This window comes from Actinomadura verrucosospora (assembly GCF_039540335.1).
Lineage (GTDB): Bacteria > Actinomycetota > Actinomycetes > Streptosporangiales > Streptosporangiaceae > Spirillospora > Spirillospora verrucosospora.
Window position 1 is genome coordinate 1 of record NZ_BAABEV010000046.1, and the last position, 56,532, is coordinate 56,532.

The 56,532-nt window shown below is 73.7% G+C and carries 53 protein-coding genes and 1 pseudogene (1 of these 54 only partly in view); 41 read left to right on the top strand and 13 right to left on the bottom strand.

Annotated features, from left to right (window positions below; translation table 11 throughout):
- Positions 1-269 (top strand): annotated as a pseudogene (locus tag ABD944_RS34360) (hypothetical protein); the annotation flags it as partial.
- A 21-nt stretch (positions 270-290) separates the two neighbouring features.
- Here ABD944_RS34360 and ABD944_RS34365 read toward each other — a convergent pair.
- Positions 291-1,466, bottom strand: a complete 1,176-nt coding sequence (locus tag ABD944_RS34365) for a cytochrome P450 (RefSeq protein WP_345184099.1) — start codon at positions 1,464-1,466, stop codon at positions 291-293.
- A 200-nt stretch (positions 1,467-1,666) separates the two neighbouring features.
- Between ABD944_RS34365 and ABD944_RS34370 the strand changes: the two genes are divergently transcribed.
- The 7 genes from ABD944_RS34370 to ABD944_RS34400 are packed head-to-tail and all read left to right on the top strand — an operon-like array spanning position 1,667 to position 8,751.
- The gene (locus ABD944_RS34370; protein WP_345183970.1) at positions 1,667-2,668 is read left to right on the top strand and encodes a 3-oxoacyl-ACP synthase III family protein; all 1,002 of its coding nucleotides are present in this window, start codon (positions 1,667-1,669) and stop codon (positions 2,666-2,668) included.
- Positions 2,669-2,670: 2 nt separating this feature from the next.
- Entirely contained in the window at positions 2,671-3,471 is an 801-nt protein-coding gene (locus ABD944_RS34375; protein ID WP_345183972.1) for a glycosyltransferase family 2 protein, read from the top strand.
- On the top strand, positions 3,468-4,637 hold the full coding sequence (locus ABD944_RS34380; protein ID WP_345183975.1) for a cytochrome P450: 1,170 nt from the start codon (positions 3,468-3,470) through the stop codon (positions 4,635-4,637). The genes ABD944_RS34375 and ABD944_RS34380 overlap by 4 nt, the downstream gene beginning before the upstream one ends.
- On the top strand, positions 4,634-6,139 hold the full coding sequence (locus ABD944_RS34385; RefSeq protein WP_345183977.1) for a class I adenylate-forming enzyme family protein: 1,506 nt from the start codon (positions 4,634-4,636) through the stop codon (positions 6,137-6,139). The genes ABD944_RS34380 and ABD944_RS34385 overlap by 4 nt, the downstream gene beginning before the upstream one ends.
- Positions 6,136-7,062, top strand: a complete 927-nt coding sequence (locus tag ABD944_RS34390; RefSeq protein ID WP_345183979.1) for an NAD-dependent epimerase/dehydratase family protein — start codon at positions 6,136-6,138, stop codon at positions 7,060-7,062. The genes ABD944_RS34385 and ABD944_RS34390 overlap by 4 nt, the downstream gene beginning before the upstream one ends.
- Before the next feature lie 49 nt (positions 7,063-7,111).
- Complete coding sequence (locus tag ABD944_RS34395; protein ID WP_345183981.1) at positions 7,112-7,849, top strand: Clp protease N-terminal domain-containing protein; 738 nt, start codon at positions 7,112-7,114, stop codon at positions 7,847-7,849.
- A 38-nt stretch (positions 7,850-7,887) separates the two neighbouring features.
- Positions 7,888-8,751, top strand: a complete 864-nt coding sequence (locus ABD944_RS34400) for an alpha/beta fold hydrolase (RefSeq protein ID WP_345183983.1) — start codon at positions 7,888-7,890, stop codon at positions 8,749-8,751.
- A 22-nt stretch (positions 8,752-8,773) separates the two neighbouring features.
- On the opposite strand, the gene ABD944_RS34405 is transcribed toward ABD944_RS34400, so the two are convergent.
- On the bottom strand, positions 8,774-10,216 hold the full coding sequence (locus tag ABD944_RS34405) for a PucR family transcriptional regulator (RefSeq protein WP_345183985.1): 1,443 nt from the start codon (positions 10,214-10,216) through the stop codon (positions 8,774-8,776).
- A 95-nt stretch (positions 10,217-10,311) separates the two neighbouring features.
- On the opposite strand from ABD944_RS34405, the gene uraD reads away from it, so the two are divergent.
- The 10 genes from uraD to ABD944_RS34455 all read left to right on the top strand — a co-directional run bounded on the left by uraD (position 10,312) and on the right by ABD944_RS34455 (position 20,258).
- The gene (gene uraD / locus ABD944_RS34410; RefSeq protein ID WP_345183987.1) at positions 10,312-10,785 is read left to right on the top strand and encodes a 2-oxo-4-hydroxy-4-carboxy-5-ureidoimidazoline decarboxylase; all 474 of its coding nucleotides are present in this window, start codon (positions 10,312-10,314) and stop codon (positions 10,783-10,785) included.
- Positions 10,782-11,096: a hydroxyisourate hydrolase gene (gene uraH, locus ABD944_RS34415; RefSeq protein WP_345183989.1), complete on the top strand. Its 315-nt coding sequence runs from the start codon at positions 10,782-10,784 to the stop codon at positions 11,094-11,096. The genes uraD and uraH overlap by 4 nt, the downstream gene beginning before the upstream one ends.
- Entirely contained in the window at positions 11,096-11,956 is an 861-nt protein-coding gene (pucL, locus tag ABD944_RS34420; protein ID WP_345183991.1) for a factor-independent urate hydroxylase, read from the top strand. The genes uraH and pucL overlap by 1 nt, the downstream gene beginning before the upstream one ends.
- Positions 11,957-11,981: 25 nt before the next feature.
- Entirely contained in the window at positions 11,982-12,860 is an 879-nt protein-coding gene (locus ABD944_RS34425) for an FAD binding domain-containing protein (RefSeq protein ID WP_345183994.1), read from the top strand.
- Positions 12,860-13,345: a (2Fe-2S)-binding protein gene (locus ABD944_RS34430; RefSeq protein WP_345184102.1), complete on the top strand. Its 486-nt coding sequence runs from the start codon at positions 12,860-12,862 to the stop codon at positions 13,343-13,345. The genes ABD944_RS34425 and ABD944_RS34430 overlap by 1 nt, the downstream gene beginning before the upstream one ends.
- Complete coding sequence (locus tag ABD944_RS34435) at positions 13,342-14,703, top strand: 8-oxoguanine deaminase (RefSeq protein WP_345183996.1); 1,362 nt, start codon at positions 13,342-13,344, stop codon at positions 14,701-14,703. The genes ABD944_RS34430 and ABD944_RS34435 overlap by 4 nt, the downstream gene beginning before the upstream one ends.
- On the top strand, positions 14,704-17,013 hold the full coding sequence (gene pucD / locus ABD944_RS34440) for a xanthine dehydrogenase subunit D (RefSeq protein ID WP_345183998.1): 2,310 nt from the start codon (positions 14,704-14,706) through the stop codon (positions 17,011-17,013).
- Entirely contained in the window at positions 17,010-18,308 is a 1,299-nt protein-coding gene (gene allB, locus ABD944_RS34445; protein ID WP_345184000.1) for an allantoinase AllB, read from the top strand. Before pucD ends, allB begins: the two co-directional genes overlap by 4 nt.
- Positions 18,305-19,303, top strand: coding sequence for an allantoicase (gene alc, locus ABD944_RS34450; RefSeq protein ID WP_345184002.1), 999 nt, complete (start codon positions 18,305-18,307; stop codon positions 19,301-19,303). The genes allB and alc overlap by 4 nt, the downstream gene beginning before the upstream one ends.
- A gap of 79 nt (positions 19,304-19,382) precedes the next feature.
- Positions 19,383-20,258 carry a hypothetical protein gene (locus tag ABD944_RS34455; RefSeq protein WP_345184005.1) on the top strand — a complete coding sequence of 292 codons (876 nt, stop codon included), beginning with the start codon at positions 19,383-19,385 and terminating at the stop codon, positions 20,256-20,258.
- 55 nt (positions 20,259-20,313) lie between these two features.
- Here the strand turns inward: ABD944_RS34455 and ABD944_RS34460 are convergent, their stop codons facing one another.
- Together ABD944_RS34460 and ABD944_RS34465 are read right to left on the bottom strand one after the other, a co-directional pair.
- Positions 20,314-20,547, bottom strand: a complete 234-nt coding sequence (locus ABD944_RS34460) for a DUF397 domain-containing protein (protein WP_089314270.1) — start codon at positions 20,545-20,547, stop codon at positions 20,314-20,316.
- A gap of 103 nt (positions 20,548-20,650) precedes the next feature.
- Positions 20,651-21,271: a TetR family transcriptional regulator gene (locus tag ABD944_RS34465; protein WP_345184008.1), complete on the bottom strand. Its 621-nt coding sequence runs from the start codon at positions 21,269-21,271 to the stop codon at positions 20,651-20,653.
- Between the two features lie 238 nt (positions 21,272-21,509).
- Here ABD944_RS34465 and ABD944_RS34470 point away from each other — a divergent pair, with 238 nt between their 5' ends.
- The 3 genes from ABD944_RS34470 to ABD944_RS34480 are packed head-to-tail and all read left to right on the top strand — an operon-like array spanning position 21,510 to position 25,409.
- The gene (locus ABD944_RS34470) at positions 21,510-23,129 is read left to right on the top strand and encodes an AMP-binding protein (RefSeq protein ID WP_345184010.1); all 1,620 of its coding nucleotides are present in this window, start codon (positions 21,510-21,512) and stop codon (positions 23,127-23,129) included.
- A complete protein-coding gene (locus tag ABD944_RS34475) occupies positions 23,130-24,236 on the top strand; it encodes an acyl-CoA dehydrogenase family protein (RefSeq protein ID WP_345184012.1) in 1,107 nt (368 codons plus the stop codon).
- Positions 24,237-25,409 (top strand): acyl-CoA dehydrogenase family protein, encoded by a 1,173-nt coding sequence (locus ABD944_RS34480; RefSeq protein ID WP_345184014.1) that lies wholly within the window; start codon positions 24,237-24,239, stop codon positions 25,407-25,409.
- Between the two features lie 73 nt (positions 25,410-25,482).
- Here the strand turns inward: ABD944_RS34480 and gad are convergent, their stop codons facing one another.
- On the bottom strand, positions 25,483-26,910 hold the full coding sequence (gene gad, locus ABD944_RS34485) for a glutamate decarboxylase (RefSeq protein WP_345184016.1): 1,428 nt from the start codon (positions 26,908-26,910) through the stop codon (positions 25,483-25,485).
- A gap of 124 nt (positions 26,911-27,034) precedes the next feature.
- The gene (locus ABD944_RS34490; protein ID WP_345184019.1) at positions 27,035-27,703 is read right to left on the bottom strand and encodes a TetR family transcriptional regulator; all 669 of its coding nucleotides are present in this window, start codon (positions 27,701-27,703) and stop codon (positions 27,035-27,037) included.
- Positions 27,704-27,842: 139 nt separating this feature from the next.
- Here ABD944_RS34490 and ABD944_RS34495 point away from each other — a divergent pair, with 139 nt between their 5' ends.
- Both ABD944_RS34495 and ABD944_RS34500 read left to right on the top strand, forming a co-directional pair.
- Positions 27,843-29,462, top strand: coding sequence for an MFS transporter (locus ABD944_RS34495; RefSeq protein ID WP_345184021.1), 1,620 nt, complete (start codon positions 27,843-27,845; stop codon positions 29,460-29,462).
- Between the two features lie 24 nt (positions 29,463-29,486).
- A complete protein-coding gene (locus tag ABD944_RS34500; protein WP_345184023.1) occupies positions 29,487-30,164 on the top strand; it encodes a rhomboid-like protein in 678 nt (225 codons plus the stop codon).
- A 6-nt stretch (positions 30,165-30,170) separates the two neighbouring features.
- Here the strand turns inward: ABD944_RS34500 and ABD944_RS34505 are convergent, their stop codons facing one another.
- Positions 30,171-31,427, bottom strand: coding sequence for an RNA polymerase sigma factor (locus ABD944_RS34505; RefSeq protein WP_345184025.1), 1,257 nt, complete (start codon positions 31,425-31,427; stop codon positions 30,171-30,173).
- Between the two features lie 253 nt (positions 31,428-31,680).
- On the opposite strand from ABD944_RS34505, the gene egtA reads away from it, so the two are divergent.
- From egtA to egtD, 4 genes are read left to right on the top strand one after another with little or no spacing between them, the layout of a single operon-like run.
- Complete coding sequence (gene egtA / locus ABD944_RS34510; RefSeq protein ID WP_345184027.1) at positions 31,681-32,898, top strand: ergothioneine biosynthesis glutamate--cysteine ligase EgtA; 1,218 nt, start codon at positions 31,681-31,683, stop codon at positions 32,896-32,898.
- Positions 32,895-34,259: an ergothioneine biosynthesis protein EgtB gene (gene egtB, locus ABD944_RS34515; RefSeq protein WP_345184029.1), complete on the top strand. Its 1,365-nt coding sequence runs from the start codon at positions 32,895-32,897 to the stop codon at positions 34,257-34,259. The genes egtA and egtB overlap by 4 nt, the downstream gene beginning before the upstream one ends.
- Positions 34,260-34,994 carry an ergothioneine biosynthesis protein EgtC gene (gene egtC / locus ABD944_RS34520; protein ID WP_345184032.1) on the top strand — a complete coding sequence of 245 codons (735 nt, stop codon included), beginning with the start codon at positions 34,260-34,262 and terminating at the stop codon, positions 34,992-34,994.
- A gap of 52 nt (positions 34,995-35,046) precedes the next feature.
- A complete protein-coding gene (gene egtD, locus ABD944_RS34525; RefSeq protein ID WP_345184034.1) occupies positions 35,047-36,003 on the top strand; it encodes an L-histidine N(alpha)-methyltransferase in 957 nt (318 codons plus the stop codon).
- A gap of 15 nt (positions 36,004-36,018) precedes the next feature.
- Here egtD and ABD944_RS34530 read toward each other — a convergent pair whose 3' ends face one another.
- Positions 36,019-36,798, bottom strand: a complete 780-nt coding sequence (locus ABD944_RS34530) for an SGNH/GDSL hydrolase family protein (protein WP_345184036.1) — start codon at positions 36,796-36,798, stop codon at positions 36,019-36,021.
- A 187-nt stretch (positions 36,799-36,985) separates the two neighbouring features.
- Here ABD944_RS34530 and ABD944_RS34535 point away from each other — a divergent pair, with 187 nt between their 5' ends.
- A complete protein-coding gene (locus tag ABD944_RS34535) occupies positions 36,986-38,137 on the top strand; it encodes an acyltransferase family protein (protein WP_345184038.1) in 1,152 nt (383 codons plus the stop codon).
- Positions 38,052-39,269, top strand: a complete 1,218-nt coding sequence (locus ABD944_RS34540; protein ID WP_345184040.1) for a hypothetical protein — start codon at positions 38,052-38,054, stop codon at positions 39,267-39,269. The genes ABD944_RS34535 and ABD944_RS34540 overlap by 86 nt, the downstream gene beginning before the upstream one ends.
- A gap of 99 nt (positions 39,270-39,368) precedes the next feature.
- Here ABD944_RS34540 and ABD944_RS34545 read toward each other — a convergent pair whose 3' ends face one another.
- Positions 39,369-39,893: a cysteine dioxygenase gene (locus ABD944_RS34545; RefSeq protein ID WP_345184042.1), complete on the bottom strand. Its 525-nt coding sequence runs from the start codon at positions 39,891-39,893 to the stop codon at positions 39,369-39,371.
- 182 nt (positions 39,894-40,075) lie between these two features.
- Between ABD944_RS34545 and ABD944_RS34550 the strand changes: the two genes are divergently transcribed.
- On the top strand, positions 40,076-41,086 hold the full coding sequence (locus tag ABD944_RS34550) for a LacI family DNA-binding transcriptional regulator (protein WP_345184045.1): 1,011 nt from the start codon (positions 40,076-40,078) through the stop codon (positions 41,084-41,086).
- Positions 41,087-41,089: 3 nt separating this feature from the next.
- Here ABD944_RS34550 and ABD944_RS34555 read toward each other — a convergent pair whose 3' ends face one another.
- Positions 41,090-42,553, bottom strand: a complete 1,464-nt coding sequence (locus ABD944_RS34555; RefSeq protein ID WP_345184047.1) for an aromatic amino acid ammonia-lyase — start codon at positions 42,551-42,553, stop codon at positions 41,090-41,092.
- 163 nt (positions 42,554-42,716) lie between these two features.
- Here ABD944_RS34555 and ABD944_RS34560 point away from each other — a divergent pair, with 163 nt between their 5' ends.
- From ABD944_RS34560 to ABD944_RS34575, 4 genes are read left to right on the top strand one after another with little or no spacing between them, the layout of a single operon-like run.
- Positions 42,717-43,877: an ABC transporter ATP-binding protein gene (locus ABD944_RS34560; RefSeq protein WP_345184049.1), complete on the top strand. Its 1,161-nt coding sequence runs from the start codon at positions 42,717-42,719 to the stop codon at positions 43,875-43,877.
- A complete protein-coding gene (locus ABD944_RS34565) occupies positions 43,877-44,524 on the top strand; it encodes an ABC transporter permease (protein WP_345184051.1) in 648 nt (215 codons plus the stop codon). The genes ABD944_RS34560 and ABD944_RS34565 overlap by 1 nt, the downstream gene beginning before the upstream one ends.
- The gene (locus ABD944_RS34570; RefSeq protein ID WP_345184053.1) at positions 44,521-45,207 is read left to right on the top strand and encodes an ABC transporter permease; all 687 of its coding nucleotides are present in this window, start codon (positions 44,521-44,523) and stop codon (positions 45,205-45,207) included. The genes ABD944_RS34565 and ABD944_RS34570 overlap by 4 nt, the downstream gene beginning before the upstream one ends.
- An 18-nt stretch (positions 45,208-45,225) precedes the next feature.
- Complete coding sequence (locus tag ABD944_RS34575; RefSeq protein WP_345184055.1) at positions 45,226-46,149, top strand: ABC transporter substrate-binding protein; 924 nt, start codon at positions 45,226-45,228, stop codon at positions 46,147-46,149.
- Positions 46,150-46,285: 136 nt separating this feature from the next.
- On the opposite strand, the gene ABD944_RS34580 is transcribed toward ABD944_RS34575, so the two are convergent.
- Positions 46,286-47,470, bottom strand: a complete 1,185-nt coding sequence (locus ABD944_RS34580; RefSeq protein ID WP_345184057.1) for a cytochrome P450 family protein — start codon at positions 47,468-47,470, stop codon at positions 46,286-46,288.
- Positions 47,470-48,279, bottom strand: coding sequence for an SAM-dependent methyltransferase (locus tag ABD944_RS34585; protein WP_345184060.1), 810 nt, complete (start codon positions 48,277-48,279; stop codon positions 47,470-47,472). The genes ABD944_RS34580 and ABD944_RS34585 overlap by 1 nt, the downstream gene beginning before the upstream one ends.
- 176 nt (positions 48,280-48,455) lie before the next feature.
- Here ABD944_RS34585 and ABD944_RS34590 point away from each other — a divergent pair, with 176 nt between their 5' ends.
- The 3 genes from ABD944_RS34590 to ABD944_RS34600 all read left to right on the top strand — a co-directional run bounded on the left by ABD944_RS34590 (position 48,456) and on the right by ABD944_RS34600 (position 50,982).
- Positions 48,456-49,019, top strand: coding sequence for a GNAT family N-acetyltransferase (locus ABD944_RS34590; protein ID WP_345184062.1), 564 nt, complete (start codon positions 48,456-48,458; stop codon positions 49,017-49,019).
- 223 nt (positions 49,020-49,242) lie between these two features.
- Complete coding sequence (locus ABD944_RS34595; RefSeq protein WP_345184064.1) at positions 49,243-49,875, top strand: hypothetical protein; 633 nt, start codon at positions 49,243-49,245, stop codon at positions 49,873-49,875.
- Between the two features lie 45 nt (positions 49,876-49,920).
- Positions 49,921-50,982, top strand: a complete 1,062-nt coding sequence (locus tag ABD944_RS34600) for an SDR family oxidoreductase (RefSeq protein WP_345184066.1) — start codon at positions 49,921-49,923, stop codon at positions 50,980-50,982.
- 3 nt (positions 50,983-50,985) lie between these two features.
- On the opposite strand, the gene ABD944_RS34605 is transcribed toward ABD944_RS34600, so the two are convergent.
- On the bottom strand, positions 50,986-51,747 hold the full coding sequence (locus ABD944_RS34605) for an IclR family transcriptional regulator (RefSeq protein ID WP_345184068.1): 762 nt from the start codon (positions 51,745-51,747) through the stop codon (positions 50,986-50,988).
- 92 nt (positions 51,748-51,839) lie between these two features.
- Between ABD944_RS34605 and hutH the strand changes: the two genes are divergently transcribed.
- The 4 genes in view from hutH to ABD944_RS34625 are tightly spaced (at most 11 nt apart) and all read left to right on the top strand, a layout consistent with a single transcriptional unit that may run on beyond the window.
- A complete protein-coding gene (hutH, locus tag ABD944_RS34610; RefSeq protein ID WP_345184104.1) occupies positions 51,840-53,384 on the top strand; it encodes a histidine ammonia-lyase in 1,545 nt (514 codons plus the stop codon).
- A gap of 11 nt (positions 53,385-53,395) precedes the next feature.
- A complete protein-coding gene (gene hutU, locus ABD944_RS34615) occupies positions 53,396-55,051 on the top strand; it encodes a urocanate hydratase (protein WP_345184070.1) in 1,656 nt (551 codons plus the stop codon).
- Positions 55,048-56,247, top strand: a complete 1,200-nt coding sequence (locus ABD944_RS34620) for an allantoate amidohydrolase (protein WP_345184072.1) — start codon at positions 55,048-55,050, stop codon at positions 56,245-56,247. The genes hutU and ABD944_RS34620 overlap by 4 nt, the downstream gene beginning before the upstream one ends.
- Before the next feature lie 10 nt (positions 56,248-56,257).
- A protein-coding gene (locus tag ABD944_RS34625) for a formimidoylglutamate deiminase (protein WP_345184074.1) crosses the window boundary here: on the top strand, positions 56,258-56,532 show its start. The gene runs 1,096 nt beyond the window's last position; 275 of the gene's 1,371 nt are visible here — the first part of the coding sequence; it begins with the start codon at positions 56,258-56,260; its stop codon lies beyond the right edge, outside the window.

Genomic DNA, 56,532 nt, shown 5'->3' on the forward strand with positions numbered 1-56,532 from the left:
GGGCCGCCGGCGGGCGCCTCGCGCAGCGCCGCCGCGGCCGCGAGCCGAGCCCCCGGGCGGCCGTGCTCCAGGTGCTCGGCGGCGTGCTGGTGCTGCTCGCGATCTCCTTCGCGCTCTGGTGGTGGAACTCCGCCCCCCGCGACGAGCGGCCGGCGCGGCCGGTCGGTCCGACGATCACGCATTCCCCGGCGCCCGCCCCGACCCCGACGGCCCCGACCCCGAACGCCCCGGGGAAGCAGGCCCCGCCGACCGACATCCCCGAGGTCTAGCGTTCCGGAGCGGCGCCGGCCCTAGGCGGACCGCACGCGCAGCTCGGCGTACGACGGGACGAGGACGCGGCGGGCCGGGCGGCGGGAGGCGACCCGGTACGGGCGGCCGGAGGCCAGCAGCGTCTCCAGCATCCGGGCCACCTGGACGCGCGCGACGGCGGCGCCGAGGCACAGGTGCCGCCCGCCGCCGAACCACAGCTGCCGCGTCTCGGGCACGTACGCGCGGCGGACGTCGAACGGCCCGGCGGCGCCCGTCGCCCGGTAGGTCAGCAGCAGGACCCGGTCGCCCGCGCGGAGCCGCCGCCCGCCGAGCGCGGCGTCCCGGGAGACGTGCCGCCCGATCACTGGCGCGGGGGCCGCGACGCGCAGGCCCTCGCGCACCGCGTTGTCCATGAGGGACGGGTCGTCGAGCAGCGCCCGCTGCCCTCCGGTGTCGTGCAGCAGGGCGGCGGTGCGGACGGTCCCGGACGCCCCGGTCTCCGTCCCGGCGATCACGAGCAGGGTCGCCAGGCCGCGGGCGAGCGGCAGGCCGAGGCCCATCTCGCGGCAGCGGCCGAGGAGGGTGTCCGGCCCCGCCGTCCGGTAGGCGTGCGGGACGCCCGTGGTGATCTCGTCCACGACGGCGCGGGCCCGCGCGACGACCGCCGGGTCCAGGCCGGTGGACGCGGTCGTGCCGAGCGCCAGCCGGGCGAGCCGCTCCCCGGAGGCGAAGAGCGCGCGGTAGGCGGCGTCGGCCCGGTCCGCGGGCAGGCCCAGCAGGTCGGCGACCATGCGTCCGGCCAGGACGCGGGCCGCGTCGGCGACGTCGACGGCGGCCCCGGCGGCGAGGCGGGCGGCGAGCGCGGCGTGGGTCCTTCCCTGGGAACGCTCCACGAGGGTCCGCGCGGCGTCCTCGGTGAACAGGTCCCGGGCGCGGGTGCGGACCTCGGTGTGCGTCGCCCCGCCGAAGAACCGCCCCATCTCGTCCCCGAAGAGCTGCGTCCAGAGGTGGCCGACGCCGCCCTCGCCGTTCATGCCGAAGCGGGCGTGGTCGTTGAGGACCTGCCGCGCGAGGACGGGGTCGGTCACCACCCACCCGAGCCTCGGCACGCGGGTGATGGGGCCGGTGTGGCGCGCCGCCTCCAGGAGGGCGTACAGGCCGGGGTTCGCCGTCCACAGCAGCCGTGCCTCGTACCGCGCCGCCCGGTCGGTCCTCATGCTGGTCACCCGCCGATTCTGGCGGGCGGGGGAACCCGGAGGGAAACGCGGTATCCCTCAAACCGGGCTAAGTGGCAGTACTCACGACGTACCGGGTACAACGCCCGGTCCGGGATGCGTAGGGTTCCTCTGACCGGGAGCGCCCGCGGTCGGCGAGGCTGGCCGGACACCGAGCACGAGGAACCGGGGGACCCGATCCCATGAGAGCCCGCATCACCGCCGCCGCCGCGCACCTGCCGGACCGGACGGTCAGCAGCGCCGAGGTCGAGGCCCGCGTCGCGGCCGAGAGCGCCGGGTACCGGCCGCACCCCACGATCGTGGAGCGGATGACCGGCATCCGCGCCCGGCACGTCATGCGCGACGACGAGCAGGCGTCCGACCTCGCCGTCGCCGCGGCCCGCCGCGCCCTCGCCGACCGCGCGGTCGAGCCGGAGCGCCTGGACCTGCTGGTCTTCGGGTCGGCGTCGCAGGACCTCGTGGAGCCCGCGACCGCGCACATCGTCGCCGCCAAGCTCGGCGCGACCTGCCCCGTCTTCGACGTCAAGAACGCCTGCAACAGCTTCCTCAACGGCCTCCAGATGGCCGACGCGCTGATCCGCACCGGGCAGCACGAGCGCGTCCTGGTCTGCACGGGCGAGAGCCCATCCCGCGCGATCCGCTGGAACGTGCGCGACCGCGCGCAGTTCGTGGACGCGTTCGCCGGCTACACCCTCTCCGACGGCGGCGCCGCGATGCTCGTCGAGGCCGCCCCGGACGGCGGGATCTTCTACCGCGACTTCGCCGCCGTCTCCGCCGCGTGGGAGGTCGGGACGCTCCCGGGCGGCGGCTCGATGCACCCGCGCGACCCCGAGTTCGGCTACTTCAGCGGGGACGGGCGGCGGCTGAAGGACGCCTTCCTGGCGACCGGTCCGGAGATCTTCACCACCGCGCTCACCAAGACCGGGCTGACCTGGGACGACTTCGCGGTCGTCGGCGTCCACCAGGTCACGCTGCCGTACCTGGAGACGCTGCGCGCGATCCTCGGCATCCCGCCCGACCGGCTCGTCGTCACGCTGCCCGACCACGGCAACGTCGCGTCCGCGAGCCTCCCCCTGCAGATCGCCACCGCGCTCGCCGAGGGGCGCTGCGGGCCCGGCGACAGGATCGCGCTGATCGGGCTCGCCGGCGGCGTCAGCCTCGGCGTCGTGTTCGCGGAGCTGTGACGATGAACCAGCCCGGACCCGCGGAGCCGATGAATCTGTGGATCGTCATCCCCGCCTACAACGAGGAGAGCTCGATCGGCGCGACGCTGCGCCGCCTCGCCGCGCAGACCGACACCGGTTTCACGCTCGTCGTGGTCGACAACGGCAGCACGGACGCGACCGCCACCGCCGTCAAGGAGTTCGCCGCCGGCACGGAGGCGTTCGACGTCCGGATCGTCCACGAGCCGGAGAAGGGGACGGGCGCCGCGGCCGACACCGGCGTCCGCCACGCGATCGGCGCGGGCGCCACGCACGTCGCCCGCACCGACGCCGACTGCCTGCCCCACCGCGGCTGGGTCGCGGCGGTGAAGAGGGCGTTCGCCGAGGGCCTGGAGATGGTGTCCGGACCGCTGCTGCCGCGCACCGACGAGTTCCCGCTGAAGTTCTGGGAGCGCCGCCTGCTGCCCGCCGTCATCGACCTCGCCGCCCTGTTCGGGCGGTTCCGTCCCGGCAACCAGGACCCGCTGTACCTCGGGCCGTACGTGATGATGCCGGGCTGCAACCTCGCGATCACCGCCGACCTGTACGCGCGGGCGGGCGGCTTCCCCCGCACCCGCATCGAGGACGTCCACGAGGACCGCGCGCTGGTCAACCGCGTCCGCTACGTGACCGACGCCTACGGGCTGCGCAGGGACGTCGTCGTCTACGGGTCCGTCCGCCGGCTCCGCGCCTTCGGGCTCGTCAGAACGCTCGGCTGGTACGCCGACCACCGCTACCGCCCCGCCGTCGTGGACATCCGGCTGAGCGCGGGGGACGGCCGGTGAACTGGGAGACGCGGCTCTACCTGGCCGCCCATCCGGTCGCCTACCCCCTGCTGCGCGGCGTCGCGCGGCGCGGGCCGGTCGTGCGCGTGCCCGGAGTCGGGGTGGTCGTGAACGACTCCGCCCTGGCCCGCGAGGTCCTCATGGACGGCGAGACGTTCCGCAAGGACGGCCCCGGCTCGCCCGGCGAGCTGTGGACGCCCGTCCTCGGGCCGTCCGTCCTGCTCAACATGGAGGGCGACGCCCATCGCGCCCTCCGCCGCCGCCTGACCGACCTGTTCACCCCCTCCTACACCGAGGCGCTGTGCGCCCGCGTGCTGGCCGAGCCGCTGGCCGCGCTGTCGGACCGCCTGCGCCGCGGCGCGGCCGTCGACCTCGTGGACGCGGCGCGCGTCATGGCCGGAACCGTGATCGGCGAGGTGATCGGGCTCGAAGGCGGCACCGAGGCCGCCTACCGGGACCTGTTCGACGAGGGAGAGAAGATCGTGTCGATGGTGTCGCTGCGCACGCGGCGGCTCTCCCCGTCCCAGGCCCGCCGCGCCCGCGCGGTGCTCGACCCGCTCGGCGACATCGCGGCGAAGTCCTACCTGGCGGGGGACGAGTCCACCGTCATGGGGCGGATGCGGGCCCTCGGCCTGTCGCGGGACGAGGCGCGCGGCGCCGCCGGCGCGTTCTTCCTGACCGGCACCGAGACCGTCGCCACGCTGCTGCCGCGTCTGATCGCCCTGCTCGCCGACCACGGGCAGCTCGACCGCGTCGCCGGCGACCCCGCTCTCTTGGACCGCGCCGTGGAGGAGGCGATGCGGGTCGCGACGCCGACGCCCGTCATGCTGCGCAGCGTGCACCGCCCGGCCGTGGTCGGGGGCGCGGCGGTCCGCCCGGGCGACCGGGTGCTGATCGCCACGCACAACTGCTGCCGCGCCCACGGCCCGTTCGACCTGGACCGGCCGCACCCGCCCGAGCTGCGCCGCCTGTGGTTCGGCGCCGGGCCGCACTTCTGCATCGGGTATCCGCTGGCCATGGCGCAGATCCGGCTGGTCGCCCGGACGCTGCTCGCCGCCGCGCCGCTCACGGTCACGCGCCGCGCCGCCGCCCGGAACGTGCTGATCCCGACATACCGCCACCTGGCCGTCCGGTCCGGGCGCTCCCCGGAAGGGAGGGCGGCATGACGCTCGTCCGGCGGCTTCTCGACCAGGCGGCGCGGACCCCGTCCGCCGTCGCCCTGATCTCCGGGGACGGCGCGGAGCTCACCTACGGCGACCTGCGGCGGCAGGTGCTCGCCGTCCGGCACGGGCTGCTGTCCGGCGGGCTCGCCCCGGGCGACGGCGTGCTGTTCTCGGTGCGCCCCTCGCCGGAGTCGCTCGTCCTCGCGCTGGGCGTGGTCGCGGCCGGGGGAGTCGTGGTGTTCGCCGACCCGGGGGCCGGGCCGGAGATGTTCACCGCGCGGCTGCGGCTGGCCCGTCCCCGCTGGTCGGCGGCCGAGTCGGTGCTGTACGCGGGCAGCAGGCTCCGGCCCGTCAGGGCGTACGCGCGGCGGCGCGGGCTGCTCCTGCCGAACCTCGCCGACCTGCAGATCCCGGGCGAGGGCCCGATGCGGCACCTCCACGTGGGCCGCCGGCTGCCGGGCGTGCCCCGGGGAGCGCTGTCCTTCGCGCGCCTGGCCGGGGGCGAGGCCCCCGAGCCCGACCGCGAGGCCGACCCGGACGCGCCCGCCGCCGTCATCTTCACGTCGGGGACGACGGCGGACCCCCGCGCGGTCGTCCACACGCAGGCGTCGTTGGCGGCGGCGCTCGACCTTTTCCGGTCCCGGCTGCCCCTCGGGCCGGGGGACGTCGTCCACACCGACCAGCTCATGCTCGGCCTGCCGACGCTCATCGCGGGCGCCCGCTGGTCGATGCCGCCGCTCTTCTGCGCCCCGGCCGACTTCGCGCGGCTGATGCGGGAGCGGCGGGCCACGCACACGTTCTGCGTCCCGGTCCACCTGGCCGAGATCCTGGACGCGTGCAGCGAGCTGCCACCGTCCGTCCGGTACGTGCTGCTCGGCGCGGCGCCCGCGCCCCCGGCCGTGCTCCGGCAGGCGGTCGAGGCGGCCCCCGCCGCGGAGGTCCTGTCGGTGTATGCGATGACGGAGATCCTGCCCGTGGCGATCGCGTCGGCGCGGGAGAAGCTCGCGCACGACGGGCCCGGCGACCTGCTCGGCGCGCCGCTGCCCGGGGTCGGGGCCCGGCTCGGCGCCGACGGGGAGCTGCTGCTGTCCGGCCCCAACCTGTGCCGCGGCTACCTCGGCGCGGACCCCGTCGCGGAGCTGCCGACCGGCGACCTCGCGCGGCTGGACGGCGGCCGCCTCGTCCTGACCGGCCGCAAGAAGGACATGCTGATCCGCGGGAAGTTCAACCTCTACCCCGGCCTGTACGAACCGTCGATCGCCGCGCTGCCCGGCGTGGCCGAGGCCGCCATCGTGGGCGTGCCGGACCCGCGGACCGGGGACGAGGAGGTCGTCCTCGCGGTGGTCGGCCCCCGCGACCTGCCCGACCGGCTGCGCCGGACCCTCCCGGACGTCATCGACCACGACGCCCTCCCGGACCGCATCGTCGTCCTGGATGAGCTGCCCCGGTCCGGGCGCACCCGCAAGCTCGACCGGGACCGGCTCCGTGAACTGGTGGCGCCGTGAGGATCGCGGTGACCGGGGCGTCCGGGTTCGTCGGCGGCGCGGTGTGCCGGGCGCTCGCGTCCGCGGGGACCGCCGTGCTCGCGTTCGGCCGCCGCCCGGCGGTGAACGCCGCCCACGTGGGCGGCGCGCCCTACCGGTCCTGGGATCTGACGCGGGGCCCGCTTCCGGACGCGCCCGCAGTGGACGCGGTCGTCCACTGTGCGGGCAGCGTCACCGACTGGGGGCCCGCCGCCGCCCTCTTCGCCGCCAACCTGACCGGCACGCGCAACGCCCTGGCGAGCTTCCCGGGTGCGCGGTTCGTGCACGTCAGCACGGCCAGCGTGTACGACCCGTTCGTGCCGAGTTCCATGGCGCGCGAGCACGAGGCCCCGGTGCGCCGCTACATGAACGCCTACGGCGCCTCCAAGGCCGCCGCCGAACGGGCCGCCGCGGGCGCCGGCGCGATCATCCTGCGCCCCCACGCGGTCTACGGGCCCGGCGACACGACGCTCCTACCGCGCGTCCTGTCGGCCGTGCGGGGCCCGGTCCTGCCCGCCGTCGGGACGGGCCGTCAGCGCGTCAGCCTGACCTCGGTCGGGAACCTCGTCCAGGCCTGCGTGCTGGCCGCGACGGGACCGGCGGCCTCCGGCGTCTTCAACGTCGCGGACGCGGAGCCGGTCGCGATCGACGACGCCTTCCGCGCGATCCTGCGGGAGCGCGGCGTGCGGGCGCGCCCGGTGTACGTCCCGGCCCGCGCCGCGCGACCGCTGGCCGCCGTTGCCGAGGGGGCGTTCCTGCTGGCCCGCCGCTCGGAACCGCCGCGCCTCACCCGCTACGCGATCAGCCATCTCGCCCTGGAGCGCACCTTCGACACCACCGCCGCCCGCGAGGCCCTCGGCTACGACCCGGCCCCGACGTCCTTCGCCGGGGCCGTCGGCTGGTGAGCGTCAACCCCAGGTTGACGATCGAGGATCGTCAACCTATGGTTGACGCATGACCGAATCCCAGCGGCCTCCCGTCCAGGTCCGCCTCGACGACCTGATCAACGGCATCAAGAAGGTCCACACCGACGCCCTCGAACAGCTGACCAGCGCGGTCCTCGCCGCCGAGCACCTCGGCGAGGTCGCCGACCACCTCATCGGCCACTTCGTCGACCAGGCCCGCCGCTCCGGCGCGTCCTGGACGGAGATCGGCAAGAGCATGGGCGTCAGCAAGCAGGCGGCGCAGAAGCGCTTCGTCCCGAAGGGGGAGCAGCCCGACCTCGACCCCTCGCAGGGCTTCTCCCGCTACACCGAGCGCGCCCGCAAGGTCGTCGTGGCCTCGATGAGCGAGGCCCGCGCCGCCGGCAACGCCGAGATCACCCCGGCCCACCTCGTCCTCGCCCTGCTCACCGAGCCCGAGGCGCTCGCCGCCAAGGCGATCCTCGCCCAGGACGTCCTGCTGGACACCCTCCGGCAGGCCGCCACGGCGGCGCTCCCGCCGGAGGCGGAGGGCGAGCTCCCCGAGCTCATCCCCTTCGGCCAGGACGCCAAGAAGGCCCTCGAACTGACGTTCCGCGAGGCTCTGCGCCTCGGCCACAACTACGTCGGCACCGAGCACATCCTGCTCGCCCTGCTGGAGTTCGAGGACGGCACGGGCGCCCTCTCCGACGCGGGCGTCGACAAGGCGGCCGCCGAGGCGAACATCACCGCCGCCCTGGAGGCCATCGCCGCCAAGAGGGACACGCCGTGAAGCGATGAGTTCCGGCTCCGCGCACGGTCCACCCCACCATGGAGAACCTCATCAAGGCCAACGGGGCGGAACTGTGCGCGGAGACGTTCGGTGACCCGTCCGACCCGCCGATCCTGCTGATCGGCAACACGATGCTCACGTGGCCGGACGACCTGTGCGAGCGCCTCGCCGCCTCGCGCAGGTTCGCCGTCCGCTACGACCTGCGCGACACGGGCCGGTCCGAGACCGCCGACCCCGAGGCGCCCCGCTACACCCTGCGCGACCTCGTCGCCGACGCCGCCGGCGTCCTCGACGCCTTCGGCCTGCCGTCCGCGCACGTCGCCGGGTTCGGCGCCGGCGGCTGGATCGCCCAGCTCCTCGCCCTCGACCACCCGTCCCGCGTCGCCACCCTGACCCTCGTCGCCACCCGGCCCACCGCCCCGGGGCCGGCCGACCCCGACCTGCCCGACCACGCCCCGGAGCTGATGGCCCGCTTCATGCAGCGCCCGCAGGTCGACTGGACGGACCGGGAGTCGGTGGTCGCCTTCCAGGTCGAGAACGCCCGCCACACGGCGGGCACGTCCTTCGACGAGGCCGAGGCCCGCGCGAACATCGAGCGGATCTTCGACCGCACGGTGACCGGGGCCGACCCCGGCAAGGCGCACCGGGCGAACCAGATGGGGACCGTCTTCGCGGCCCTGGACACCGGCGACCGCTGGCGCGAGCGCCTTCCCGAGATCAGCGCCCCGACCCTCGTCGTCCACGGGGAGGACGACCCCTTCTTCCCGCTGGGCAACGGCCGGGCGCTGGCCGCCGAGATCCCGTCCGCCGAGCTCCTCGTCCTGCCGGGCACGGGCAACGAGCTTCCGCGCCGCACCTGGGACGCGGTCGTCCCGGCGCTCCTGCGCCACACCTCCGCCTGACGGGCGCCGGGGCCGGCGCGGCTCAGACGAGGAGGGCGAGGAAGAAGTCGACGCGGTCCTCCATCCGGGACAGGTCCCGGCCGGTGAGGTCCTGGATGCGCTGGACGCGGTAGCGGACCGAGTTCACATGGAGGTGGAGCTCCTCGGCGCAGCGCGTCCAGGACCCGGAGTTGCGCAGGAACGTCTCCAGCGTCCGGACGAGGTCGGCGCCGTGGACCTCGTCGTAGGAGTGCAGCGGGTCCAGCAGGCGCACCTGGAACATCCGGCGGACGTCGTCCGGCACGCTGGCGAGCAGCAGCACGTGGGTCGCGAGCTCCTCGTGCCGGACCACGCAGACGGGGGAGGGGCGGGTCGCGGCGAGGCGGCGGGCGTGCCGCGCCTCCTCGATCGCGCCGCGCAGCCCGGAGGGCCCGGCGGGGCCGCTCACCCCGAGGGCCACGCGGGTGCCCGCCAGGCCGGGGGCGAGGAAGCCGAGGGCGTCCTGGACGGCTGCCGCGACGTCCTCCCCGGCGGACGGGACGAGCGCGACGGCCTCCCCGTCCAGCAGCCCGACCACCGGCCGCGCCCCCGGCACGACCTCGGCGAGGACGGTGCGCAGCTCGCCCGGACGCAGCGGTCCCTGCGCGGACGCGGCGACGGCCACGACCGGTGAGGCGAGCCTCTCCGGCTCGGGCGGGTCGTCCCCGGTGAAGGCGGCGGTGACGATGTCCTGGGACGCGCGGTCGTCGGCGCGCATCCGGGCCCGTTCGAGGCCGACGATGGCCGCGAGTTCTCCGGCCATCGCGTGGCGTTCGGGCGGCCAGGCGGCGACGTCGCCCTCCAGCGCCACGAACCAGTCGGCGACCCGGGGCGTGTCGGCGGGCGACACGGCGAAGACCGACATGTCCTGATCTGGGACGTGGTGCGGCAGCCGCGGCGCGCCGAGGAACGCGGCGGCCAGGGCGGCGGGGTCGGCCGGCTGCGGGCCCGCGACGACGCGCCCGGCCGGGGAGAGGACGTGGCAGTGGCCGACCAGGTCGAGCACGGCGTCGAGCCCGGTCCCCTCGACCAGGCGGCGGTGCCGGTCCAGCAGGGCGGCGAGGTCGGCGGCCCGGGCGCCGGACAGGTGCCGGACGACCTCCTCGGTGACGGTCGCGAACGCCACGTCCTCCGGGACCTTGAACAGCGGCATCCGGTGCCGGCGGCACGCCGCCACGAGGTCGTCCGGGACGGCGCCGAGCGTGAGGTCCCACGCGGCCAGGCCGGACACGCCCGCCCCGGCGAGCGCCGCGACGAACGCCTCCGAGTCGGCCGGGCCCGTCCGCCAGACGAGACCCGTGAGCACGAGCTCGCGCCCGCGCAGGTAACGGCCGGGGTCGATCAGGTCGGTGGTGACGACCCAGCGGATCGGCCGGTCCAGCTCGTCCTCCCCGGTGACGACCTCCAGCCGCAGGCCGGGCATGGCGAGCAGGGAACGCAGCTTCATAGGTAGGAAGCTACAAAAGACCACCCGCGACCGGCGCCCCGGTTCGGACGTCCTGCCTCTCGACCTGGCCCCGGACGGGCTTGTGTACTGCAAGCGTGGTGGAACCGAGCACCGAGGAACTGGCGGCCTGCTGCGCCTCCCGCCGGTGGATCGCCGCGGTCGGCGGGCGGGCCTACCCCGACCTCGCCGCGCTGCGCGCCGCGTCGCGGCGGGCGCTGGACGGCCTGGACTGGGCGGACGTCGAGGAGGCGCTCGCGGCGCATCCGCGCATCGGGGACCGGGTGGGCGGCGCCACGCTGGAGGCCCGCTGGTCGCGGGGAGAGCAGGCCGCGGCGAGAGCCGCGGAGGCCGATGTTCAGAACGCCCTCGTCGCGGGGAACCGGGCTTACGAGGAGCGTTTCGGCCACGTGTTCCTGATCCGCGCGTCCGGGCGCTCCGCGCTGGAGATGCTCGCCGCGCTGCGGGAACGGCTCGGCAACGACCCCGCCGCCGAGCGCGACGCCGTCCGCCGGGAACTGGCGGAGATCGTCGACCTGCGGCTGGCCCGGCTGGGGAAGGAGGACGCGTGAGCCTTTCGACGCACGTTCTGGACGCGGCGAAGGGGGTGCCCGCCGCGGGCGTGGCCGTCCGGCTGGACCGCCGCGACGCGGGCGGCGGCTGGACGACGCTCGCCGAGGCCCGCACCGACGCCGACGGCCGCGTCCGGGAGTGGGGCGCCGAGCCCGGCGAGGGGGTGCACCGGCTGACGTTCGCCACCGAGGGGCTGTCGGACTTCTACCCCGAGGTCACGGTCGCGTTCACCATCGCCGACCCGGGCCGGCACTACCACGTCCCGCTCCTGATCAGCCCGTTCGCGTACTCGACGTACCGGGGGAGCTAGTGGCGATCGTTCTCGGGCCCAACCGCTACGGCAAGGCGGAGACGCGCGTCGTGCGCGTGACGCGGGACGGCGGCGTCCACCGGCTCAAGGACCTGAACGTCGGCGTGGCCCTCTCCGGCGCCATGGACGAGGTCCACCTGACCGGCGACAACGCGGCCGTGCTGCCGACCGACACCCAGAAGAACACAGTGTTCGCGTTCGCCAAGAGGTACGGCATCGGCGCGATCGAGGACTTCGGCCTCCTGCTCGCGCGGCACTTCACGGCCTCCCAGCCGGCGGTCGCCCATGCCCGCGTGGAGATCCGCGAGTACGGCTGGCGGCGCGTCACGGGCGGCCACTCGTTCGTCCGGGACGGCGGCGAGGTGCGCACGGCGCTGGTGCACTGCGGCGCGGAGGGGGAGTCGGTCGTCTCGGGCCTCACCGACCTGGTCGTCCTCAACTCCACCGGCAGCGAGTTCCACGGCTTCGCCCGGGACGAGTTCACGACGCTCGAACCGACCGACGACCGGATCCTCGCCACGGCGGTGACGGCCCGGTGGCGCCACCGGGGCACGGCCGGGGCCTGGGACGAGTCCTACGCCGCCGCCCGCGACGGCCTGCTGCACGCCTTCGCCGAGACGCACAGCCTGTCGCTCCAGCAGACGCTCTACCAGATGGGGCGCCGGGTCCTGACCGAACGGCCGGAGGTCTGCGAGGTCAGGCTGTCGCTGCCCAACCGGCACCACTTCCTGGTCGATCTCGAACCGTTCGGCATGGACAACGACAACGAGGTCTATTTCGCGGCGGACCGCCCGTACGGGCTCATCGAGGGGACGGTGCTCACCGACGACGCGCCCGCCGCCCCGGCGGCCTTCGACTGAGGCCGCCATGGAGGAATACTGAGACATGGACTTTCTACGACCGCTGACCTGGGAGGACGCGCTCGCCGCCAGGGCCGCGCGGCCCGGGGCCCTGCCCGTCCAGGGCGGCACCGACGTCATGGTCGAGATCAACTTCGACGTCCGGCGGCCCGAGGCACTGCTCGACCTGACCCGGATCCGCGCCCTCGCCGAATGGGACACGGTCGACGGCCGGCTCCGCGTCGGCGCCGGCGTCCCCTACGCGCGGCTGATCGGCGAGCTGGGCGGGCGGCTGCCCGGCCTCGCCCAGGCGGCCCGCACGGTCGGGTCGCCGCAGATCCGCAACCGTGGCACGATCGGCGGCAACCTCGGCGCCGCGTCGCCCGCCGGGGACGGCCATCCGCCGCTGCTGGCCGGGGACGCGGTGGTGGAGGCCGAGTCGGCCGAGCGCGGTGTCCGGATGATCCCGATCGCGGAGTTCTTCACCGGGGTGAAGCGCAACGCCCTCGCGCCGGACGAGCTGATCCGCGCGTTCTGGACGGCGCCCGCGTCCGGCCCGCAGTACTTCTCCAAGATCGGCACCCGGAACGCGATGGTGATCGCGGTCTGCTCGTTCGCGGTCGCGCTGCACCCGGGCGAGCGCCGCGTCGGCACCGGCCTCGGTTCGGCCGCCCCGACCCCGCGCCGCGCGACCGAGGCCGAGGCGTTCATCTCCGGCGAGCTGGACTGGGACGGGCGCCGCCCGCTCGCCGAGGCCGCCGCGCGGCGCTTCGGCGAGCTGGTGCGGGACGCGGCGTCGCCGATCGACGACGTCCGCGGGACGGGCGGGTACCGCAGGCACGCCCTGGCGGTGCTGGCGCGCCGCACGCTCACCTGGGCCTGGGACGACCACCGCAGGGCGACCGTGGGAAAGGCGGCCTCGTGATGCGCGTGAACCTGACCGTCAACGGGGCCGAGGAGGCCGTGGACGAAGTGTGGGAAGGCGAGAGCCTCCTCTACATGCTCCGCGAGCGGATGGGCCTGCCCGGCTCCAAGAACGCCTGCGAGCAGGGCGAGTGCGGCTCCTGCACCGTCTACCTCGACGGCGTGCCGGTGTGCGCCTGCCTGGTCGCGGCGGGCCAGGCCGAGGGCCGCGAGGTCGTCACCGTGGAGGGACTGGCCGAGGGGCCGCCGGGCGAGGAGCGGCTCGACCCCGTCCAGGAGGCGTTCGTCGAGGCGGGCGCCGTCCAGTGCGGGTTCTGCACGCCCGGCCTGATCGTCCAGACGCACGACCTGATCGAGCGGAACCCGGCGCCGTCCGACGCGGAGATCCGCGAGGCCCTCGCCGGGAACCTGTGCCGCTGCACCGGCTACGAGAAGATCCTCGACGCGGTGCGCCTGGCGGCCGAGCGGAAGGCGGTCGCCCGATGAGGCGCCTCGTGATCGAGAACGCCCATGTCGCCACCGTGTCGGGTGACGAGCACCCGGGCGGCCACATCGTGGTCGAGGGCGACCGGATCACGTCCGTCGGGCCCGGTCCGGCCCCGGAGACGGGCACGGACGGGGCCGAACGGATCGACGGCACGGGATGCCTCGCCACTCCCGGCCTGGTCAACTCCCACCACCACCTCTACCAGTGGGCCAGCCAGGGCATGGCCGTCGGCGGCACCCTGTTCGAGTGGCTGACCACCCTCTACCAGCCGTGGTCGAAGATGGACGCCGAGGTCGTCGCGGGCGCCGCCACCGCCGGGCTCGGATGGCTCGCCAAGTCGGGCTGCACGACGTCCACCGACCACCACTACCTGTTCCCCAAGGGGCGCGGCGACCTGTTCGCGGCCGAGATCGAGGCCGCCCGGGAGCTCGGCGTCCGGTTCCATCCGTGCCGGGGGTCGATGGACCGGGGCGAGTCGCAGGGCGGACTGCCCCCGGACGAGGTCGTCGAGGACCTCGACACGATCCTCGCCGAGACCGAGGCCGCGATCGACCGGTACCACGACCCCTCGCCCGGCTCCCTGCTGCGCGTCGCCGTCGCGCCCTGCTCGCCGTTCTCCGTCACGCGGGACCTGCTCGTCGAGTCGGCCCGGCTGGCGCGCGACAAGGGCGTGCGCCTGCACACCCACCTCGCCGAGACGCTCGACGAGGAGGAGCACACGCGCGAGCAGTTCGGCATGACGCCGACCGAGTACATGGACTCGATCGGCTGGCTGGGCCCCGACGTGTGGCTCGCGCACTGCGTCCACCTGCACGACACCGACGTCAAACGGCTCGCCGAGACCCGCACCGGCACCGCGCACTGCCCGAGCTCCAACGCCCGCCTCGGCGCCGGGATCGCCCGCGTGTCGCACCTGCTGGAGGCGGGCGCGGCGGTCGGGCTCGGCGTGGACGGGGCGGCGTCGGCCGAACTCGTCCCGCTGGCCGGGGAGCTGCGGCAGGCGATCTACATGCAGCGCGCCCGGTACGGGCCGACCGCGCTGGACGCCCGGCAGGCCCTGGAGATGGCGACCCTCGGCGGCGCCCGCTGCCTCGGCCGCGAGGACGAGATCGGCGCCCTCGCCCCCGGCAGGCTCGCCGACATCGCGCTCTGGCGCGTCGACGGCTTCCGCGCCGCGGTCGACGACCCGGTCGTCGCTCTGGCGTTCGGCCCGACGCCGCCGCTGGAGCGCCTGCTCGTCGGCGGGCGCACGATCGTGGACGGCGACACGCTCGTCACCGTCCCGCAGGACGAGGCCGGGCGGCGCGGCGCGGACGCCCACCGCCGCCTGATGCGCCTCGCGGAGGAGGTGCTCTGAATGACGTCCCCGACCACGACCCCGGCCCACGCCGCCACCCCGGGGACCGGCGGAGTCGGCGAGAGCCCGCTGCGCCCCGACGGCACCCTCAAGGTCACCGGTGAGTTCGCCTACGCCTCCGACCTGTGGCTGGAGGGCATGCTGTGGGGCGCCACGCTCCGCAGCCCGCACCCCCGGGCGCGGATCCGGTCGCTCGACGTCGGCCCCGCCCTCGCGCTGCCCGGCGTCCGCGCCGTCCTCACCCACGAGGACGTGCCCGGCCGCAAGGTGTTCGGCATCGACCACACCGACGACCAGCCCGTCCTCGCCATCGACCAGGTCCGGCACCAGGGCGAGCCGGTCGCGCTCGTCGCCGCCGACCACCCCGAGACGGCGCGGCGCGCGATGGACCGGATCGCCGTCGACTACGAGGTGCTGGAGCCGGTCACCGACCCGCGCGCGGTGATCGCCGACCCGGAGGGCCTGAAGGTCCAGGACCGCGGCGGCATCACCCGGCACCAGCCGGTCCGGGTCGGCGACGTGGACGCCGCCAGGGCCGCGGCGGAGGTCGTGGTGTCCGGCGAGTACGAGGTCGGCATCCAGGACCAGGCGTTCCTCGGCCCCGAGGCGGGCCTGGCGATCCCGACCGAGGACGGCGGCGTCGACCTGCACGTCTCGACGCAGTGGATCCACAACGACCTCAAGCAGATCGCGCCCTGCCTCGCGCTCCGCGAGGACCAGATCCACATGACGCTCGCCGGCGTCGGCGGCGCGTTCGGCGGCCGCGAGGACCTGTCGATGCAGATCCACGCGGCGATGCTGGCGCTGCGCACCGGCCGGCCCGTGAAGATGTCCTACAACCGGTACGAGTCGTTCTTCGGGCACGTCCACCGGCATCCCGCGCAGATGCGGTACGAGTACGGCGCCACGCGGGACGGACGGCTCCTCTACGCCGACGTCGAGATCGTCCTGGACGGCGGCGCGTACACCTCGTCCACGATGAACGTCGTCGGGAACGCCGCCTCGCTGGGCGTCGGCCCCTACGAGATCCCCAACATCCGCATCGACGGGTACGGCGTCTACACCAACAACCCGCCGTGCGGCGCGATGCGCGGGTTCGGCGCCGTCCAGGCGTGCTTCGCCTACGAGTCGATGATGGACAAGCTCGGCGCCGCCTGCGGCCTCGACCCGGTCGAGATCCGCCGCCGCAACGCCGTCGCGCAGGGCTCCCGGCTCGCGACCGGGCAGGTCATCGAGTCGCCCGCGCCGCTCGCGGACATGCTGACCCGGCTGGAGGCCATGCCGATGCCTCCCGCCCCGGACCGCTCCGACCTGCGCGACCTGCCGGGCGGCGTCTCCCAGACGACCCACGGCGAGGGCGTCGTGCGGGGCGTCGGCTACGGCGTCGGGCTCAAGAACATCTGCTTCTCCGAGGGGTTCGACGACCTGTCCACGGCCCGCGTCCGGCTGGAGGTCATCGGCGGGGAGGCCACCGCCCTCGTGCACACCGCCGCCGCCGAGGTCGGGCAGGGCCTCGTCACGGTCAAGGCGCAGATCGCCCGGACCGAGCTCGGCGTCCAGAAGGTCACGATCGCCCCGGCCGACAACCGGGTCGGCGACGCCGGGTCCTCCAGCGCGTCCCGCCAGTCGTACATGACCGGCGGGGCGGTCAAGGCGGCCTGCGAGGCGGTCCGCGCCGAGCTCCTCGCGCTCGCCGGGCGCCGCTTCGGCCGCACCGACCTGACCGTCGCCGGCGGGAAGATCATTTCGCGGGCCGGGGGCGCGCTCGGCACGATCGAGGACGTCCTCGGCGAGACCGCCGTCGAGTGCACCCGCGAGTACCACCACCGCCCCACCACGCCCCTGGACCCGGTCACCGGTCAGGGCCGCAGCCACACCCAGCTCGCCCTCTGCGTGCACCGCGCCGTCGTCGACGTGGACGTCGACCTCGGCCTCGTCAAGGTCGTCGAGCTGGCCGCCGTCCAGGACGTCGGCAGGATCCTCAACCGGACGGCGCTGGAGGGGCAGATCCACGGCGGCACCGCGCAGGGCCTCGGCCTGGCGCTGATGGAGGAGATCGTCGTGAGCGGCGGCCTGGTCCGCAACCCGTCCTTCACCGACTACCTGATCCCCACCATCCTCGACATGCCGCCGATGCGGCTGGACATCCTGGAGCACCCCGACCCCGAGGCCCCGTACGGGCTGCGCGGCGCCGGGGAGCCGCCCACGCTGTCGTCCACGCCCGCCGTCGTCGCCGCGATCAGGGACGCGACGGGCCGGGCGCTGACGCGCGTCCCCGTCCGCCCGGAGCACATCGTGGCCGGCCCATGACCCCGGACGACCTCGTCATCCGTTCCCGCCGGACCGTCCTGCCGGAAGGAGAGCGACCCGCGGCCGTCTCGGTCCGCGCCGGGCGCATCACCGCGATCTCGCCCTACGCCGCACCCGCCTCGGTGGACCTGGGCGACGTCGCGCTGCTCCCCGGGCTCGTCGACACCCACGTCCACGTCAACGAGCCGGGCCGCACCGAATGGGAGGGCTTCGCCACCGCGACCCGCGCCGCGGCGGCGGGCGGCGTCACCACGCTCATCGACATGCCGCTCAACTCGCTGCCCCCGACCGTCGACCCGCCCGCGCTCGCGGCCAAACGCGCCGCCGCCGAAGGCGCCTGCGCCGTGGACGTCGGCTTCTGGGGCGGCGCGGTCCCCGGCAACACGCCCTCGCTCCGCCCGCTCCACGACCTCGGCGTCTTCGGATTCAAGTGCTTCACCTCCGACTCGGCGGTCCCGGAGTTCCCGCCCCTCGCGCCCGCCGAGATGAGAGCGGCCTTCCGCGAGATCGCCGCCTTCGGCGGCCTGGTCATCGTGCACGCCGAGGACCCGGCCTCGCTGTCCCCGCCGACCGGCGGCGACTACCGCGCCTTCCTCGCCTCCCGCCCGCCCTCCGCCGAACGCCGGGCCGTCGAACAGGTCGTCCGGCTGGCGGAGGAGACCGGGGTGCGCGCCCACATCCTGCACCTGTCGGCGGCCGACTGCCTGGACGTCCTCGCCAAGGCCCAGGCCGACGGCCTGCCGGTGACCGCCGAGACCTGCCCCCACTACCTGACCCTCTGCGACGGCGACGCCGGGACCGCCGCGTTCAAGTGCTGCCCGCCCATCCGCGACGCCGCCAACCGCGACCGGCTCTGGCAGGGACTCGCCTCCGGAGTGATCTCCTGCGTCGTCACCGACCATTCGCCCTGCACGCCCGACCTGAAACGCGGCGACTTCGCCACCGCGTGGGGCGGCGTCTCGTCCCTGCAACTCGGGCTCCCCGCCGTCTGGACGGCGGCCCGCGCCCGCGGCCACGACCTGGCCGCGGTCGCCCGCTGGATGTCCGAGGCCCCCGCCGCCCTCGCCGCCGTCCCCCGCAAGGGCGCCATCGCCGTCGGAAACGACGCCGACCTCGTCGCCTTCGCCCCGGACGAGACCTTCACCGTCGACCCCGCGTCCCTCCACCACCGCCACCCGGTCACCCCCTACGAGGGCAGAACGCTGACGGGGGTCGTCCAGGCCACCTGGCTGCGCGGCGCACCCGTCGGCGACGTCCCCGCCGGCCGCCTGCTCACCCGCGAGGAGGGACGATGACCGACGTCACCGCCCTGCCGGACCTGGCCGTCCGCACCCTCGGCGGGTCGGTCGTCGCCGCCAGCGACGAGTCCTTCGCCGAGAAGGAGAATCTGCTCAACCCGTGGAGACCGGCCTTCCGCCCGGAGACCTTCGGCCCGAAGGGCCAGCTCTACGACGGCTGGGAGACCGCCCGCCGCCGCACCCCCGGCCACGACTGGGCCCTGATCCGCCTGGGCCTCCCGGGCCGGATCCACGGCATCGTCATCGACACGGCCTGGTTCAAGGGCAACTACCCCCCACACGCCTCAGTGGAGGCCTGCTTCGCCGACGGCTACCCCACGCCCGCCGAACTCGACGCCGCCGACTGGCTGGAGATCGTCCCGAAGACCCCCCTCCAGGGCGACACCACCCACACCCTCCCGACGGCCGAGCCGGAACGCGTCTTCACACACGTCCGCCTCAACGTGTTCCCGGACGGCGGAATCGCGCGCCTCCGCGTCCACGGCAGGGTCGTCCCGAACCCCGCCTACCTGACGGGCCTGACGGTGGACCTGGCCGCCCTGGAGAACGGCGCCCACGTCCTCGACTGCTCCGACCGCTTCTACTCGTCCCCCGACAACATGCTGTTCCCCGGCTTGGCCCGCACCCAGGCCGAAGGCTGGGAAACCGCCCGCCGCCGCGACGGAGGCAATGACTGGGCCGAGATAGCCCTGGCCGCCCCCGGCACCATCGAACTCGCCGAAATCGACACCACGAACCTCAAATTCAACGCCCCCGCCGAAGCCCAGCTGACGGCCACCACCACAAAAGGCGACCACGCCGTCATCCTCCAGCGCACCCGCCTGCAACCCGACACCCGCCACCACTACCGCCTGAAGACCCCGGAGGTAGCGAAGGTCCGCCTGGACATCTACCCCGACGGCGGCATAGCCCGCCTACGCCTCTGGGGCCCCCTAACCCCCAAAGCCGAACAAGCCCTAATAACCCAATGGAACACTCACACCCGTAAATAACGGACTGTGATGCACGCCACACGAGAAGTCATGGGATAGTCACGGTATCTAACAGTGACAGTCAAGTAACTTGCCGTGCATGGTCACCGCAAAACACGAAGGGCCAATAAAGATCATCCGGGACAACCCGGAAGTCGTGGCCCAATTACTCAAAACCGCCTTCGGAATCGACGTGTCCGACGCGGCCACCATCAGGTCGACGAGCGAGAGCTGTACACAGCCGGCCCCTGCCGCCTACGTCGCCGACAACGTCGTCGAAATATGCGAAGCCGGGTCCACCGAGCCCACCATCGGCGTCATAGCCGAAACCCAGCTCGCCAAGGACCCCGACAAGCACGGCAGCTGGCCGGTCTATCTGACCTCGCTGCACGCCAAGCTCCTGTGCCCGTGCTATCTCCTGGTCATCTGCCCCAGCCGATCGGTGGCGGAATGGGCGCGCGAGGCGATCCAGATCGGTCACCCGGGCTTCAACCTCGTCCCGTACGTGGTCGGCCCTGGCATGGAGCCCCTCGTTACCACCCCCGACCAGGCCGCACAGAGGCCAGAGATGACCGTTTTGGCCGCCCTGGCCAACACCATCCCGACCGACAAGGAGTCCCTGGAGATCACGCACGCCGCCCTCGCCACCATCTCGAACGAGGACGAGGAAAACGGTCGTCTGTACACTGACCTGGTAATGGGCGTGCTCTCGAAAGGCGCCCGAAAGATCTTGGAGGGGTACGTGAAAGCCGGAGCCGCCGGATACAAGTTCAAGAGCGAGCCGTTCCGGCGCTCGCACGCCGAAGGCCAGGCCGAAGGCGAGGCGAAGTCGGTGCTGAAGGTCCTCGAAGCGCGGGGGCTTTCGGTGTCGGACGACGTGCGGGAGCGGGTCCTGGCCTGCACTGACCCGGAGCAGTTGGATCAGTGGCTGGTTCGTGCCGTCACGGCGGAGCGCGCTGACCAGTTGTTCGGCTGAGCCGCTCGGTCGAGGGTGAGGACGCCCCCGGTGGGTGCCGGGGGCGTTGGGCCGGTCACGGGGCCTCGGTGGGGTCTTCCAGGAGGTCGTCGAACTCGCCGTCCTTGACGCCGGCGATGAAGGCGTCCCACTCGGCCTCGGTGAAGTAGAGGATCGGGCCCTCGGGGTTCTTGGCGTCGCGCATGACGACGGCCCGCTCACCGAAGTCCTTGTGCTGGACGGGGACGTCCTTGCCATCGATGAACTCGATGATGACCCCGTCGCTGAGGATCGGTTCCTGTCCGGTCACTGGCACCCCTTTTTCGTCCTGGCTCCTGTCGGACCCAAGGCTAATGGGGAACGCATGGGCGGCACATGGGAAAACGGTGACTCTCCGTTCGCTCCCGTGTCGCTCAGTCGATGAGGAGGCGCGAGGCGGTGATCTCCAGGCGGGCCTGGATCTCCTCGGCGGTGGCGTTGCCGCGCAGCATCTCGATCATCTCCATGGTCCAGATGCCGGACAGGGCGCGGGCGACGAGGCGGCGGGGGTCCTCGGCGGGGATGTTCTCCGGCGGGCCGGACGCGGCGCGCAGGAGCAGCTCGCTCATGCGGTCGCCGAAGTCGGTCTTGACGTCGGAGAGGAGGAGGGAGCGGATCAGCGCCTCCGCCAGTTCCGGCTCGCGCATCAGGCCGCGGGTGGCGCGCATCAGCACCTCGACGGCGCGGTCCGGGGCGCCTCCGGCGCGGGGCGGGCGGCGCTCGATGCTGCCTTCGAGGAGGTCGAGCTCCTCGCTGACGACGGCGACGACCAGGTCCATCTTGGACGGGAAGTAGCGGTAGAGGGTGCCGAGGGCGACGCCCGCGCGCTCGGACACGGTGCGCATCTGCATCGCCTCGATCCCGCCGCGCGATGCGAGCGCCGCGGCCGCCTGGACGATACGCTTGCGCCGCTGGTGCTGGCTGCGGGAGCGCACGCCCTGGCCGCCCGGCTGACCCCGGGTCTCCTCCCCGGTCACTGTCGGCTCTGCGGTCACGGTCGCCTTCCCTTCTGTGCGGGCCCGGTCGCCCGACGCGTCCCTCCCAGGGTACCGCTCTTGCGAGAACCTGTTATCTGATCAGCTCACCGCGATCTCGTCTCCGGCCGCCCTTACCCGCCCGGTTTCCCATGACACCCAGGCGAACCGGGTTGCGAAGGAGGGAGATCGGCCCTCTGGACACTTAGTAGAATCTGTTCTACTTTTTCGCCGTGGGACGGAGCGGGGAGGTGGGCCGGTGAGCGTCGCGGCGCTGCTGGAGGCGCGGGCGGACGACGACCGCCCCGGGCTGCGGTCCGCCGACGACGGCCGGGCCTGGACGTGGCGGGAGGTCGTGGCCGAGTGCGCGGCCCGCGCCGCGTGGATGCGCGGTGAGGCGCGCCCCGACCGGCCGGTCCACGTCGGCGTCCTGCTCGACAACCTTCCCGAGGTGGTGTTCCTCCTCGGGGGCGCGGCGCTGTCGGGGGCCGTGGTCGTGGCGCTGAACCCGACGCGGAGCGCCGTCGAGCTTGCGGGTGACGCGGAGCGCGCCGACTGCGATCTTGTGCTGGCCCAGCCGCGGTATGCGGAGAAGGCCGCCGCGCTCGGGCTGCCCGTGGTCGACGTGGACGCCTTCGGTGAGCTGGTCGCGCCCTTCGCGGGCTCGCCGGTGCCCGGCGTCTCGGCGATCGGGGCCGGGACGCTGCTGATGCTGATCTTCACTTCCGGGACGTCGGGGCGTCCGCGGGCCGTCCGCGTCACCCACCGGAAGGTGGTCGTGCCGGGCGAGATGCTCGCCGGGCGCATGCTGTCGCCGGAGGCCGTCGTCTACTGCCCGATGCCGCTGTTCCACTCGGGCGCGGTCATGGCGGCGTACGCGCCGGCGCTGGCGGCCGGGGCCGAGCTGGTGCTGCGCGCCCGGTTCTCGGCGTCGGCCGTCCTGCCGGACGTGCGCGCCCACGGCTGCACCTACCTGCACTACGTCGGCAAGGCCCTCTCGTACGTGCTGGCCACACCGGCGGGGGAGGACGACGCCGACAATCCGGTGCGGTTCGCGTTCGGGAACGAGGCGGCGCCGGTGGAGCAGAAGGCGTTCGGTGAGCGTTTCGGGTGCTTCGTCATCGACGGCTACGGATCGACGGAGACGGCGATCTCGCTGGCGCCCGACCCGTTCGGGCCGCAGGGCGCGCTCGGGAGGCTCACCGACGGCATCGCGATCCTCGATCCGGCGGGCCGGCCGTGCCCGCCCGGCGTGTTCGACGAGGCCGGACGCCTGGTGAACGGCGACGAGGCCGTGGGGGAGCTGGTCAACACCGGCGACCTCGGCCTTTTCGACGGGTACTACAAGGAGGACGCCCCCGACCGGCTCCGCGACGGCATGTTCTGGAGCGGCGACCTCGCCTACGCCGACGCGGACGGCTACGTCTTCTTCGCCGGGCGCAGCGGCGACCGGGTCCGCGTGGACGGCGAGAACTTCGGCGCCGTCCAGGTGGAACGGGTCCTGGCGGAGCTTCCCGGCGTCCGGCAGCTCGCCGTGTACGGGGTGCCGGACGCGGCGTCCGGCGACCAGGTGATGCTGGCCGTCGCCGCCGACGCCTTCGACCCGGGCGCGTTCGCCGGCTACCTGCGCGGGCGCGCCGACCTCGGGCCGAAGTGGATCCCGCGGTACGTGCGGGTGGCGCGGGAGCTGCCCGCGACCGCCTCCAACAAGATCCTCAAGCGCCGGCTGGCCCGGGAGGGCTGGCGCACCGACGACCCGGTGTGGTGGCGGCCCGGCCGCGACCTCGACTACCGCCCGATGACCGCCGCGGACGCGGCCGCGCTGCGGGACGAGTTCGAGCGCCGCGGCCGGCTGCACCTCCTGGAAGGGAGCGGATGAGTGGACTTCAACCTCGACGAGACCCAGCAAGAGATCAAGGGGCTCGCGGCGGACGTGCTCGCGCGGGAGGCCGCGCAGGAGCGGCTGGAGGCGTTCGAGAAGAGCGAGGCGCCCTATGACGACGTGACGTGGAAGGCGCTCGCGCAAGCGGGGCTGCTCGGCGTCGTCCTGCCCGAGGACGCGGGCGGCGCCGGGCTCGGGCCGGTCGAGCTGGCGGTGGTCCTGCGGGAGGTCGGGGTCCGCACCGCGCCCGTCCCGGCGTACGCCTCGCTCGCGCTGGCGGCCGTCCCGATCGGGGCGCACGGGACGCCGGAGCAGCGCGCCCTGCTGGCCCCGCTCACCGAGGGCGCGACGATCCTGACGGGCGCGTACCGCGAGGTCGGCCGGGCAGGGGAGGTCGCCGCGACGGCCCGCCCGGACGGCGGCGGGTACGTGCTGGACGGCGTGAAGACGTTCGTCCCGTACGCGCGGGAGGCGTCCCTGATCCTCATCCCGGCCCGCGTCGAGGGGGGCGGCGTCGGGGTGTTCCTCGTGGAGCCCTCCGCCGTGACGATCACCGGGCAGCCGTCGGCGACGTCGGAGCCGCTGTCGCGGGTCGCCCTGGACGGTGTCCGGGTCGGCGCGGACGCCCTGCTCGGCGGGACGTCGGACGGCGCCGCCTGGGACACCCTGCGCCGCTCGGCCGTCGCGGGCGCGGTCGCCGTCGCGTCCGGCGTCATCGAGGGCGCGCTGGAGCTGACGAAGGAGTACACGAAGACGCGCGAGCAGTTCGGCCGGGCGCTCGCGCAGTTCCAGGCGGTCACGATGCAGATCGGGGACGTCTACATCGCCAAGCGCGCGCTGGACGTGGCCGTGTGGGCGGGCGTGTGGCGCCTGGCGCAGGGCGCGGACGACGCCGAGGAGGTCCTCACCATCGCCGCCTACAACGCGTGCGACCCCGTGGTGAAGGCGCTCTACACCTGCCAGCACCTGCACGGCGGCATCGGCCTGGACATCACCTACCCGCTGCACCGGTACTTCGCCTGGGGCAAGCACTGCGGGCATCTGCTCGGCGGCGGCGAGGACCGTCTCGACGCGCTCGGCGCCCTCATCGCCCAGGAGGCCTGAATGTTCATCGACCTGACCGACGAGCAGAAGCGGCTGCGCGCCGAGCTGCGCGAGTACTTCGAGAACTGCCTGACCGCGGAGCAGCGCGCGGCCATCCGCGCCGACCCGTTCGGCCCGCCCTACCTGGAGCACTGCCGGAGGCTCGGCCGCGACGGGATGCTCGGCGTCGCGCTCCCGAAGGAGTACGGGGGCCGCGGCTACGGCCCGGTCGAGCAGACGATCTTCGCCACCGAGATCGCCCGCGCCGAGGTCACCTACCCGCTGATCACGCTGAACTCCGTGGCGCCGACGATCCTGCAGTACGGGTCGGAGGCGCACAAGGAGCGGTTCATCCCGCGCATCCTCGCCGGCGAGTGCCACTTCGCGATCGGCTACAGCGAGCCCGGCGCCGGGACCGACCTCGCGGCGCTGCGCACCACCGCCGTCCGGGACGGCGACCACTACGTCGTCAACGGCCAGAAGATCTTCACCTCCGGCGCCCACCACGCCGACTACGTGTGGCTCGCGGCCCGCACCGACCCGGAGGCCAAGAAGCACAAGGGCATCTCGATGCTCATCGTGGACTGCGCGGACCCGGGCTTCTCCTGGACGCCGATCATCACGATGGACGGCGCGCACCACACGAACTCGACGTACTTCCAGGACGTCCGCGTCCCGGCCGACATGCTGATCGGCGAGGAGAACAAGGGCTGGGACCTCATCGTCAACCAGCTCAACCACGAGCGGGTCACGCTCGGCCCGGCCGGGAACATCGGGCACACCCACGTCCGGTTCGCGCGGTGGGCCCGCACGACCCGGGGGCCGGGCGGCCGCCCGCTCATCGAGGAGCCCGCCGTGCGGCGCGCGGTCGCGCAGGTCTACGCCTACCTGCGCGCCAACGAGCTCCTCAACTGGCAGGTGGCGGCCAACCAGGACCTCGGCTGGCTCGGCGCGGCCGACGCGTCCGCCACCAAGATCTACGCCTCGGAGCGGATGCAGGAGGTCGGCCGGATCGTCGGGGACGTCCTGGCCCGGTACGGCGACCCGGGCGACCCGGAGACGGCGGACTTCATGGAGGCCCAGGACCGGCTCGCCAAGGGCGCGCTCGTGCTGACCTTCGGCGGCGGGGTCAACGAGATCCAGCGCGAGCTGATCGCCATGATCGGCCTCGGGCTGCCCCGGGCGCCGCGCTGATGCCGCGCTGATGCCGCGCGGGCCGGCCGGGTCGGGCGGCGGTCCGCCGCCTGACCGCGGGCCGCCCCCGCGGTCAGACCTTCCTGGCCCGCACCTGCTTCGGCCCTGCGCCGTGGGCGAAGCCGGCGACCTCCCGGGGGTCGCGGTGGGCGTGCTCGTGCAGTTGCAGCCGGGACGTGGCGCGCCGGAGGTCGTCCATGAACAGGTCGGCGAGGTCGTGCCCGAACCCGTTGCGCACCACGACGCGCAGGACGTCGAGGTCGGTGCGGTTCTCGGGGAAGCTGTAGGCGGGCACGAGCCACCCGTTCTCGCGCAGAGCGGCGGACACGTCGTAGACGGTGAAGCCGGGGGCGTCTCCCCGGACGCGGAACGCGAACACCGGGAGTTCGCCGCCGTCGGTGAGCGTCTCGTACGGGCCGAGCCCGGCGATCTCGGCGGCGAGCCGGGTGGCGACGTCCCGGCACCCCTGCTGGACGCGGCGGTACCCGTCGAAGCCGAGCCGCAGGAAGTTGTAGTACTGGGCGACGACCTGCGCCCCGGGGCGGGAGAAGTTCAGCGCGAACGTCGGCATGTCGCCGCCGAGGTAGTTGACGTGGAAGACGAGGTCGTCCGGGAGGGCGTCCTCGTCCCGCCACAGCGCCCAGCCCACGCCCGGCATGACGAGCCCGTACTTGTGGCCGGAGGTGTTGATGGAGGCGACCCGCGGCAGCCGGAAGTCCCACGGCAGGTCGGGGTCGAGGAACGGGGCGATCATCGCGCCGGACGCGCCGTCCACATGGACCGGGACGTCGAGCCCGGTGCGGGCCTGCAGGTCGTCGAGCGCCGCCGCGATGTCGGCCACGGGCTCGTAGCTCCCGTCGAACGTGGAGCCGAGGACGGCGACGACGCCGATGGTGTTCTCGTCGCAGAGCTCCACGGCCTCCCGCGCGCCGAGGTGGTAGCGGTCGCCCTCCATCGGCACGTAGCGGGGCTCGACCTCGAAGTAGTTCGCGAACTTCTCCCAGCAGATCTGCACGTTGACGCCCATGACGAGGTTGGGGCGGTCGGCCGGCGCGCCCGCGGCCCGCCGCCGCTCCCGCCAGCGGCGCTTGAGCGCGAGGCCGCCGAGCATCGCGGCCTCGCTCGATCCGGTGGTGGAGCAGCCCACGGCGTGGTGCGGGTCCTCCGCGTTCCACAACCGGGCGAGCATGCGCACGCAGCGCATCTCCAGGTCGGCGGTGCGCGGGTACTCGTCCTTGTCGATCATGTTCTTCTCGGCGCACTCGGCCATCAGCAGCCGCGCCTCCGGCTCGGCCCACGTGGACACGAACGTCGCCAGGTTCAGCCGCGCGTTGCCGTCCAGCATCAGCTCGTCGTGGACCACCTGGTAGGCGGTGGACGGCTCCATCTCCCCGGCGGGCAGCCGGTTCCGCGGGACCGTCAGGGGCTCCCGCGTGAAGATCGGGTTGATCTCCAGGTCGCGGCCGGCGCGCCCGGCGCGGGGCGGGTGCTTCGGAGCCATGTCGCCCTCCTCGTCCGTGCGGGGACGGGGCGCCCCCGGTCCCGCACGTCAGGTACCCGCCGCGCCGCCGCGCACACACCGCGTGAGCGTGTCGTCGCAGGTCGGGCGCCCGCCGGGGCCCGGGTCAGCCCGCCGGGGAGGGCTCGTCGAAGCCGTTCTCCAGGATGGCGAAGGCCTGGTCGACGGTCTCCGACAGCGTGGAGAACGCCCCGCCGAGGCGGCGGGTGGCGTCGGCGGCGGCCTGGAACGCGCAGGTGGTGGCGGCGGCGACGACGTGCGGGCGCAGCTCCGTGGCGGGGTCCAGGCCCATCCGCTCGGCGATGACCTCGGTGAGCAGCGCCTGCTTCTTCTGCGCGTGCTCCAGGCTGCCCGCCATCAGCGTCGGGCTGTCGCTCATCATCGAGAGCATGCACTCGAAGCGGCCGGGGTCGAATCCGAGCTCGCCGGCCTCGCAGGCGCGCGCGATCTCCACCACGGTGTGCCGCAGCGCGGTCATGATCGGCTCGTCCGGGGGGCGTTCGGCGAGCTTGCCCAGCACGGCGCGGGTCTGCTCTTCCTGGAAGGTGAGGGCGACGTCCTCTTTCGAGGCGAAGTAGCGGAAGAACGTGCGGGACGAGACGTCCACGGCGTCGGCGATCTCCTCGACGGTGGTGGCGTCGAACCCCTTCTCGGCGAAGAGGGTGAACGCGGCGTCGACGAGCGCCTCTCGGGTGCGCTGCTTCTTGCGTTCGCGCCTGCCCGGGGGCTGGGAACCGGGGCCGGACGTGCCGGTCTCGGGGGCGGTCGCGGTCATGCGCGCATTGTAATCGCCCGGCGATCGTCCGTCGAGCGCTGGATGTCGTGACGTGAAACATGTCGCACGCAGACCAAGGGCAGTTGACGACAACTGTCATGCCATGACAGTTTGTGCCCATGCCAAGCCGGAGGTCGATATGACTCAGTCCCATGGCGCCGAGACCCTCGAACCGGGCGCCGTCCCCATACCGCCGCGCGACCAGGCGCGCGGCCGTCCCGCCAGGGCGGGACACGGGCATCCCTGGCTCACGCTCGTCGCGGTCGCGCTGGGCGTGATGATGGTCGGGCTGGACGCGACCGTCGTGTCCATCGCCAACCCCGCGATCGCCAAGGACCTCGGCGCGAGCCTGTCCGGCCTGCAGTGGGTCACCAACGCCTACCTGCTGGCGCTCGCCGTCACGCTGATCCCGGCCGGGAAGATCGCCGACCGCTTCGGCCGCAAGCGCACCTTCCTCGCGGGCGTCGTCGGGTTCGCCGTGTCGTCGGTGCTGATCGGGCTCTCGGGCGGGCTCGGCATGGTGATCTTCTGGCGGGTCGTGCAGGGGTTCGCGGGGGCGCTCCTGCAGCCCGCGAGCCTGGCCCTGCTGCGCAACACGTTCCCGGCCGAGCGGCTCAACGCCGCGATCGGCATCTGGGGGTCCACGGTCGGGATCTCCATCGCGGGCGGCCCGATCGTCGCCGGGCTGCTGGTGGAGAACGTCAACTGGGAGTCGGTGTTCTTCCTGAACGCCCCGCTCGGGCTGGTCGCGCTGCTCGTCGGCCTGTGGGTGATCCGCGAGTCGCGGGACGAGGAGGCCGCCGGCTCGTTCGACCTGGCGGGCGTCGCGCTGCTCAGCGGCGCGCTGTTCGCCCTGGTCTGGGGGCTCATCAAGGCCGGTGAGCACGGGTTCGGCGCCACCGTCCCGCTCGTGTCGTTCGCCGCGTCCGTCGTGCTGTTCGCCGCGTTCGTCTGGAACGAGCTGCGGGTGGAGCGCCCGCTGCTGCCGCTCGGGCTGTTCCGGTCGGTGTCGCTGTCGGCGGCGACCGGCCTCATCGTGCTCGGCTTCTTCGGGATGTTCGGGACGATCTTCTTCATCACCCTGTACCTGCAGCAGGTGCACGGCATGAGCCCGGTGGACGCGGGCGTGCGGATGCTCCCGATGACCGGCGTGTTCATCGTCGCCTCCCCGGTCGCGGGCGCGCTGACCAGCCGGTTCGGGCCGCGGGTGCCGCTCGTCCTCGGGATGGCGTTCACCGCGGCGGCGATGTTCGGCCTGTCGCGCATCGGGGTGGACGCCCCGTACGTGCAGCTGTGGCCGTGGTTCGTGCTGGTCGGCCTGGCGTTCGGGATGGTCATCGTGGCCGGCACCGAGGCCATCGTCGGCAACGCGCCGGCCCATCTCGCGGGCGTCGCGGGCGGCCTCCAGCAGACCGCCTCGCAGGTCGGCGGTGTCCTCGGCACGTCGGTGCTGGGCGTGCTGCTGTCGACCAGGGTCGGGGACGTGCTGTTCGGGAGGCTCACCGGCGCGGGCCTTCCCGGGGCGGCGGCACACCAGCTCGAAGGGCAGGGCGGGCTCGTCTCGCAGGGGGTGGCGCCCATCCCGCCCGGCACGTCGAAGGAGGCGGCCGACGCCATCACGACGGGGAGCCACCTCGCGTTCATGGACGGCTTCCAGACGTCCCTGACCGTGGCGGGCGCCGTCGCGGTCGTCGCGGTGCTCGCCGCGCTCCTGGTGCGGCGGGGGACCTCTCCGGTCGAAGGCGCGGCCGCCGCGTAGGCCCCGGTCTAGGCTGCCGGTGTGATGGGTTTCGCGAGGCTTCGCCGGATCCTCAGGTCCTATCCGATGCCGCTGGCCTTCCTCGGCCTGTTCGCGGCCGTGTGGATGGTGCAGGTGCTGGTCCTGCCGCCGGGCGCGCGGCAGGCGGTGATCGCCTGGGCCAGCACCAACCTGGCCAACCTCGCGGTCAACCCGGTCGGGACGATGGTCGCCTCGGCGTTCGTCGCCGAGGGGTCGCAGGGCGTGCTGCTCGTCGCGGCGGCGATCGGGCTGTTCCCCACCACCCGGCGGTTCGGGAACCTGCGGGCCGTCGCCCTCATCGCGGCCTCGCACGTGCTCGGCACGCTCGTCAGCCAGGGGATCGCGCTGGTGCGGCTGGAGGCGGGCCTGCTCTCGGACTCCATCCGCACGATCCCCGACGTCGGCCCGTCCTACGTGCTGTGCGCGGCGCTCGTCGCTGCCTTCCTGTACGGGGACGGGCGGGTCCGCCGGCTGGTCGCGCTGGCCTGGTGGTGCGCGCTCGTGCCCGTCCTGCTGGACGGTCTGCTAACGCTGGAGGTCGCCGCCGTCGGCCACCTGGTGGCCATGCTCACCGGCGCGGCGGCCGGGGGGCTGCTCCTGCTCCTCGAACGCAGGCGCGGGCCCGCGCCGCTGGGCGCGGTGCCCGCGGGGCCCGCGGCCGCCGGGACGGGCGAGGCCTGAGCCCGGTCAGCCCTCGCCGCCCGGCTGCGGAGCCGGGTTCGAGGTCGGGCTCGGGGACGGGGTCCCCGGGTCCGGCGGCGGGTCGGACGGCGTGTCCGGCGGCGTCGTCGGGTCCGTGGAGCCGTCGTCCGGCGGGGTCGTCGGGTCGGACGGGGTGTCCGGGGGAGTGGTCGGCGTCGCGTCGTCCGGGGGCGTGGACGGCTTCTCCGGCTTCGCGGGGGTGCCGGACGCCGGGGGCTTCTCGCGCGCGGGCTCCTTCGACGGCGACGTCGCGGGCGGCGCCGGCGCCGGGGGCGCCGCACCGCCGGCCGGGGACCCGCCCGCCTGCTGCGGGGGCGAGCCGTACGCGCTGGTCACCGGGTTCCGCGACGCGCCGCCGTCCGCGCGCTCGGAGCCGGTCAGGCCGGGTGCCGGGTCCTGCGGGACGCCGCGGCTGGACGTGGACGCCGGATGCGTCTGCCCGCTGCTCGCCGTCGGCGTGAGCGAGGCGGCGCTGCCGCCCTTGGCGGCGGGCCAGGACACCAGCAGCCCGATGACGGCGGCGGCGGACGCGGCGACGCCCGCGACCGCGCCGAGGCCCCTGGAGGCGAAGCCGGAGGCCCCGCGCCTGCGGCGGTCCGCCCGCTCCGGGCCGATCACGACGAGCGGGCTCGGCGAGACGACGCTCGGCAGCGGCCGGGCGGCCTCCTCCTCGCAGGCCGCGAGGACCTGGTCGCGCAGCCAGCCGGGCGCGTGCGCGGGGGCCCGCCGGGCGAGCAGCCGCGGCAGCCGTCCCTTCTCGAACGCGGAGATGAGGTCGAGCCGCGCCTCGGTGGCGCCGCGCATCAGGATGTCGAGGACGGCCCGCTCCAGCCGGGTCCGCGCCGCGTTGAACAGCTGCGCGACGGTGTCCGGAGCGAGGCCGAGCACGCGGGCGATGTCGTGCGGTTCGAGCCACTCGCCCGCCCACAGCAGCAGGACCTCGCGGTGGTCGGAGCGCAGGCTCCCGGCGGCGCGCAGCAGCGGGTCGGGGTCGGCGAACAGCGGACCGCGCCCGCCGGTGCCGACGGCCGGCTCGCCGGCGAACGCGCCGCGCTCGGCGCACGCCGTCCGGGAGAGCGAGTAGAGCCAGAGCACGCTGTCGCCGCGCGGCGGCTGGTGCACGGCCGCGCTGAAGGTGTCGCCCACGGCCGCCGCCGCGAGCTGGTCGCCGACGAGCGACCAGCAGTAGGCGTACAGGCGGTCGGCGTGCGCGTCGTAGAGCGAGCCCAGGTCTCCGCCCATGTGACCCCCCGTCTCCGTCCGGTTTCACTTCCGGCAAAACGTGCATATCGCTGGCCAGGGGACTCTAGCGGCTCCGGTCGACCCCTGAGAAGCCAGGGATCGGACAAAGCGTCGAATAGCACGGAAGGTAGCAGTGAGTGCTGCGGACGGTGACGTTCACGGAGATTTAAGAAACTTCCCGAAAAACCGCTGATTCCTGATCCGGTTCAGCAGGGAAGGTTCGAACCCGTTATCGATACCCGAGGAGTCAATGGTGACCCGGCTCACAGTGGACGACGTCTACCAGCACATTCGCGGAGTCTGCTTCAAGACCGGCCCGCCCGGGACGGTCGGCGCGGAGACCGAGTGGCTCGTGGTCGACGCGGTCGACCCGGCCGCCCACGTGCCCGCCGAGCGGGTGCGGGCCCTCGTGGCCGGGGCGGGCCCGCCGCCCGGCGGGAGCAAGGTGACCTACGAGCCGGGCGGCCAGCTCGAACTCAGCTCCGCCCCGTTCGGGACGCTGGGCGACCTGACCGCGGCCCTCGGCCGGGACGTCGCCCACGTGCGGGACGCGCTCGCACCGGAGGGGCTCGCGCTCGCCGGGCACGGCGTCGATCCCGTCCGCGCGCCCCGGTTCCAGGCCGACCACCCCCGGTACGCGTGCATGCGGGACTACTTCTGCGCGGGCGGATTCCACGACGCGGGGCTGGCGATGATGTGCTCGACCGCGTCGGTCCAGGTGAACCTGGACATCGGCGCCGACGACGCGGACGCGGCCCGCCGCTGGCGGCTCGTGCACGCGCTCGGGCCGGTGCTGGTCGCCGCGTTCGCCAACTCGCCGCTGCGGGCCGGCCGCCGCACCGGGATGCGCTCGTCCCGGCAGGGCATCTGGACCGAGCTCGACCCGTGCCGCACCCTGCCGGTGCTGCGGGACGGGGCGGACGGCGACCCCGCCGAGGCGTGGACGCGGTACGCGCTCGACGCCCAGGTCATGCTCGTCCACACCCCGGACGACGAATGGGTGCCCGCCCCCGGCATGTCCTTCCTGGAGTGGCTGGCCAAGGGGGAGCCCGGCGAGGACGACCTCGCCTACCACCTGTCCACGCTGTTCCCGCCGGTCCGTCCGCGCGGCTGGCTGGAGCTCCGCATGATCGACGCACTGCCCGGCCCGTACTGGCCGGTGCCCGTCGCCGTCGCCACCGCCCTGCTGGACGACCCCGCCGCCTCCCGCGCCGCCGAGGCCGCGGTCGAACCGGTGGCGCACCGGTGGGCGGCGGCGGCCCGCGACGGCCTGTCGGACCCCGCCCTGGCCAGGGCCGCGCGAGCCTGCTTCGCGGCGGCGCTGGACGCGCTCGCGCGGCTCGGCGCGCCCGGCCTCGTCCCCCTGGTCGAGGAGTACGCCCACCGGTACGTCCTGCGGGGCCGCAGTCCCGCCGACGACCGGCCCGCCGCGTCCCCGACACGTCCGATTCCGATGGAGGATCCGACATGAGCTCGCCTGGCCCGTCCGCAGACGAGGCCGCCCTGAAAGAACTGATCGCCGACGAGCTCGGTGCGGTGCGCGACCGCAGCCTGCGCCTCACCACCGAGGTCCTCGACGAGGACGGGCTCACCGCGCAGGTGTCGCCGCTGATGTCGCCGCTCGTGTGGGACCTCGCGCACGTCGGCAACTACGAGGAGCTGTGGCTGCTGCGCGCGGCCGCCGGGCAGGAGGCGATGCGCCCCGAGATCGACGATGTGTACGACGCGTTCGAGCATCCGCGGGCGGAGCGGCCGACGCTGCCGCTCCTGAAGCCGGAGGAGGCCCGGTCCTACCTCGGCGCGGTCCGCTCCAAGGTGCTCGACTCGCTGGCGTCGGTGCGCTTCGACACCCCGGATCCGCTGACGTCGGGCGGGTTCGTGTACGGGATGGTCGTCCAGCACGAGCACATGCACGACGAGACCATGCTGGCCACCCACCAGCTGCGCCGCGGTGCCCCCGCCCTCCTCGACCCCAAGGCGGAACCGCTCCAGGTGCCCGGCGAGGCGTCCGGCGCCGAGGAAGCGCTCATCGACGCGGGCCCGTTCCAGATGGGGACGTCGGACGAACCATGGGCGTACGACAACGAACGCCCCGTCCACCTCGTCGACCTGCCCGCGTACTACATCGACGTGGAACCGGTCACCAACGCGGCCTACACCGCGTTCATCGAGGCCGGTGGCTACGACGACCCGCGCTGGTGGGACCCGGCCGGATGGGAGTGGCGCAACAGCAGCGGCAAGCGCGCCCCGGCCTTCTGGGAGCGTGAAGGGGGGCAGTGGTCGCGCCGCCGGTTCGGGCGGTCGGAACCCGTCCCGCCCGGCGAACCCGTCCAGCACGTGTGCTGGTACGAGGCGGACGCGTACGCGCGGTGGGCCGGGAAGCGGCTGCCGACCGAGGCCGAGTGGGAGAAGGCCGCCCGCTGGGACCCCGCGGCAGGACGGTCACGCCGCTACCCGTGGGGCGACGTCTACGAAGAGGGCCGCGCCAACCTCGGGCAGCGGGCGCTCCGTCCGTCCGAGACCGGATCCTACGCGGCCGGTGCGTCGGCGTACGGGGTGCGGCGCCTCCTGGGGGACGTGTGGGAGTGGACGTCGTCGGACTTCCACGGCTACCCCGGCTTCCGCTCGTTCCCGTACAAGGAGTACTCGGAGGTCTTCTTCGGACCCGACTACAAGGTGCTGAGGGGCGGGTCCTGGGCGACGCACCCGCTCGCCATACGCGGCTCGTTCCGCAACTGGGACTACCCCATCCGCCGGCAGATCTTCTCCGGGTTCCGCTGCGCCCGCTCGGCGGGGCCGGCCACGGAGCCGACGACGGGGGTGGCCCGCTAGATGTGCCGCCATCTCGGTTACCTGGGGCCCGAGCGGACGCTGCACTCCCTCATCTACGAGGGGGAGCACTCGCTGGAGACCCAGTCGTACGCGCCGCGCATGACGCAGGGCGCCCTCCTCAACGCCGACGGGTACGGCGTCGGCTGGTACCAGGACGGCGAGGCCGTCCGCTTCCGCCGGGCCCAGCCCATCTGGACCGACCAGTCGTTCCGCGAGGTCGCCGGGGCCGTGCGGGCGTCGTGCGCGGTCGCGGCGCTGCGGTCGGCGACCGTCGGGTTCCCCGTGGACGAGTCGTGCGCCCAGCCGTTCCGCGCGGGGCCGTGGCTGTTCAGCCACAACGGGAAGATCGAGGGCTACGGCGGCGTTGAGTCCAAGCTGCGGGAACTGGCCGGGGACATCGCCGAGGTCCCCGACGCCCGCGCCCCGGTCGACTCCGCGCCGCTGTTCGCCCTCGCCGTCCGGAACTGGCGGGAGGGCGCGGCGCTCGGCGAGGGCCTCGCCGCCGTCGTCGCCGCGATCACCGCGCTGGCCCCCGGCCGCTACAACCTGCTCGCCTCGGACGGGACGTCCCTGGCCGCCACGACCTGGGGCGACTCGCTGTTCGTCCGCGAGGGCGGGGACGCGGTCCAGATCGCGTCCGAGCCGCTGGACGGCGACCCCGCGTGGCGCCGCGTCCCCGACGGCTCGCTCGTCACCGCCGGGCTCGCCGCCGGTGTCCGCATCTCCCGGCTCTGAGACCGCCCGACCCCGAAGCACGGCCCGATCCAAAGCACCGAAGGAGAACCACGTGGACCGGTTCCTGACCGCAGACGACCTCGCCAAGACGCTCCGCCAGGACGTCCGGGACGGGCTCTCCGGCACGCCCAAGACCCTGCCGCCCAAGTGGTTCTACGACGAGCGGGGCAGCGCGCTCTTCGAGGAGATCACGCGGCTGGAGGAGTACTACCCGACCCGGCGCGAGCGGGAGATCCTCACCGCCCGGGCACCCGCCATCGCCGCCGCCACCGGCGCCCGGACGCTGCTGGAGCTCGGCGCGGGCTCGGGGGAGAAGACCCGGCTGCTGCTGGACGCGCTGGCCGGCACGCTGCGCACCTACGTGCCGGTGGACGTCAGCGGCGACTTCCTGGAGCAGGCCGCGGCCGGGATCGCCGCCGACCACCCCGGCCTGGCCGTCCGGGCCGTCGCCGCCGACTACGAGCAGCACCTGCACCTGCTGCCCGGCGGCGAGCGGCGCCTGGTCGCCTTCCTCGGCGGGACGATCGGCAACATGCCGCCCGCCGAGCGCATCGGGTTCCTCGGCGGCCTGCGCGCCACCATGGACGAGGGCGACTTCCTCCTCCTCGGCGCCGACCTCGTCAAGGACCCCGAGCGGCTCGTGCGCGCCTACGACGACGCGGCGGGCGTCACCGCCGAGTTCAACCGCAACGTCCTGTCGGTCGTCAACCGGGAGCTCGACGCCGACTTCGACACCGCCGCGTACCGGCACGTCGCGGTGTGGAACGCGGCCGAGGAGCAGATCGAGATGCGGCTGCGGTCGCTGCGCGCCCAGGACGTCCGCGTCGGCGGCCTCGACCTCGACGTGTCGTTCGCCGAGGGGGAGGAGATGCGCACCGAGATCTCCGCCAAGTTCCGGCGGGAGCGGCTGGAGGCGGAGCTCGGCGCCGCCGGGTTGGAGCTCGCCGAGTTCTGGACCGACGAGGCGGGCGACTTCTCCCTCACCCTCGCGCGCCCCGCGCCGCGCTGACGGTCCCGCCGGCGCTCAGCCCTTGCGGGCGGGGTGGTCGAGGCCCATCCGCTTCAGGTCGGCCGCCAGGCGGGTCGCCACGTACAGGTGGCCCGCCGGCGTCGGATGGGTGCGGTCCCGCTTGATGAGGCGCGGCGCGTTGCCCTGGCCGGTCAGCAGGTCGCCGGTGATCCAGCCCTCGCCGATCGGGTCGACGAACGGGACGCCGAGCTGCCGGGCGAGGTTCTTCAGCGCGTCCCGGACGGCGAGCGCGCCGGGCAGCGGCGTCCCCGTCCCCCAGAGCGGGCCGACCAGCACCAAACGGGTGCCGGGCCAGCGCTGCCGGGCGCGCTCCAGCAGCACGTGCGCCGCCGCCGCGACCTGCGGCGGGGGGATCCGCCAGTCGTTGTGGCCGCCGGACACGATCAGCATGTCGGGCGCCGGGCGCCAGCCGAGCTGGCTCTCGTACAGGCCGAGGAACGCGTGCGGGCCGCGGCCCTTCTGGACGAAGCCCGTCCCGGACCGGCCGCCGACGACGACCTGCCAGCCGAGCAGCCGCGCGGTCGCGGAGGCGTAGGTCGACTCCGGCTCGACGCCGCGGTCGCCGACGGTGTAGCTGTCGCCGAGGAACATCACCACGGGCGGGGCCCTGCGCGCCCCGTCCTTCGGGCCGTCCGCCGCGGCCGGCTTGTGCACCGAGCCCGCGAGCAGGGAACACCCCGCGAGCAGGGAACTTCCGGCGAGCGACACGACCGCCGCCAGGCACAGGCACAGCATCCGGGTCGCCGCGCCGCGTCGGGCGCGGCGAGATGTCATGGAGGACCACCAATGAGATCGGGGGACGCCTCCGTATCTTACTGACCTCGCGCCTCCCACGCGCGCACTCCGCGACCATCCCGTCACCACGGCACGGCCGCGGGGCGCGGCGAATCGCGTCCTTCCCTACATCCGCCGTTCACCCGGCGGATCGGGCCGGGCCACCTGGCGGCGGGAGGGTTCCGCGGTGACTCGACGGGAACGGCTGCGCGAACTCGACCTCCTGCGCTTCGCGGCCGCGCTGGCGGTGGTGCTGTACCACTTCACGGGATTCGGCGGCGCCGGGGCGTGGCCCGCGCCCTCGCAGGACGTCTTCCCCGAGATCGCGCCGGTCACCCGGTTCGGGTACCTCGGCGTCGACCTGTTCTTCGTCATCAGCGGGTTCGTGATCCTCATGAGCGCGTGGGGACGCGGCCCGGGGGAGTTCGGGATCTCGCGGCTCGTGCGGCTGATGCCCGCGTACTGGGTGAGCGTGCTGCTGGGCGCCGCCGTCTACGCGGTGTTCCGGATGGGGCACGGCGTCCCCGGGCTGATCGTCCCGAACCTGACGATGCTGCAGGGCGGGCTCGGCCTGCGGAACGTGGACGCCGTCTACTGGACCCTCTGGGTCGAACTCCACTTCTACGTGCTCGCCGCCGTCCTCGCGGGGATCGGGATCACCTACCGCTCGTGCCTGGTCTTCATGGCGGCCTGGATGCTCGGCGGCGTCTTCGCCGACGAGGCGGACAGCAGGATCCTCCAGGTGATGCTGGTGCCGACCTGGAGCTGCTACTTCATCGCGGGCATGGCGCTGTACATGATCCACCGGTTCGGCCCGACGCTGCTGCTCTGGGGATACGTGGCCGCGTCCTACCTGATCGCGCTGCGCTGGGGCGCCTGGCGCGCGGAGAACGTGTTCAGGGGCGCGGACGAGACCGTGGTCAGCGCCGTGATCACGGGCATCTTCGCGGTGATGATCCTCGTCGCCACCGGCCGGCTGAGCCGGCTGCGATGGCGGGGCCTGACCGTGCTCGGGGCGCTCACCTACCCCCTCTACCTCGTCCACTCCCAGCTCGCGCTTCCCCTGCTGGACGCGGTGTATCCGGGGCTCGACCGCTGGACGGCGCTGGCGGTGGTCATCGGGGGCTCGCTGCTGGCCGCCTACGCCGTGCACCGCCTGGTGGAACGCCCCGGCGCGGCGTGGATGCGGGCCCGGCTCACGGCGTCGCTGCGGCCCATGCGGCCGCCTGAGGAAACGTCTACGTTTGTCGCTCGTGGCGATCGGGGTGGACGGGGCGGTGCTGACCGCGACGGCGGCGAGCCTCGCGATCGCGCCCCGGTGGACGCGGCGCGCATGTGACCCTCCGTCCGGGGCGGGGCGGCGCTGGGCCCGTCCGGAGGCGCTTCTCGGCCTCGTCGTGGGGCTCGTCTACCTGAACCAAGTGCTCTTCACCGTGTACGTGCTGCGGGTTCACGGCGGAGACGCCTCGTTCGTCGCGAAGTATCTGCCCGAGGGATGGTTCGCGCTTGAGGACGGACCAGCCATGCGCGGCCTGGCGGAACGCTTCCCTGCGCCGGAGTTGCTGGCCCCGTCCGTCCTGCGCGTGCAGGCGTTCCTCGAACTGCCGCTGGTCCTGCTCGCGTATGTGACGGTGCTGCGGTGGCTGGACCGCGGCCTGTACCGGCGCCTGGCGCACTCGTGGCTCGTGTGGGCCGCATCGCTCTCTTACACGCTCGTCTTCTGCATGGTCGAGTGGGATCTGCACAACCCCTACACGGCGGACGACATCGTGGTCCGAGCCTGTTCGGCTGTTGTGACGCCTTTGCTGCTGCGCTGGCTGGCCGCGCAGGAGGATTCCGGTGCGGACGAGCCGTCGTTCCCGCAGATGCTCCTGTTCGCCGGATCCGTGTGGGCGCTGGGGCAGGTGGTGCTGACCGTGTATGACACGGCCCTCCTGTACAACCTGGGTCATCTGGGCGGACGCCTGCCAGGTGCGGCCGTCGCCGTTTGCGTCATCGCGGGGGCACGCTGGGCGTCACCACGTCTGAGACCAGGCGAGATGGGTGTCGCCCTGGCGTCGGTCATCAGCGGACTGCGGTGGGGGTTGCTTCTCTTCTTCGTCCCGGCGCTCGCCATCCGTTACGGAGTGAATTTCGGCACACCACTCCTGGCGGCGACGGCCGGGCTTCTCGTCGGCGTGACGGCCGCCGTGTGCGCTCTGCGGAAAGCGCTGTCCGGTGTCGGGACGGCCGGGATCGCGCTTTGGGCCGTCCAGGTGGCGGTGGCGCTTCTCGCCGGAGCCGCGGTCGGCTACGCCACCGTCCGCCTGGTCACGGACACCTACTACGAGGCCGGCCTGCTGAGGGGCGCAGCCTCCTGTTTCGCCGCCGTCATCGTGGTCTGCGCGCTGAGCGACCGATATTTCGGACGGCGGTGTGACACTTTCGGGACCGCCCGCGCTGGGAGAGATATGGGCGTCCGGCCGGGGTGAGCGGGCTTCGACCGGACGTTCCGCCTCTGGCGGGCCCGTCACCCCCGGACGGGTCCGCCAGGGCCCTTTCAGACCGGCTCGCAGACCCGTTAGGCCAGGTCAGGCGGCCTCGTCCGACGGCTGGAGTTCCTCGGTGTAGCTGACCGGCGTCCGGCGCATCACGCCCGACTCGTCGATGGAGTACTGGCCGAGCCGCCACAGCGGCGGCGAGTAGGCGTGGATCGAGACGCTGGCGTCCTCCACCCCCGTGAGCCGGTGGATGTGCTCGGGGCCGAAGCAGAAGGACGCGCCCTCGCGCATGACGGTCCGCAGGGGCTCGCCGCCGATGCGCGGGTTGTTCTCCTCGATGGCCCCGGCGACGACGCGGACGGCTCCCGAGGAGACGTCGTGGTCGTGCCAGCCGGTGTCGTTCTCGGGCGTCCAGCACAGCAGCCAGACGTCGACGTGCTCGTCCCGGTGCAGGGAGACGTAGTGGCGGCGGCCCTCGGGGAACGCGACATGGGGACGCCACAGGCCGGGCCGCTCGGCCAGGTCGTCGACCAGTTCCCGCAGTTCCCGCTTGTCGAGGGGGCGGCCGGGCAGGCGCTCCAGGCCGCTGGGACGGGGCAGGACCTCGGAAGACACGGGGTTCGCTCCTCTCCGAAACCGTGGGTGGAGACGGTCCGTTACGCCCGGGACACCGCGCGAAGCGCCAGGCCAGGACTTCTGAACCGCATCAGTTAACCGTTTCAGTGAACCGCTTCAGTGACGCTCCCGTCAAGCGCGGATGCCGTGCTCTGTCGGTGGCGGCCTCTACGCTTGGAGGGATGTCGGAAAAGCGCAAGCGCGCGACCATCCGGGAAGTGGCGCAGGCGACGGGGCTGTCGCCCGCGGCCGTGTCCTACGCGCTGCGCGGCATCCAGACCTCCGAGGAGACGCAGGAGCGCGTCCGCGCCGCCGCCCGCGAGCTCGGCTACGAGGCCCATCCGATCGCGCGTGCGCTGGCCAGCGGGCGCACCGACCAGGTCGGCCTGCTGTGCGGCTCGCTGGAGGACTACTGGCAGCAGTCCCTCGCGGTCGGCATCGGGCGGGCGCTGCTCGCCCGCGGCCGCTACGCCCTCATCGTGGACGCCGGCGGCGACCCCGAGCGCGAGCTGGCCCTCGCCAGGCGGCTGCGCGACCAGCGGGTGGACGGCCTGATCGTCCAGCCGCTCGACCCGTCCGCCGCGCTGTGGTCGGAGCTGGCGGCCGCGATCCCCGTCGTGTCCATCGGCGACGCCCTGCACGGCGGCCAGGCGCAGGGCGAGGTCGTCTTCGACAACCGGCGGGGCGTCACGCTCGCGCTGGAGCACCTGCGGGCGCTCGGGCACGAGCGCCTCACCGTGTTCACCCCCACGCTCGCCAGCACGCCGGACCGCCCGGCCGACGTGTACGTCAACGCCGAGGCCGAGCGGCTCGGCCTGTCGGTGGACGTCGTGGTCGTGCCGCAGTCGCTCGCCGAGTCCACCGAGGTCGCGCTGCGGGTGCTCGGCGGCCCCGGCCGCCCCTCGGCCGTCTTCTGCTTCGCCGACTCCATCGCCTACGGCGTCTACGCCGCCACCCGCGAGCTGGGCCTGGAGGTCCCCGGCGACGTCGCCGTCTGCGGCTACGACAACCATCCGATGTCGGCGCTGCTGTCCCCGCCGCTCACCAGCGTCGAGTGGGACGTCGAGGGCATCGTCCACTCCGCCGTCCGGCTCGTCGTGGACGTCATCGACGGCAAGCCGCGCAAGCGCCGCGTCGTCCGCGAGCCGTCGCTGCGCGTCCGCGCCTCGACCGGCGAGACCGCGGCGGGCTGAGGGTCAGGGGTGGAGCCGGGCCAGGTGCGGCAGCAGGTCCGCGGCGGCGGCGATGTCGGTGTCCAGCGGCCGGTCCTCGATCCGCGGGTCGAGGACGGCGCCCGCCATGTCCCACGCCGAGCGCAGCGGCCCGCCGGAGGGCGCCCGCCCCTGCATCCGCAGCGCGCGGACGGCGGCCACCAGCTCGCAGCCGAGCCCGAGGCGGTAGGCGGCGACGGCGTCGGTGCTCGCGCGCGCCGACTGCGTCGAGAAGCCGGCGTGCTCCTCGACGCCGCGCGACAGCACCGCGCTGCCGAGCGCCGCGGGGGTGGCGAGGCGCCGCACGTCGGCCAGGCAGGAGTGCGCCACGTACTCCAGGATCATGATCCCGGAGGACGCCTCCGTCTCGCCCTGGAAGGGGTAGAGTCCGGTGAAGGACGGCTCGGCGAGCGTGCCGAGGCGGGCGGCGGCCAGCGCCATCGTCTGGAACAGGGCGGCGCGGGCGGTGTCCAGGGCGAGCCCGACGTAGGCGGTGTGGAAGTTGCCGTTGTGCCAGACCGTCCGCCCGGGGACGTCCACCAGCGGGTTCTCCGCGGCGGCGTTGATCTCCCGGGTGACGACCTCCTCGGCGTAGGCGGCCGCCTCCAGCGCGGGGCCGTGCACCTGCGGGAACGCGCGGTAGCCGTACGGGTCCTGGATGCGCATCGGCGCCGGCCGGTCGAAGGCGAGCAGCGCGCGCATCGCCGCCGCGGCCCGCTGCTGGCCCGGATGCGGGCACGCGTCCTGCACCGGCTGCGCGTACGGCTCCTCCGAGCCCCGGACGGCGAAGTGCGACAGCGCCGCCACGACCGTCGAGGCGCGCAGCGCCTTCCGCAGATCGGCGACCGCGAGCGCCGCCTCGCCGAGCGTGGCGGCGTTGGAGCTGATGAACGCCAGCGCGTCGGCGGAGCGCAGCCGGTATCCGGGGCCGCGCTCCTGGCCGCCGTCCGGGCCCGGCAGCCACGCACGCTCGCCGAGCAGGCAGAGCGCGGTCGAGGCCAGCGCCGTCAGGTCGCCCGTGCCGATCGCCCCGTAGACGGGCACCGGCGGGAGCAGCCCGAGGTTGAGCACGTCCGCCAGGGCCTGCAGCGCGCCCGGCTCCACGCCCGAGCCGCCCGCCGCGATCTGGTTCAGCCGGACGGTCAGCATCGCCCGGACGATCTCGGGGGAGATCAGCGGCCCGGCCCCGGCCGCGTGGCTGCGCAGCAGCCGCAGGCCGTGGGCGTCGGAGTCCTCCCACTCGACGTCCACGACGCGGTTGGCGCCGACCCCCGTCGTCCGCCCGTAGACCGGCTGCGTCTCGGTGACCTCGCGGGCGATCCGCCAGGCGTCGCGCGCCCGCCGCACGCCGGCCGCGGCTATGGCGACCGTCACATCTTCGCGAGCCGCACGCGCCACCTGAGCGCATGTGAGCGAAGTCCCGTCGATAACGATTCGGCTGTTCTCCACGGCGACACGCTACTTTCCCTGCATTACCGGTAGATATACTTTCATGCTCGACGTTCCGGGCATGCCGGGACACTGAGATGACGGTACCCATTGGTTACGGTTGGCTCGTAATCAGAATTCGATCATCGGCGTCATGCGGGACGCCCGGCGAGGACGTGATTCGTTGATCACCTTTGAGGGCGTCACCAAGCGCTATCCCGGGGGGACCGTCGCACTCGACGACGTGAGCCTCGAATGCCCCACGGGCCGCATCACCGTGTTCGTCGGCACCTCCGGCGGCGGCAAGACCACCGCGCTGCGGACCATCAACCGGATGGTCGAGCCGACCTCCGGGCGCGTGCTCATCGACGGCGAGGACGTCCGCGAGCGCAAGCCCGCCGAGCTGAGGCGCGGCATCGGCTACGTGATCCAGCACGCCGGGCTCTTCCCGCACCGCACCATCCTCGACAACATCGCCACCGTCCCGTACCTGCTGTCCTGGAACAAGAAGAAGGCGCGGGCGCGGGCGCTGGAGCTGATGGAGCGGGTCGGGCTCGACCCGGCGATGGGCAAGCGGTACCCGTTCCAGCTGTCGGGCGGCCAGCAGCAGCGCGTCGGTGTCGCGCGGGCCCTCGCCGCCGACCCGCCGATCATGCTGATGGACGAGCCGTTCAGCGCCGTCGACCCCGTCGTGCGCGCCGAGCTGCAGGACGAGTTCCTCCGCCTCCAGGAGGAGCTGCACAAGACGATCGTGTTCGTCACCCACGACATCGACGAGGCCATCAAGCTCGGCGACCGGATCGCGGTCTTCCAGACCGGCGGCCGGCTCGTCCAGATCGACAGCCCCGAGAACCTCCTGGCCCACCCGGCCGACGACTTCGTCGCCGGCTTCATCGGCCAGAACCGCGGCATCCGCACCCTCTCCTTCGCCGAGACGGGCGGCCTGCGGCTGAGCGACGACGCGGTCCGCGCGGCGGGCACGGACGCCGCGGAGGCCGCCGGGACGGAGTGGGTGCTCGTCGTCGACGAGGACCGGCGCCCCCTCGGCTGGGCCCGCCCGGCGCAGGCGACCGGGGCGCTCGGGAAGGCCGAGCTCAGCCCGGTCGGCCCCACCTTCCACGTCGGGGGCGACTCCGTGCGGACCGCGCTGGACGCGGCCGTGCTGTCCCCGTCCGGCCTGGCGGTCGGCGTCGACGAGACCGGCGCGGTCGTCGGGACCGCGAGCGGGACCGACCTGCTCGCCGTCCCCACCCACGGCCGCGGCGCCGCCGGCGCCGCGCGCGAAGAGCGGGCCGCCGAGCCCGCGCCCGATCCCGAGGAGGCCGACGCCGGAGGCGCCGGCTGATGGACATCGACTGGGGCTGGATCGGCGAGCACACCGACACGCTGACCGAGCACGCCCTCATCCACCTGCGGCTCGCGCTGCTGCCGGTGCTGTTCGGCCTGATCATCTCGCTGCCGGTCGGCATGCTGTGCCGCCGCTGGGCGTGGCTCTACCCGCCGGCGCTGACGGTCTCGAACGTCTTCTACGCGATCCCGTCGCTCGCGCTGTTCATGGTCTTCATCCAGTACACGGGGCTGACCGCGTCCACGGTCATGATCCCGCTGACCCTGTACAGCCTGTCGGTGCTCGTCCCGAACGTGGTGGACGGCCTGGCCTCGGTGTCCGAGCCCGTCCGGCAGGCGGCCACCGCGATGGGCTTCGGCCCGCTGCGGCGCCTGCTCCAGGTGGAGCTGCCGATCGCCGTGCCCATCGTCATCGCCGGGACGCGCGTCGCCGCCGTCTCCTCCATCAGCCTCGTCGCCGTCGGCCAACTGATCGGCCAGGGCGGCCTCGGCTACGACATCATCCGCGGCTACCAGCTCCAGTTCCAGACGCAGATCGTGGCCGCCACCGTCCTGATCGTCCTGCTGGCCCTGGTCACCGACGCGATCCTGGTCACCGTCCAACGCCTGCTCACCCCGTGGGCCCGAGCCCGGATGACCTCATGAACGAGCTGTGGAACCAGATCGACCTGTTCTGGACGTGGCTGACCACGTCCTCCCAGTGGCACGGCGGCGACGGCATCCCGCACCGCCTGCTCCAGCACGTGTACTACAGCGGCGTGGCGCTGGTGTGCGCCGCGGTCATCGGCCTCGCGCTCGGCCTGCTCGTCGGGCACACCGGCCGCGGCGGGTTCCTCGCGATCAGCCTGGCGAACATCGCCCGCGCCGTCCCCACCTTCGGCCTGGTGCTGATCGTCGTGGTGATCGAGTACAGCATCACGCCGGTGCTCGTCGCGCTCGTGGCCCTCGCCGTCCCGCCGATCCTGGTCAACACCTTCGAGGGCATCCGCGGCGTCGACGCCGACGCCAAGGACGCGGCCAGCGGGATGGGCATGACCGGCTGGGGCGTACTGTGGCGGGTCGAGCTGCCGATGGCGCTGCCCCTCATCCTGCTGGGGCTGCGCACGTCCGCGATCCAGGTCGTCGCCACCGCGACCATCGCCGCCTACCCCGGCTTCGGCGGTCTCGGCCGCTACATCATCGACGGTCTGGCCCGCAACGACTACCAGCTCGTCGTCGGGGGCACCGTCCTGGTGGTGCTGCTCGCGCTGATCGTCCAGGCGGCCTTCGCGGCACTGCGCCGCCTCCTCGTCTCACCGGGCCTGCTCGGCTCCGCCCGATCCTCCTGACACCGAAGGAAGAGCACCATGAACAAACTCATCAGGGGCGCGGTCGTCGGCCTCGTGGCCGCCCTGTCGCTGTCCGCCTGCGGGAGCGGCGACTCCGGGGACGACTCGAACCCGCTCTCCGGGGGCGGCGGGAACGGCACCGTCACCGTCGGCGGCGCGAACTTCCCCGAGAGCAACCTGCTCGGCGAGCTGTACGCGCAGGCGCTGGAGGCCAAGGGCGTCAAGGTCACCCGCAAGTTCAACATCGGCGCCCGCGAGATCTACTACGACCAGGTCGTCAAGGGCGGCATCAGCGTGATGCCCGAGTACAACGGCGCCCTGCTCACCACCTCGGTCGACAAGACCAGCACGGCCGCCACCACCGACGAGATCAACGCCGCGCTCAAGGCCAAGCTGCCGGCCGGCGTGGAGATCCTGGACTCGGCGAAGGCCGAGGACAAGGACTCCGTCACCGTCAATCCGCAGACGGCCGCCAAGTACAACCTGAAGTCCATCGCCGACCTCAAGCCGGTCGCCAAGGACCTCGTCATCGCCGGGCCCTCGGAGTTCAAGACCCGCCAGCAGGGCCTCGTCGGCCTCAAGAAGACCTACGGCCTGGACTTCAAGAAGTTCCAGCCGTTCGACGCCGGCGCCCAGGCGACCCTGGTGAAGCTGCTCACCGAGAACAAGGTCCAGGCCGCCGACCTGTTCACCACCGACCCGACGATCCAGCAGAACAAGCTCGTCGTCCTGGAGGACCCGGAGAACGTCTTCTCCGCCCAGAACGTCACGCCGCTGGTCAACACCAAGGCGGTGGACGAGAAGGCCAGGGCGGCGCTGAACGGCGTCTCCGCCAAGCTCACCACCCAGGACCTCCTGGACATGATGAAGCGCGTCGCCATCGACAAGGACGACCAGGAGAAGGTCGCCGAGGAGTGGCTGAAGAAGTCCGGCCTCGCCTGACCCTCCGCAACACCGCCGACGGCCGAGTCCCGCCCCGGGACTCGGCCGTTCGCCGTCCCGGATCGCTGGCTGCGATCGGGACATGCTGCTGGAGCACCGTGGAGAGCGCCCCGTCCTTCCCGAGCCGGGGCGGCGTTCAGACGCGCACGGGGAGCGAGACCAGCCCGCGGACGATCGAGCCGGTGCGGTGGTGGCGCAGCTCGTCCGCGGGCACGGCGAGGGCGAGACCGGGGAAGCGGTCCAGCAGGCCGCCGATGGCGATCTGCCCTTCCAGCCGGGCCAGCGGGGCGCCGAGGCAGAAGTGCGGGCCGTGGCCGAAGGGGACGTGCCCCTTGGGGGCGCGGGTCACGTCCAGCCGGTCCGGGTCCTCGAACACGGCGGGGTCCCTGTCGGCGGCGCCGAGCGAGACGTGCACCCAGGCGCCCTTGGGGATCGGCGTTCCGGCGATCTCCATGTCCTCCAGGGCGATGCGCTGGCTCGCCCGTTCCACCGGGCCGTCGAACCGCAGCAGCTCCTCGACCGCGGACGGCAGCAGCTCGGGCCGCGCCCGCAGCAGGGCGAGCTGGCCGGGCGCCCGGAGCAGGGCGAGCATCCCGTTGCCGATGAGGTTGACGGTGGTCTCGTGCCCGGCGATGAGCAGCAGCGCGACGGTGCCGAGCAGCTGCGCCTCCGTGAGGGCGGCGTCGCCGTCGCGGGCGGTGATCAGGGCGCTGACCAGGTCGTCCTCGGGCTCGGCCCGCCGCTCGGCGATCACGTCGAGCAGGTAGGCGTTGAACGCCCGGGCCGCCTCGCGGCGGCGCTCGCGGGCCTCGGCGGTCAGCGCCGGCACGGTCAGCACGGCCGTCCACTCGCGGAACCGGGCCCGGTCGCGCGCCGGCACCCCGAGCAGCTCGCAGATGACCTGGATCGGCAGCGGGACGGCGAAGTCCTCGATCAGGTCGGCCTCGCCGCGTTCGGCGACGCCGTCCAGCAGCCGGTCGGCGATCTCCTGGACGCGCGGGCGCAGCCGCTCCACCCGCCGGGCGGTGAACGCCTTGGCCACCAGCCCGCGCATCCGGGTGTGGCCGGGCGGGTCCATCCCGAGCATCGTGCCGCCGAAGAAGAGCTCGGGGTTCACGGGCACGGCGCTGTTCGCGGTGTCCTTGGACAGGCGCGGGTCGCTGAGTGCCGCGCGGCCGTGCTCGTGGTCGACCACGAGGAAGGCGGCGGCGCCGGGAGGGAAGTCGATCGGATGGACGGGCCCCGCCGCCCGCAGCTCGGCGTACACGGCGTAGGGGTCCTCGCTGAAGGCCCGGCCGAACAGCAGATGGGTCGGCAGCATCAGACCACCCTCCCGACGCCGGCGAGGAAGCCCGGCCGCGACATGTCGGGCGGGGACGGCTCGGCGTCCGCCCGCCAGTCGGCCACCTGGACCAGGCCGGGGCCGACCAGCTCGGTGCCCTCGAAGAACGTCATGACCTCGTCGATCCCGCGCGGAATGATGTCGCCCGCCCCCGTCCTGCCGTACGCGCCCCGGACCTGCTCCTCGACCTGCGTGGTGACCTCGCCGCGGTGGCCGTGCGTGATGGCCAGGAAGCTGCCGGGGGCCAGCGGCGCCCGGAGCCTCGCCACGATCTCCGCCGGTCCCGCCTCGTCCGGGACGAAGTGCAGGATGGCCAGTAACAGCAGGCCCACCGGCCGGTCGAAGTCGATCCGGGCCTTCACCTCGGGGTCGTCCAGGATGCTCTCCGGCTCGCGTAAGTCGGCCTGGATGACCGTGGTCAGCGGGTTGTCGGCCAGCAGCGCCCGCGCGTGCGCGAGCACGATCGGGTCGTTGTCGACGTAGATGACGGTGGAGCCGGGCGCCGCGCGCTGGGCCACCTGGTGCACGTTCTCCTGCGTCGGGAGCCCGGAGCCGATGTCCAGGAACTGCCGGATGCCGCGGTCGGCCATCATCGTCACGGCCCGCGACAGCAGCCCGCGGTTGGCGCGGGTGAACTCCAGCACGTTCGGCATCGCGGCCACCACCTGGTCGGCGGCCTCGCGGTCCGCCGCGAAGTTGTCCTTGCCGCCGAGGTAGTAGTCGTACATCCGGGCCACGCTGGGCGTCTCGGGATCGACCGGCCACTCGGGGCGGTGCTCACCATTCACGGGAGGGACCTCCCTGTCCGGGTATCCGATCGCATGAGATTGTAGAGACGAAGCCGGACGTTTTCGATCATTTGCGACCTACAGCCCAAATAGGACCGTTCCAAGGACAGAACGCCCATCGAACGAGATGATCACGCGGGTGGCCGTCTCCTCGGCGGATCGGAGGACTCGGCGCCGTGCAGGTATTCCTCACCACCGACCGGCTGCTGCTGCGGCGGTTCACCGAGAACGACCTTGACGGCCTGGTCCGGCTCGACGGCGACCCGGAGGTCATGCGGTTCCTGACCGGCGGCCGGCCGACCCCCCGCGCCCACCTGAGGGACCAGACCCTCGCCAGGATCCTCGACTGGTACGAGCGGGGCGCGCTCAGCCGGTGGGCCGCGGTCGAGCGCTCCTCCGGCGACTTCATCGGCTGGCTGGCCCTCGAACCGGGCGACGGCCACGACGCCCGGCAGGCCGAACTCGGCTACTGCCTGCGCGCGGCCAGCTGGGGACGGGGATACGCCACCGAAGCGTCGCGGGCTCTGATCGCCAAGGCGTTCACCGACCTCGGCGTCCACCGCGTCTTCGCCCAGACCATGGCCGTCAACGCCGCCTCCCGCCGCGTCATGGAGAAGTCCGGCCTGACCTACCTGCGCACCTTCCACCGGCACTGGGACGACCCCATCCCCGGCACCGAACACGGCGAGGTCGAATACGAACTCCACCGCGCCGACTGGGCGCGCCGCCGCGACACCTGACCCTGCGGATTTCCGCGGCACGCGGGATGCGGCGAGGACGACGGAACCCGGCGGCCGCCCGATCGGAGGTGGCGAGGTGCCAGTGGCCGGGGCGAAGCGCGAGCAGGTAGGGCCCGGGGCGCGGGGGTTGGGGTCCTAGGGCCCTGAATCCGGAATCGGCTTTCTTCGAAGAATGGCTCGTGCGGCCCAAGGGATGGGTCGGGTCATAGAGGGGAATTCCCGGATGAAGAAGGCAGGGTTGACGCTCGCCGGTGTGGCCGTCCTCGGCACCGCGGCCGTGGTGGGGACGACGGTGGTGTCCGGCGGGGAGGCCAGGCCGACCACCAGTGTCGCGGCGAAGAAGGAGCTCGGCGCGCAGGCGGGAAAGGCCGGCGCGTCGGCGAAGAACGGCCTGAAGTGCACCGACAAGCGGGTCGCGCGCGGGAAGCGGCACTTCGCCGGAACCTGGACCCGCTGGGAGAACCAGGACCCGTGGACCGTCTCGGGATGGGGCCCCGGCACCATGAACGCCGCGACCTCGTACACGGTGGGGCACACGGTCACCATCTCGTACGGCGCCACGGTCGAGAGCATCAACGCCACCCTCGGATACCAGGCCAACAAGCAGTGGCAGAGGAGCCTCGGGTACACGCCGACGCTGAAGGAGAAGAAGCACTACCGGCTCGACATCGGCCGGGCCTACAAGATCTACCAGTTCGACGTGTACGAGCCGACCGGCAGGTGGATGGCCGACCTGTCCGGGACGGGGCGCAGCCAGTGCGTCGGCCTCCACGACGTGTACGTGGGCAAGGGCAAGGCGCTCTACTTCTGGAAGCTCGACCACCGCCTCAGCGTCACCCCCAAGAAGAAGCGCTGACCGGCGCCGCTGGACAAAATAGGTAGACCGGTCTACTTTTTCGCCATGACGTTGAGCGAGGGTGCGGCCGGCGAGGCCATGGTCCTGGGGGCGACGGGGTTCATCGGCCGGTGGCTGGTGGCGGAGCTGCTGGAACGGGGGCGGCCGGTCGTCGCGGCCGTCCGGGGCGGCGGTGTGCGCGGCGGTGAGCTGCGGGGATGGTTGCGGGAGCACGGCGTCGACGACCAGGGGCTGCTGGTCGTCGACGCCGACATCACGCGGCCGGACCTCGGGCTGGACGACGAGGCCCGCGACCGCCTGAAGGCCGTGCGGGACGTCTTCAACGCCGCCGCGCTGTTCCGGTTCGGGCTGGGACGGGAGGAGGCGCGGCGGGCGAACGTCGACGGCGCCGTGAACGTCGTGCGGTGGGCCGCCGCGCTTCCCCGGCTGCGGCGTCTCGTCCACGTGTCCGGGTACCGCGTGGCCTCCGAGGGGAGGCTCACCCATCCGGTGCCCGCGAAGGAATTGGACGCGCTGTACCGGCGGCTTGGCGCGTACGAGGCGTCCAAGCTCGAAGGGGACGCCGCCGTACGCGCGGTCGCGCGGGAGGAGAAGGTGCCCCTCACCGCGGTCCATCCGGCGACCGTGATCGGGGACTCGGTCACCGGAGAGGCCGGGCAGTACATCGGGCTCGCCGAGATGGTGCGGGATCTCTGGGGCGGGCGCCTGCCCGCGCTGGCCGGGTCGCGGCGCACGTTCGTGCCCGTGGTCACCGTCGACCACCTGGCCCGCTTCATGGCCGCCGTGCCCGAGTACGACGAGGAGCCCTACCGCGCTCACTGGGTCCTGGACGACGCCACGCCGCACCTGCCCGACCTGGTCGGGCTTCTGGCGCGGCACCTCGGTGTGCGTCCGCCCCGGGTGACGCTGCCGGTCGGGCTGGTGCGGCGGCTGCCGCGTGCGCTCACCGGGGTCGAGCCCGAGACGCTCTCCTTCCTGTCCGAGGAGCGCTACGACACCTCCTCGGCCGGCGTGCTGGCCGGGAAGGCGGGACTGAGCCATCCGCCCGTGGAGGACGCGCTCCGGCGCTGGGCCGACCGGCTGGTCGCCGACCGCTTCGGGGCTTAGTTCTCAGGCAGGGGGGCGGCCGGTGAGGCGGGTCGTGAGGGCGGCGGCCGTCGCGCGCACCTGGGCCGCCAGGGCGGGCCACGCCGGTTCGGGGTGGTCCTCGCGGCGGAACGTCACCGTGATCGCGGCGGTGGGGCGGCCGGTGTGGTCGAAGGCGCAGGCGGCGATGCTCGCGAAGCCCTCGGTGATGTGGCCGTCCTCGACCGCCCAGCCGCGGCGCGCGTCCTCGGCGAGGGTGCGGCGCAGGTCGCGCAGGGTGGCGGGGCCCCGGCCGGTGCGGTCCACGAAGCGGCCGGGGAACAGGGCCCTGACCTGGGCGGGCGGCAGGTACGCCAGGATCGAGCGGCCGCTCGCGGTGAGCTGGGCGGGCATCCGGACGCCGACGTCGGTGACCAGGGTGGCGTGCCGGGGCGGCTGCTCCTTCAGCAGGTAGAGGGTCTCGGCGCCGTGCAGGACGCCGAGCTGCGCGATCTCGCCGACGCGGTCGACCAGGCGGCGCAGGAGGGGGCGGGCGAGGCGTTCCAGGGGCTCGTGGCGCAGGTAGGCGGAGCCGATCTCGAAGGCGGCGACGCCGAGGCCCCAGCGGCGCTCCTCGGGGATGGAGGTGACGAAGCCGTCCTCGGCCATCGCGGTGAGCAGGTGGTACGCGCTGGAGCGGGGGATGCCGAGCTCGCGGGCGATCGCCGAGGCGGGCAGGGGGCCGGGCGCGGCCGCCAGGAGGCGCAGCACCGCGAGGGCGCGGCGGGCGGCGGGGACCTGGCTCATGCTCCGAGTGTCTCGTATACGAGACACAGAGCGCGGGCCGGGGCTGGGGCATCGGCCCCGGACGCGCTCCAATGGTGGGTATGGGTTTTGGTATGGGGGACGCAGGCGTCGAGGTCGGGCCGGAACCGCTGGCGTTCGAGCAGGTCGCGGCGGTGGCGCGGGACGGGGCCAAGGTGGCGCTGTCCGACGGGGCGCTGAAGCTGATCGGTGAGGCGCGGGCCCACATCGAGGAGCTGTCGGCGCGCCCGACGCCGGTCTACGGCGTCTCGACGGGCTTCGGGGCGCTCGCCACGCGGCACATCGCGCCCGAGCTGCGGGCCCAGCTCCAGCTGAACATCGTCCGGTCGCACGCGGCGGGGTCGGGGGCCGAGGTCGAGCGCGAGGTGGTCCGGGCACTGATGCTGCTCCGGCTGCGCACGCTCGCGACGGGACGGACCGGCGTCCAGCCCGTCACCGCGAGGACCCTGGCCGCGCTGCTCAACGCCGGCATCACCCCGCAGGTCTTCGAGTACGGCAGCCTCGGCTGCTCCGGCGACCTGGCGCCGCTCGCCCACGTGGCCCTCGCGCTGATCGGTGAGGGGTCGGTCCGGGACGCCGCCGGCGAGCTCAGGCCGGCGGCCGACGCCCTGCGGGACGCGGGCATCACGCCGGTCGAGCTCGGCGCCAAGGAGGGGCTCGCCCTGCTGAACGGCACGGACGGGATGCTCGGCATGCTCGTCCTGGCCATCGGCGATCTGCGGAGGCTGCTCACCGCGGCCGACGTCGCCGCCGCGATGAGCGTCGAGGCGCTGCTCGGCACCGACCGCGTCTTCGCCGCCGACCTGCAGAACCTGCGGCCCCACCCCGGCCAGGCCGCCTCGGCCGCGAACCTGCGGGCGCTGCTGGCCGACTCGCAGATCATGGAGTCGCACCGGGGCCCCGACTGCACCCGCGTGCAGGACGCCTACTCGCTGCGCTGCGCCCCGCAGGTGCACGGGGCCGCCCGCGACACCCTCGCGCACGCCGAGCTGGTCGCGGGACGGGAGCTGGCGTCCGCCGTGGACAACCCCGTCGTCCTCCCCGACGGACGGGTCGAGTCGAACGGCAACTTCCACGGCGCCCCGGTCGCCTACGTGCTGGACTTCCTCGCGGTCCCGGCGGCCGACGTCGCCTCGATGTCCGAGCGCCGCACCGACCGGATGCTCGACAAGGGCCGCTCCGCCGGGCTGCCCGCCTTCCTCGCCGACGACCCCGGCGTCGACTCCGGCCACATGATCGCCCAGTACACGCAGGCGGCGATCGTGTCGGAGCTCAAGCGCCTCGCCGTGCCCGCGAGCGCCGACTCGATCCCGAGCTCGGCCATGCAGGAGGACCACGTCTCGATGGGGTGGGGCGCGGCCCGCAAGCTGCGCCGCGCGGTGGCCGGCCTCGCGCAGGTCGTCGCCGTCGAGATCCTCACCGCCGCGCGGGCGCTGGAGCTGCGCACCCCGCTGCTTCCCGGCCCGGCCACCGCCGCCGTGGTCGCCCGGCTCCGCGAGGCCGTCCCGCCGCCCGGCCCGGACCGCTACCTCGCCCCCGAGATCGCCGCCGCGACCGCGCTGGTCCGGGACGGCTCACTGGTCGCCGCCGCCGAGGCCGTCACCGGCCCGCTCTCCTGAAGGAGTCCCACATGTCCGGTCCCCGTCCCGTCCGCGCCCCGCGCGGCACCTCGCTGACCGCCGCCAAGGGGTGGCCGCAGGAGGCCGCCCTGCGCATGATCCAGAACAACCTCGACCCCGAGGTCGCCGAGCACCCCGACGAGCTGGTCGTCTACGGCGGGTCGGGGAAGGCGGCCCGGAGCTGGGACGCCTTCGACGGCATCGTCCGGTCGCTGTCCGCCCTGGAGGGGGACGAGACGCTGCTCGTCCAGTCCGGCAAGCCGGTCGGGATCTTCCAGACGCACGAGTGGGCGCCGCGCGTGCTCATCGCGAACTCCAACCTCGTTCCGCAGTGGGGCACGTGGGAGGAGTTCCGCCGCCTGGAGTCGCTCGGCCTGACGATGTTCGGCCAGATGACCGCCGGGTCGTGGATCTACATCGGGACGCAGGGCATCCTGCAGGGCACCTACGAGACGTTCGCCGCCGTCGCCGAGAAGCGGTTCGGCGGCACCCTCGCCGGGACGATCACCCTGACCGCCGGGCTCGGCGGGATGGGCGGCGCGCAGCCCCTCGCCGTCACGATGAACGGCGGCGTCGCGATCTGCGTCGAGTGCGACCCGTCCCGGATCGAGCGGCGGGTCGAGCACCGCTACTGCGACGTGCGGGCGGGCTCGCTGGACGAGGCGCTGCGGCTCGCCGAGGAGGCGAAGGCCGAACGCAGGCCGCTGTCGGTCGCGGTGCTGGGCAACGCCGCCGACATCGTCCCCGAACTGCTGCGGCGCGGCGCCCCGATCGACATCGTCACCGACCAGACCAGCGCGCACGACCCGCTCGCCTACCTGCCGCAGGGCGTCGCGTTCGAGGACATGGCCGCCGAGCGCGACAAGGACCGCGACGGGTTCATCGCCAGGGCCCGCGCGTCGATGGCCGTCCACGTCGAGGCCATGGTCGGCTTCCAGGACGCGGGCGCCGAGGTGTTCGACTACGGCAACTCCATCCGGGGCGAGGCGCAGCTCGCCGGGTACGCGCGCGCGTTCGCGTTCCCCGGGTTCGTGCCCGCCTACATCCGGCCGCTGTTCTGCGAGGGCAAGGGGCCGTTCCGGTGGGCGGCGCTGTCGGGCGACCCGAAGGACATCGCCCGCACCGACCAGGCGATCCTCGACCTGTTCCCCGACAACGAGCCGCTGACCCGGTGGATCCGGATGGCGAAGGAGAAGGTCCACTTCCAGGGCCTGCCGTCGCGGATCTGCTGGCTCGGCTACGGCGAGCGCGACAAGGCGGGCGAGGTGTTCAACGACCTGGTCGCGCGCGGTGAGATCAGCGCGCCGATCGTGCTCGGCCGCGACCACCTCGACTGCGGGTCGGTCGCCAGCCCGTACCGGGAGACCGAGGGCATGAAGGACGGGTCGGACGCGATCGCCGACTGGCCGCTGCTGAACGCCATGCTCAACACCTCCTCCGGTGCGACGTGGGTGTCGATCCACCACGGCGGCGGCGTCGGCATCGGCCGCTCCATCCACGCCGGCCAGGTCTGCGTCGCCGACGGCACGGCCCTCGCCGGGGAGAAGCTCCGGCGCGTCCTGACCAACGACCCCGGCACCGGCGTCATGCGGCACGTCGACGCCGGCTACGAGCGGGCGGCGGAGGTCGCGGACGAGCGCGGCGTGCGCATCCCCATGCGGCCATGAGCTTCGAGGAGATGTGGGCGGAGCTGCTGCCCGTCGGGCGGGACGCGGCGACCGGCGGCTACCACCGGTTCGCGTGGACGCCGCCGGAGCTGGAGTGCCGCGCCTGGTTCGCCGACGAGGCCCGCCGCCGCGGCCTCGACCTCGAGCACGACCCCAACGGGAACACGGTCGCCTGGTGGTACCCGGAGGACGGGACCCGCACGGGCGCCGTCCTGACCGGCAGCCATCTCGATTCCGTTCCCGGCGGGGGAGCGTTCGACGGGCCGCTCGGCATCGTGTCGGCGTTCGCGGCGGTCGACCTGCTCCGCGAGCGCGGCGTCCGGCCGGCCCGGCCGATCGGGATCGCGGCGTTCGCCGAGGAGGAGGGCGCGCGGTTCGGGGTGGCGTGCCTCGGCTCCCGGCTGCTGGCCGGGGCGATCGACCCGGCCCGGGCGCGCGGCCTCACCGACGCCGACGGGCACACGTTCGCCGAGGTCGTCCACAACGCCGGGCTCGACCCGCACGCGATCGGCCCGGACGAGGACCTGCTCGGGCGGATCGCCTGCTACGTCGAGCTGCACGTCGAGCAGGGCAGGGCGCTGGACGTCCCGGTCGGCGTCGCGAGCGCGATCGTGCCGCACGGCCGGTGGCGGTTCGACTTCGCGGGCGAGGGCAACCACGCCGGGACGACCGGGCTGCCCGACCGGCGCGACCCGATGCTGCCGTTCGCGCACATGGTCATCGCCGCGCGGGAGGCCGCCGAGCGCAACGGGACCGTCGCGACGGTCGGGAAGGTCCGGGTCGAGCCGAACGGCGTGAACGCGATCCCGTCGGCGGTCACCGCCTGGCTGGACGCCCGGGGCCCCGCCGACGACGCCGTCCGCCGGACGGTGCTGGAGGTCGACGAGGCCGCGCGGGTCGCGGCGCGCCCGCACCGGGTGAGCGTCGACCTCGCCGAGGAGTCCTACACCGAGATCGTCGACTTCAACCTGGCGCTGCGCGACCGGGTCGGGTCGGCGCTCGGCGGCGTCCCCGTCCTGCCGACCGGCGCCGGCCACGACGCGGGCGTCCTGTCGGCGCGGCTGCCGACCGCGATGTTGTTCGTGCGGAACCCGAGCGGGGTGTCGCACGCGCCCGAGGAGTTCGCCGAGCCGTCCGACCGCCTGGCCGGGGTCGAGGCCCTCGCCGCGGTACTGGACGACCTGGCGCGGGGGTAGGGATTCCGTTATGCAGTGGCATGCCCAGTTCGCCTGGCTAGGCGACGGCGTCGCGGCCGACGTGCTCATCGAGGCCGACGGCGAGCGGATCACACGCGTCACCCCCGGGGTCCCGGCGGCGCCGGGCGCCCCGCACCTCCCCGGCCTCACCCTGCCGGGCCTCGCCAACGCCCACTCCCACGCGTTCCACCGCGCGCTGCGCTCCCGCGTCCAGGCGCACTCCGGGACGTTCTGGACGTGGCGCGAGCAGATGTACCAGGTCGCCGACCGGCTCGACCCGGACTC

Excerpts from the sequence above, each read along its gene's own strand:
- ABD944_RS34365 (WP_345184099.1), bottom strand. The coding sequence starts at position 1,466 with ATGAGGACCGACCGGGCGGCGCGGTACGAGGCACGGCTGCTGTGGACG.
- ABD944_RS34370 (WP_345183970.1), top strand. The coding sequence starts at position 1,667 with ATGAGAGCCCGCATCACCGCCGCCGCCGCGCACCTGCCGGACCGGACG.
- ABD944_RS34375 (WP_345183972.1), top strand. The coding sequence starts at position 2,671 with ATGAACCAGCCCGGACCCGCGGAGCCGATGAATCTGTGGATCGTCATC.
- ABD944_RS34385 (WP_345183977.1), top strand. The coding sequence starts at position 4,634 with ATGACGCTCGTCCGGCGGCTTCTCGACCAGGCGGCGCGGACCCCGTCC.
- ABD944_RS34395 (WP_345183981.1), top strand. The coding sequence starts at position 7,112 with ATGACCGAATCCCAGCGGCCTCCCGTCCAGGTCCGCCTCGACGACCTG.
- ABD944_RS34400 (WP_345183983.1), top strand. The coding sequence starts at position 7,888 with ATGGAGAACCTCATCAAGGCCAACGGGGCGGAACTGTGCGCGGAGACG.
- ABD944_RS34405 (WP_345183985.1), bottom strand. The coding sequence starts at position 10,216 with ATGAAGCTGCGTTCCCTGCTCGCCATGCCCGGCCTGCGGCTGGAGGTC.
- ABD944_RS34425 (WP_345183994.1), top strand. The coding sequence starts at position 11,982 with ATGGACTTTCTACGACCGCTGACCTGGGAGGACGCGCTCGCCGCCAGG.
- ABD944_RS34430 (WP_345184102.1), top strand. The coding sequence starts at position 12,860 with ATGCGCGTGAACCTGACCGTCAACGGGGCCGAGGAGGCCGTGGACGAA.
- ABD944_RS34435 (WP_345183996.1), top strand. The coding sequence starts at position 13,342 with ATGAGGCGCCTCGTGATCGAGAACGCCCATGTCGCCACCGTGTCGGGT.
- pucD (WP_345183998.1), top strand. The coding sequence starts at position 14,704 with ATGACGTCCCCGACCACGACCCCGGCCCACGCCGCCACCCCGGGGACC.
- allB (WP_345184000.1), top strand. The coding sequence starts at position 17,010 with ATGACCCCGGACGACCTCGTCATCCGTTCCCGCCGGACCGTCCTGCCG.
- alc (WP_345184002.1), top strand. The coding sequence starts at position 18,305 with ATGACCGACGTCACCGCCCTGCCGGACCTGGCCGTCCGCACCCTCGGC.
- ABD944_RS34455 (WP_345184005.1), top strand. The coding sequence starts at position 19,383 with ATGGTCACCGCAAAACACGAAGGGCCAATAAAGATCATCCGGGACAAC.
- ABD944_RS34480 (WP_345184014.1), top strand. The coding sequence starts at position 24,237 with ATGTTCATCGACCTGACCGACGAGCAGAAGCGGCTGCGCGCCGAGCTG.
- gad (WP_345184016.1), bottom strand. The coding sequence starts at position 26,910 with ATGGCTCCGAAGCACCCGCCCCGCGCCGGGCGCGCCGGCCGCGACCTG.
- ABD944_RS34490 (WP_345184019.1), bottom strand. The coding sequence starts at position 27,703 with ATGACCGCGACCGCCCCCGAGACCGGCACGTCCGGCCCCGGTTCCCAG.
- ABD944_RS34495 (WP_345184021.1), top strand. The coding sequence starts at position 27,843 with ATGACTCAGTCCCATGGCGCCGAGACCCTCGAACCGGGCGCCGTCCCC.
- ABD944_RS34500 (WP_345184023.1), top strand. The coding sequence starts at position 29,487 with ATGGGTTTCGCGAGGCTTCGCCGGATCCTCAGGTCCTATCCGATGCCG.
- ABD944_RS34505 (WP_345184025.1), bottom strand. The coding sequence starts at position 31,427 with ATGGGCGGAGACCTGGGCTCGCTCTACGACGCGCACGCCGACCGCCTG.
- egtB (WP_345184029.1), top strand. The coding sequence starts at position 32,895 with ATGAGCTCGCCTGGCCCGTCCGCAGACGAGGCCGCCCTGAAAGAACTG.
- egtC (WP_345184032.1), top strand. The coding sequence starts at position 34,260 with ATGTGCCGCCATCTCGGTTACCTGGGGCCCGAGCGGACGCTGCACTCC.
- ABD944_RS34530 (WP_345184036.1), bottom strand. The coding sequence starts at position 36,798 with ATGACATCTCGCCGCGCCCGACGCGGCGCGGCGACCCGGATGCTGTGC.
- ABD944_RS34550 (WP_345184045.1), top strand. The coding sequence starts at position 40,076 with ATGTCGGAAAAGCGCAAGCGCGCGACCATCCGGGAAGTGGCGCAGGCG.
- ABD944_RS34565 (WP_345184051.1), top strand. The coding sequence starts at position 43,877 with ATGGACATCGACTGGGGCTGGATCGGCGAGCACACCGACACGCTGACC.
- ABD944_RS34570 (WP_345184053.1), top strand. The coding sequence starts at position 44,521 with ATGAACGAGCTGTGGAACCAGATCGACCTGTTCTGGACGTGGCTGACC.
- ABD944_RS34575 (WP_345184055.1), top strand. The coding sequence starts at position 45,226 with ATGAACAAACTCATCAGGGGCGCGGTCGTCGGCCTCGTGGCCGCCCTG.
- ABD944_RS34580 (WP_345184057.1), bottom strand. The coding sequence starts at position 47,470 with ATGCTGCCGACCCATCTGCTGTTCGGCCGGGCCTTCAGCGAGGACCCC.
- ABD944_RS34595 (WP_345184064.1), top strand. The coding sequence starts at position 49,243 with ATGAAGAAGGCAGGGTTGACGCTCGCCGGTGTGGCCGTCCTCGGCACC.
- ABD944_RS34600 (WP_345184066.1), top strand. The coding sequence starts at position 49,921 with ATGACGTTGAGCGAGGGTGCGGCCGGCGAGGCCATGGTCCTGGGGGCG.
- ABD944_RS34605 (WP_345184068.1), bottom strand. The coding sequence starts at position 51,747 with ATGAGCCAGGTCCCCGCCGCCCGCCGCGCCCTCGCGGTGCTGCGCCTC.
- hutH (WP_345184104.1), top strand. The coding sequence starts at position 51,840 with ATGGGGGACGCAGGCGTCGAGGTCGGGCCGGAACCGCTGGCGTTCGAG.
- hutU (WP_345184070.1), top strand. The coding sequence starts at position 53,396 with ATGTCCGGTCCCCGTCCCGTCCGCGCCCCGCGCGGCACCTCGCTGACC.
- ABD944_RS34620 (WP_345184072.1), top strand. The coding sequence starts at position 55,048 with ATGAGCTTCGAGGAGATGTGGGCGGAGCTGCTGCCCGTCGGGCGGGAC.